A 57,671-nucleotide genomic window follows, 5' to 3' on the forward strand; every position below is an offset into this window, starting at 1 on the left:
AGTACCCCCCCCCCCGCCCCCCCCCCTCCCCCCCCCCCCCCCCCCCCCCCCCCCCCCCCCCCCCCCCCCCCCCCCCCCCCTGCGGTGCTGTGGCCCCGCTCCGAGGGGAGCGGGGCCTTCCACCGGCCCCGAGACCGCGTCGTGCGCGGCTGAGTCCGCGGCCGTGCCCCCGAGTAGGACGGCTGCGAGGACGGCAGGGGGTTCGGCCCCGCCGACAGCGGGGCTGGACCGCCTCCGGGCGGGTCAGCTTTCGGCGAGGATGTGGGACAGCTCCCGGTCGAGGTCGAAGTGACGGTGTTCGGTGCCGGGGGGCACCGCGGCGTCCGTCCGCTTGAGGAACGACTCAAGCGCCCGGGCCGGGGCCTCCAGCAGGGCTTCTCCTTCCGGAGAGCTCAGTGCGATGCAGACCACCCCTTGCCCGTGGCTGCGCGACGGCCACACCCGGACGTCTCCGGTACCGGTGGGTCGGTGCAGCCCCTCCGCGAGGAGATCTCGGGCGAACACCCACTCCACGGTCTCGTCGGCGCCCGTGTGGAACGTGGCGTGTACGGCGTAGGGGTCGGCGGTGTCGTAGCGAAGGCCCGCGGGGACGGGCAGTGAGGACTCGCTGGACACGATGAGGCGCAGGTGCAGCTCGCAGCTGACCGTGGTGTTCATAAGCGCCATGGCCTTTCGCTCAGTGTGCGCTCGGGGAATCGCACGTCGGCGAACGGACCATCCCACCCCTACGACCGATGTAAACCCCGCTGTCCTGATTCCGGCGCGAGTCGTACCCCTTACGGCGCATTGCGGAATCGGCCCGGAGTACCCGCCCGGGGCATTACCGGCGGTTCTTCTCGGGGTTTCCCGATCGGCGTGTACTGCGCGTGTCCGGGGGCCCGGCCGGGGCGGGAACAGGGGAGCGGGTGATGTGGTCAGGTCCGACGAGTCGGCCGTGCGGTCGGGGCCCGGGAGGCGGGCCCGTCCCGGGCCTGCCCTGCCCCGGCCGGGCGTACGGCGGCCGGGGCGTCCGGGGTGGGCCCCGCGCCGGGAGGGTGTTCGGAGCACCCTCCGGGATGCGGTAATGTTTTCCCTGCACCCGGGCGATTAGCTCAGCGGGAGAGCACTTCGTTCACACCGAAGGGGTCACTGGTTCGATCCCAGTATCGCCCACCGGAATGCATTGTGATATGTGAGGCCCAGCCGATTTTTCGGCTGGGCCTCACATGTATTTCCGGGAATCCACCCGAAGCGCCGTCAGTAATCCGACTGAGGCCCAGTCACCTTCCGCGCGGAGCGCGAGTTCTGCGGATGCGGGGGCCGCAGCCCGGACGGAGCGAGTTGTACGACCGCCCCCGGCCGGTGCTACAGTTCTTCTCGTTGCCCGGGCGATTAGCTCAGCGGGAGAGCACTTCGTTCACACCGAAGGGGTCACTGGTTCGATCCCAGTATCGCCCACCGGACAGCACGCAGGCCCTGACCAGGAAACCGGTCGGGGCCTGCGGCGCGTTCGAGGGGAATCCGCCGGCTATGCCGCCGCCTCGCAGCCGTGACCGGGTTCCAGCCGGCGACCGCAGCCGCACCGGGCCGGCCGCAGCGGCCAGGAGAGATCCACTCGCTCCGGCGTTCCCGAGCGGTCGAACCAGCTCTGCAGCCCCCGCGCCTGCGCCGCGTGCCAGATCTCCTGCCGCAGGTGCAGCTCCGCCGCCGTCAGCCCGCCCAGGGCCGCCGGGTAGCGGGCGCCTATTCGCCGGGTCAGCGAGAGCGCCGCCCTCGCGTCCGCCGCCGCGTCGTGCGCCCCGGTCAGGTCGACCCCGTAGTGGGCGCACAGGTCGGTCAGCGTCCGGCGGCCCTTGCGGTAGCGGTCCACGTGCTTGTCCAGCACCCGCGGATCGAGCACCACCAGCCCGGCGCCGTCCAGGCCGCCGGTCAGCGTCAGCCCGTGGTGCCGGCGCAACTCCCGGTCCATCAGCGTCAGATCGTACGGCGCGTTCATCACCACCACCGGGAGCCCGGCCCGCGCCTGGGCCGCCAGGGCGCGGGTGACCTCCGCCACCACGGTGCGGGCCGGCCGGCCGTGCGTCCGGACCTGCTCGTCGGTGATGCCGTGCACCGCGCGGGCGCCGTCCGGGATCGGCACGCCCGGATCGGCGAGCCAGGTGGTGGTCCGCGCCGGTGCGCCCGGGGCGAGTTGGACGACCAGCGCGGCCGAGACGATCCGATCGGTCTCGACGTCCACGCCGGTGGTCTCGGTGTCGAAGGAGGCGAGCGGGCCGGTGTACCAGTGCTGCTGCATGACTGCCCCTCAGGCGTGCGTTCCGCGCCGGGGTGATACCCGGTTCTGACGCCCGCTCAACCCGTTTGGCCCAGCTCGGACCGGGGATCCTGCCCACGGGCGTCCCGTCCGGTTCCGGGCGGGCCCTGAGCCGGGGAGGGCGCGGGGCATGGCACTGACACAGCCGCAGCCCGAGGAGGCGGCCGCCGTACTGCGGGGCAACCTCGCGGTCACCGCGTGCATGGAGACGCTGCAGGTCGGCTATCTGCACGCGGTCGCCGCGGCGGCCGGCTGCTCGCTGTCCCAGCCGTTCCCCGACAACGGCATCGACTGGCAGGTCAGCCACGGCTCCCGGGCGCACGAGGTGGACGACGAGGTCACCATCAAGATCCAGCTGAAGGCCACCCAGCAGATCGCCTCCGACCCGGCCGGGCCGTTCTTCAGCTTCACCCTCGACAACGACCACCTGCGCAAGCTCGCCCGGGCCCGGGTCGCCGTCCCGCGGATCCTGGTCGTGATGCTGCTGCCGCGCCGGGTCGACCACTGGCTGCGGGCCCGCCCGGACGCCCTGGAGCTGCGGCACTGCTGCTACTGGGTCAACCTGGCCGGCCACCCCGTCACCGGTCAGCGGCGCACCAACGTCCGGGTGCCCACCGACAAGGTCTTCGACGACCGCGCGCTCTGCGACATCATGGCCCGGGTCGGCGCGGGCGGCAGCCCGTGACGGCCCGGCCCCGGCAGCGAGGAACTGGACCCATGACCCTGCCGCACGGACCGGACGACGCGTCCCGGGCCCTGCCCGACCCGGCCACCGTCGACCCCGCGGTGCTGACCACCCTGCTCGCCCGGCACGGCTGGGTCCGACGCGGTGGCCCCGCCGCCCGGTACGGGCGCTGGACCCCACCGGACGACGAACCCGGCACCAGCCTCCTCGTCCCCGCCGGGGACGGCTTCGACGACGCGGTCGACCTCCTCGCCGACGCCGTCACCGCCCTCTCCCGCTCCCGCACCCCCTCCGCCCGCCCGATCCTGCTCGCCCTCGCCCTCCCCGGCGACGAACTGCGCTGGCGCCGTGAACTGCCCGGCCCCGCCGATGCCACCCCCTGGGACGACGCCGAGCGCCTCCAGCGGGCAGCCCGCGCGATGCTCGCGGCCGGGGCCAAGGCCGGCCGCACCACCGCCGCCTACTTCGGCGCCCGGCTGGACGCCCTCGCCGGGGACTTCCTCGACCGCGTCCTGGTCATCGAGCAGGGGGCCGTCGAGCAGGGCGCCGCCCTCACCGCCTACACCCCCGCCCCCGAGGGCCGGGCCGTGGTCACCACCCTGGTGCGGGCCCTGGAGGCACTGCGCGACGCGGTGGACTACCGCCGGGTCAGCGGCGGGCCCGAGGCTTTCGAGAACGCCGTCCAGTCCGGGGTCAGCCGCGAACTCGTCCGGTCCGTCGAGGACTTGGTGCGGGGCACCACCGCCGCCCGGCTCACCGTCGCCTGGTCGCCCGCCGCCGGGACCCCGGGCGGCTTCGGCGACCGTCGGATCGACCTCGACTTCTCGCCCGGCGACCTGCCCGCCCTGGCCGAGGCCGCCGAACTGCTGGAACGGATCGAGCCCGCCGTCGACGTCACCGTGGTCGGCGTGGTCGTCCGCCTCAAGCGCGCCGACCCGGCCGGGCCCGGCGCGGTCCGGCTGCGGGTGCTCGGCGGAGCCGACGTCCGCGAACTCAAGCTCCGCCTGCCCGACCCCGACTACCGGCTCGCCGCCGAGGCCCACCTGTCCGGCGTCCCGGTCAAGGTCTCCGGCCGGCTGGAGCGCCGGGACGGCTTCCGGCGGCTGACCCGGCCCCGCGGCCTGGAGCTGTGCGGCTGGGAGCAGGGCGACCGCGAGCAACTGCTGAAGGGGCTGGAGGACGGCGGGGAAAGGTCCTGAGTGCACGGTGCGGGTGGCGCTCTCGGTACCATCGTCACGCGCAGCGCAGTGTTGCGTCCTCTGAATCCAGCACGTCAGGAGAGACCGGTGACGGACGTCCGGGTAATCATCAGCCGCGAACCCGATCGGGAAGAGCGCGTGGTGACCACGGGCACTACGGCCGCCGAGCTCTTCGCCGACGACCGCTCGATCATCGCCGCCCGCGTCGGCGGCCAGCTCAAGGACCTCTCCTACGTCGTCCAGGACGGCGAGGAGGTCGAGCCGGTCGCGATCGGCAGCAAGGACGGCCTCGACATCCTGCGCCACTCCACCGCGCACGTCATGGCCCAGGCCGTGCAGCAGCTCTACCCGGAGGCCAAGCTCGGCATCGGCCCGCCGGTCAAGGACGGCTTCTACTACGACTTCGACGTCGAGAAGCCGTTCCACCCCGATGACCTCAAGGCCATCGAGAAGAAGATGCAGGAGATCATCAAGCGCGGGCAGAAGTTCTCCCGCCGCGTGGTCACCGACGAGTCCGCCCGCGAGGAGCTGGCCGCCGAGCCGTACAAGCTCGAACTGATCGGCCTCAAGGGCTCCGCCGCCACCGCCGGCGAGGGCGCCGACGTCGAGGTCGGCGCCGGCGAACTCACCATTTACGACAACCTGGACGCCAAGACCGGCGAGCAGTGCTGGGGCGACCTCTGCCGCGGCCCGCACCTGCCCAGCACCCGGCACATCCCGGCGTTCAAGCTGATGCGCAACGCGGCCGCCTACTGGCGCGGCAGCGAGAAGAACCCGATGCTCCAGCGCATCTACGGCACCGCCTGGCCGACCAAGGACGAGCTGAAGGCCCACCTCGACTTCCTCGTCGAGGCCGAGAAGCGCGACCACCGCAAGCTCGGCACCGAGCTCGACCTCTTCTCCATCCCCGAGGAGATCGGCTCCGGCCTCGCCGTCTTCCACCCCAAGGGCGGCATCATCCGCCGCGCCATGGAGGATTACTCGCGCAAGCGGCACGAGGAAGAGGGCTACGAGTTCGTCTACACCCCGCACGCCACCAAGGGGAAGCTCTTCGAGAAGAGCGGCCACCTGGACTGGTACGCGGACGGCATGTACCCGCCCATGCAGCTCGACGAGGGCGTGGACTACTACCTCAAGCCGATGAACTGCCCGATGCACAACCTGATCTTCGATGCGCGCGGCCGCTCGTACCGTGAACTGCCGCTGCGCCTCTTCGAGTTCGGGACGGTGTACCGGTACGAGAAGTCCGGCGTGGTGCACGGCCTGACCCGGGCCCGCGGCTTCACCCAGGACGACGCCCACATCTACTGCACCCGCGAGCAGATGGCGGAGGAGCTCGACTCCACCCTGACCTTCGTGCTCAACCTGCTCCGCGACTACGGACTGACCGACTTCTACCTGGAGCTGTCGACCAAGGACCCGGAGAAGTTCGTCGGCACGGACGAGGCCTGGGAGGAGGCCACCGCCGTCCTCGCAGGCGTGGCCGAGAAGCAGGGCCTGCCGCTGGTGCCCGACCCGGGCGGCGCGGCCTTCTACGGTCCGAAGATCTCGGTGCAGGCCAAGGACGCCATCGGCCGCACCTGGCAGATGTCGACCATCCAGCTCGACTTCAACCTGCCCGAGCGCTTCGACCTGGAGTACACCGCGGCGGACGGCTCGCGCCAGCGGCCGGTCATGATCCACCGCGCGCTGTTCGGCTCGATCGAGCGCTTCTTCGCGGTGCTGCTGGAGCACTACGCGGGCGCCATGCCGCCGTGGCTGGCCCCGGTCACCGTGACCGGCATCCCGATCACCGACGAGCACGTGCCGTACCTGCTGGAGGTCGCGGCCGAGCTCAGGAAGCAGGGGATCCGGGTCGAGGTGGACACCTCGGACGACCGGATGCAGAAGAAGATCCGCAACGCGCAGAAGAGCAAGGTCCCGTACATGCTCATCGCGGGCAACGACGACGTCGAAGCGGGTGCCGTCTCCTTCCGCTACCGCAACGGCGAGCAGAAGAACGGCGTGCCGGTGGCGGACGCCGTCCAGGAGATCGTGGACGCGGTCAAGAACCGCGTCCAGGTCTGACGCCGTCGTCCGACCAGCACGCGCGGGGCGGGCTCTCGATGAGTCCGCCCCGCGCGGCTTCGCAAGCACGGCTGGGCGAATATGCTGATCAGCATGACGACTGAGCCGGAACTGCAGCGGGGCGTCGGTGAGCCGGACGGCTTCCGCCGCCTGTGGACGCCCCATCGGATGGCGTACATCCAGGGGGAGAACAAGCCCACCGGTCCGGCTCCGGACGACGGTTGTCCGTTCTGCTCGATCCCCGCGCTGAGCGACGAGGACGGGCTGGTCATCGCCCGGGGGAGCGCCGTCTTCGCGGTGCTGAACCTCTACCCGTACAACGGCGGACACCTGATGGTGGTCCCCTACCGGCACGTGGCCGACTACACCGACCTGGACGAGGCGGAGACGGCCGAGCTGGCCGACTTCACCAAGAAGGCGATGACCGCGCTGCGGACGGCCTCCGGGGCGCACGGGTTCAACATCGGGATGAACCAGGGCGCGGCCGCCGGTGCCGGGATCGCCGCGCACCTGCACCAGCACGTGGTGCCGCGCTGGGGCGGGGACACCAACTTCATGCCGGTGGTCGGCCACACCAAGGTGCTGCCGCAGCTGCTGGCGGACACCCGGAAGATGCTGGCCGAGGTCTGGCCGCAGGGCTGAGCCGCGCAGGCGAAGGGGGCCCGTCACCGATCCCTCGGTGGCGGGCCCCTTCGTCGTGCGCGGTGGGCTCCTGCGCGGTGGGCTCAGCTGGCGTTGAAGGTGTCGACGTCGTACGGCCGGGGGCTCTGCGCCTCGGACTTGATGATCGAGGTGCGGTTCTTGAAGAAGCGGTCGGCGTCGAGGTCGTGCTCCCGCAGGAACTCCAGAGTGGCGGTGTGGACGGCGTTGAGCACCGGGACGGAGGCGTTCATGGCGTTGTCGACCATGGAGCGGTTGCTCCACGCGGTGGCGACCCAGGCGTGCCGCAGACCGAACGGCTCGGGCAGGCCCAGACCGCCGCCGAGCCAGCCGAGCAGGCCGGGCATCCGGTGGAACGGGGCGCGGACGGCCTGGCGGACCACCTCGTCGTTGTCGATCAGGGGCAGCTTGACGGTGCGCTCCTCCCAGAACCTCACCGTCTTGGCGACGGACTTCTCCTTGTCCTTGGGCTTGTCGAAGAAGACGCCCTTGACCGGCCCGAGCGCGTAGCCGGCCACCGAGATGTTCAGCACGTCGGCGAGCAGGGTCACCGTGATGGTGAAGGTGAGGACCAGCTTCCCGTCGTGGGTGATGAACTGGGTGGCCAGGTAGTGCCGGGGGCCGCCGGGAAAGGTCTGCTTGTCGGCGATGCTCTGCACCGCGAAGTCGCGCATCCGGTCGCCGTCCATGTCGGCGCTGCCGGGGCGGCTGATCTCGTCGGCGCCCTCGCTGACGTCGAAGACCACCCACTGCTTGATGGCGACGTTGGGGATGCCGCTGTTGGCGACGTGGCTGACGCCGAGGCCCTTGAGCTGGGCGGAGATCCGGCGGACCAGGTCCCAGGGGTGGAAGGCCCGGAAGTCGACGTGGCCCTCGGCGGGGTGCAGGGTGTCGGCGAGGCGCCACTCGCCCCAGCGGCGGCCGGCGCCGAGGATGCCCTTCGGGCCGGCGTAGTGGTGGACGTTGGTCTCCTGCTCCGCGTCCAGGCGGCCCAGCTTGTCGCGCAGGTCGTTGGCCTTCTTGTCCAGATCGTCGCGGGGGACGGCCTTGGCCACGGTGGCGGCGACGGCGCTGCCCTCGACCAGGTCCTGCCAGCGGGTGCGCAGGTCCTTGGCGGAGCGCTCGACGATCCGGCGGGCCAGGTACCAGCCGATCACCGGTGCGAGCATGGTGATCCGCAGGTACACGCCCAGGACGCCGGCCGCCGGCGGGCGCAGCGCGAGCAGGACCGCGAGGGCGCCCGCCGCGATGAGCGCGAGGCCGCCGAAGACGTCGGCGCCGCGCGTCCTGTCCCGCTTGAGCCAGGCGCGCAGCTGGAAGGCGCCGAGCCAGACCAGGGTGCCGGGGAGGAAGAGCAGGCCGGTGACGACGGTGACGGTGCTGAGCTGCCGGTCACGGGCGTTGCGCAACTCCTCGGCGGCCAGGCAGTGTTCGACGACCTGGCGGGTGTTGACGCCGAAGGAGGGCACGAGGGGTTTGCGGTCGCCGCCGAGGGCGCGGGAGATCAACGCCTTGCTGAACGCCTCGCCCAGGTTGGGGCGGAAGAGGGCGAAGCGGCCCTTCTTCTCGGTGGCGTCGGTGACGTCCTCGACGAACTTGCCGATCTCGCCGTCCCGGTAGGCGGCCGAGGAGAGCGCCTGGGTGACGGCGGTCTGCGGGCCGGCGTCGGTCCGGGGTATCTGCGCTCCCGGAGTCATGTCGAGTGTGGTCACGGTGGCGTCCCCTCCTCCCCTTGTCAGCGGCAGGTTACCGTGCCGTGGCACCCCCGCGCGGATGATCGTCTGAAGTACCGTCACGAACCGTCACGATCGGGCCACCCCCGGCCTGAGGGGCATGATGCCCAGCTTGGGGCCGGTCGATACCCGCCCGGACCGGCCGGGCGGGGGTGGAGGAGGATGGACGGTGGAGGAATGACGAAGGGGGCTGTGGTGAAGGATCCGGTGCTGGTCTTCGACGGCGACTGCGCGTTCTGCTCGTCCTGCGTGCGGTGGGGGGAGCGGTACCTGCGGCAGACGCTGGCCTCGGGGGGCTGGGAGGCGGTGCCGTTCCAGTTCGCCGAGCTCCCGGAGCTGGACGCGCTGGCGGGCGGCCGGGGTGAGGTGTCCGCCGAGCGGGCCGAGCGCGAGGTGCTGTGGGTGACGCCGGCGGGCCGGGTGTACGGGGGCGCGCAGGCGGTGGCGCGGCTGCTGATGCGCTCCGGGGGCGCGTGGGCGTATCTGGGGGCGGTGCTGACCCTGGCGCCGGTGCGGCCGGTGGCGGCCTTGGCGTACCGCTGGGTGGCGCGCAACCGGCACCGGATGCCCGGGGGCACGGCGGCCTGCGCGTTGCCGAGGCGTGCCGCGGCTGGTCAGTCGGTGTAGCGCCCGGCCAGCGCGGTGGGCATGGGTTCGTGGCGCAGGTAGGCGCGGGAGAACTCGGCCGTGCCGTGGGTGAGCGAGCGCAGGTCCAGCGGGTAGCGGACGAGTTCGAGTTCGGGGACCTCGGCACGCAGCAGGGTGAGGCCCGTCCCGCCCGTCTCGCTGCCGAGGACCCGGCCCCGGCGGGCGGAGAGGTCGCCGAGGACGGCGCCGAGGTACTCGTCCGGCAGCAGGACGCTGACGGCGGCGACGGGTTCGAGCAGCCGGATGACGGCGTGCTCGGCGGCGTCGCGCAGGGCGAGCGCGGCGGCGTTCTGGAAGGCGGCGTCGGAGGAGTCGACGGAGTGCGCCTTGCCGTCGGTGAGGGTGACCCGGACGTCGACCAGCGGGTGGCCGGTGGCGACGCCCTTGGCGAGCTGGGCGCGGACGCCCTTCTCGACAGAGGGGATGAAGTGCTTGGGGACGGCGCCGCCGACGACGTGTTCCTGGAACTCGAAGCCGGAGCCGGTCGGCAGGGGTTCGACTTCGAGGTCGCAGATGGCGTACTGGCCGTGGCCGCCGGACTGCTTGACCAGGCGGCCGTGGCCGGCGGCGGCGGTGCCGAAGGTCTCGCGCAGGGCGACCTTGGGTTCGACGGTGTCGACGTGGACGCCGTGGCGGGTGCGCAGCCGCTCGAGGACGACCTCGGCGTGAGCCTCGCCGGTGCACCAGAGGACGAGCTGGTGGGTGTCCGGGTTCTGTTCCAGGCGTAGTGCCGGGTCCTCGGCGGTGAGCCGGGTGAGGGCCTGGGAGAGCTTGTCGTCGTCGGCCTTGCTGTGGGCTTCGACGGCGATGGGCAGCAGGGGCTCGGGGAGGGTCCAGCCGTCGAGTTCGGCGGGCTGGCCGGGTTCGTGGACGGTGTCGCCGGCCCGGGCGCTGGTGAATTTGGCGGCGCAGACGAGGTCTCCGGCGACGGCGTGCGGGACGGGGCGCTGGAGCTTGCCGAAGGGGCTGGTGAGGGCGGTGACGCGTTCGTCGCCGTTCTGGTCGGGGGCGTGGGCGGGCCCGACCAGGCGGATCTTGGTGTCGGGGCGCAGGGTGCCGGCGTACACCCGCAGCAGGCTGATCCGGCCGACGTAGGCGTCGCCGGTGACGCGGACGACCTGGGCGGCGAGCGGGGCGTCCGGGTCGCAGTCGGGGCCGGGGCGGGTGCGTTCGGTGGGGTCGGGGAAGGTGTGGGCGATGAGGTCGAGGAGTTCGGCGGCGCCGAGGCCGTTCTCGCTGGTGGGGACGGCGGGGTGGAGGGCGCAGGCGAGGACTTCGCGGCGCAGGCCGGCTTCGAGGGACTCGGTGTCCAGGGGGTCGCCGGCGAGGTAGCGCTCCATGAGGGCGTCGTCCTGGCCGGAGATGGCCTCGACGAGGCTGTCGTGGGCCGGGCCGGTGTCGGGCAGCGGGGCGGCGTCGCCGTAGGTGTCACCGGTGAGCAGGTCGACGCTGCCGTCGGGGTGTCCGTCGTGGAGGACGGGTAGGAACAGCGGGCGGAGGGTGTCCGGGCCGAGTTCGAAGGCGTCGTGGCAGGCGGTGAGGATGTCGGCGAAGCCGGTGCGGGCGAGGTCGAGTTTGGCGACGGCGATGGCGCGCGGGATGCCTTCGGCGGCGCATTCGCGCCAGAGGGCGCGGGTGGGGGCGGTGACCGGGTCGGTGGCGGAGACGACGAAGACGGCGGCGTCGGCGGCGTGCAGGGCGGCGCGCAGGTCGGCGGTGAAGTCGGGGTGGCCGGGCGGGTCGAGCAGGTTGATCTTGACGCCCTTCCACTCGAGCGGGAGCAGCGAGAGCTGGACGGAGCGCTGCTGCTGGTGCTCGATGTCCTCGTGGTCGGAGACGGTGGTGCCGTCGGCGACGCGGCCGGCGCGGCCGATGGCGCCGGCGGCGAGGGCGAGGGACTCGGCGAGGGTGGTCTTGCCCACACCGCTGGAGCCGATGAGGACGACGTTGCGCAGGTCCCGCGGGCCGGTGACGGCGGGTGCCTGGCCGGCTCGTGCCGTGCTGCGGTCGGGCATCGGGGTCTCCTCCCGTGGCGCCGAGGCTTGTCCATCGCAGTTTAGGGTCGGGTGTCGTTCCGGCGCGTGTTCTGCGGCGGGACGGTGGGCGGGGCGGTGACCGTGCGTGGGTGGGCGGTGGCCGGTGTGCCGCCCGGCGGTGCCTGCGCCGGAGCGTCTCTCCGGCGTGGCTACGATGGGTGCGCCGGACGGGCTCATCCGTCCGGCCGTCTGCCGCGCGTGTTGCGCCAGGCGGGTACCTGGCAGATCGGAGCGGCTGGGAAGGCCATGCTCAACAAATACGCGCGTGCCTTCTTCACACGTGTCCTGACCCCGTTCGCCGCGTTCCTGATCCGCCTGGGCGTGAGCCCGGACACCGTGACGCTGGTCGGTACCGCCGGTTCGGTGGCCGGTGCGCTGGTGTTCTTCCCGCGCGGGGAGTTCTTCTGGGGCACCATCACGATCACGCTCTTCATCTTCTCGGACCTGGTGGACGGGAACATGGCCCGTCAGCTGGGCCGCAGCACCAGGTGGGGGGCCTTCCTGGACTCCACGCTGGACCGGGTCGCGGATGCGGCGATCTTCGGCGGCCTGGCGATGTGGTACGCGGGCAAGGGCGACGACAACCTGCTGTGCGCGGTGGCGATCTTCTGCCTGGCGAGCGGCCTGGTGGTGTCGTACACCAAGGCGCGGGCGGAGAGCCAGGGCCTGCCGTGTGACGTGTCGGGGCTGGTGGAGCGGGCCGAGCGGCTGGTGGCCAGCCTGGTGGCCGCCGGCGTCGCGGGTCTGCACGAGTTCGGGGTGCCGTACGTGGAGTGGCTGCTGCCGGTGGCGTTGTGGCTGGTCGCGGCGGGCAGCCTGGTGACGGTGTTCCAGCGGATGCTGACCGTGCGCCGGGAGGCGTTCGAGGCCGACCGAGCGGCGGCCGGGAGCTGATGGGGGGGCGTCCTGCGGTGACGGACCGACTGGTGTACTGGGCGTACGCGCTGGGGTGGGCGGTGCTGAAGCACCTGCCGGAGCCGGTGGCGCGAGGGCTGTTCGACCGGCTGGCGGACTACGCGTGGCGCCGGCGCGGCAAGCGGGTGCTCCAGTTGGAGGCGAATCTGCGCCGGGTCCGTCCGGGGCTGGACGAGGCCGCGCTGCGGGCGTTGTCGCGGGCCGGGATGCGCTCGTACCTGCGGTACTGGTTGGAGTCCTTCCGGCTGCCGGTGTGGAGCCGGGAGCGGGTCGCCCGGGACGTCAGGGTGGAGGGCTTCGAGCACCTGCGGGAGCCGATGGAGGCCGGGCGGGGCGCGGTGATAGCGCTGCCGCACATGGGCAACTGGGACCTGGCGGGCACCTGGGTCGCGCAGCAGGGCTACCCGTTCACCACGGTCGCCGAGCGGCTGAAGCCGGAGCGGCTGTTCGACCGGTTCGTCGCGTTCCGGGAGGGCCAGGGCATGGAGGTCCTGGCGCTGACCGGTGGTTCGGTGAACGTGATCGGCACCCTGGCGCGGCGGCTGCGGGAGGGCCGGCTGGTCTGCCTGGTGGGGGACCGGGACCTGTCGGAGGCGGGCCTCGAGGTGACCTTCTTCGGCGAGGCGACCCGGATGCCGGCCGGTCCTGCGGCGCTGTGCCGGCGGACGGGGGCGGCGCTGCTGCCGGTGACGCTCTGGTACGACGGCCCGGTGATGCGGGCGCGGATCCACCCCGAGGTGGTGGCGCCCGAGGAGGGCGGCCACAAGGAGCGGACCCTGGCGATGACCCAGGCGATGGCGCGGGTGTGGGAGCGGGGGATCCGCGAGCACCCGCAGGACTGGCACATGTTGCAGAGGTTCTGGCTCGCCGACCTGCCGGCCCGTGAGACCGTGGACGCCTCGCCGGCGGCGCGAGCGGGGGCGGCGGCCGAGCCGGCCGTGGAGCCCGCGGCCGAGGCCTCCGGGTCCTGAGCCCGCCCGTACGACCCGTCCGAAGGAGCTTGAGGAACCCGTGAAGATCGGCATCGTCTGCCCGTACGACTGGGACGTCCCCGGCGGGGTGCAGTTCCACATCCGGGACCTGGCCGAGCACCTGATCGCCCTGGGCCACCGGGTGTCGGTGCTGGCGCCGGCCGAGGACGACGACGCGCTTCCGCCGTACGTGGTCTCGGCCGGGCGGGCGGTGGCGGTGCCGTACAACGGCTCGGTGGCGCGGCTGAGCTTCGGCATCCTGTCGGCGGCCCGGGTGCGGCGGTGGCTGCGCGAGGGGCGCTTCGACATCCTGCACGTGCACGAGCCGGCCTCGCCGAGCCTGTCGATGCTGGCGGCCTGGTCGGCGACGGGGCCGATGGTGGGCACCTTCCACACCTCCAACCCGCGCTCGCGGGCGATGATCGCGGCCTCGCCGATCCTCCAGCCGGGGCTGGAGAAGATGCGGGCCCGGATCGCGGTGTCCGAGTACGCCCGGCGCACCCTGGTGGAGCACTTGGGCGGGGACGCGGTGGTGATCCCGAACGGCGTGGACGTCGGCTTCTTCGCGGACGCCGAGCCGGACGCCCGGTGGACCGGCAACGCGGCCGGGGGCGAGCCGGGCACGATCGGCTTCATCGGCCGGATCAACGAACCGCGCAAGGGCCTGCCGACGCTGCTGGCGGCGCTGCCGAGGATCCTGGCCGAGCGGCCGGGGGTGCGGCTGCTGGTGGCCGGCAAGGGCGATGAGGAGGAGGTCGTCGCCGGTCTGGCGCCCGAGGTCCGCGCGCAGGTGGAGTTCCTCGGGATGGTCTCCGACCGGGAGAAGGCCCGGTTGCTGCGCAGCGTGGACCTGTACGTGGCGCCGAACACGGGCGGCGAGAGCTTCGGGATCATCCTGGTCGAGGCGATGTCGGCGGGCGCTCCGGTGCTGGCGAGCGATCTGGACGCGTTCAAGCAGGTGCTGGACGGCGGGGACGCCGGGGAGCTGTTCCCGGTGGAGGACGCCGACGCGCTGGCCCGCAAGGCGCTGCGGCTGCTGGGGGACCCGCGGCGGCTGGAGGAGCTGCGCAAGGCGGCCTCGCGGCACGTGCGGCGGTTCGACTGGTCGACGGTGGGCGCGGACATCCTGGCGGTGTACGAGACGGTGACGGCCGGGGACGCGGCGGTGGTCGAGGAGGACGTGCGCAGCGGGCGGCGCGGCCGGTTCGGTCTGGCCCGGGACTGAGGCCGCGGGCCGGTCGGTGCGCTGGTGGGCGTGCTGGTCGGCGCGCTGGTGGGGGACCGGGCGGCGGGGGAGGGGCCCGTGGACCGGCCGGGTTTCCGCGGCGTTAGGGTCGGTCCACCGCACCACCTCGATCCCTGGGGGCACCGATGCCGCAGATCTCCGTCGACTACTCCGCCGGCCTGGCCGGTACCTTCGACCGGGCGGCGCTCGGTCTGGCGATCAACCGGCTCGCGGAGGAGACCATCGACGCGAAGCCGGAGTCGTGCAAGACGGTGTTCCGGCGGACCGAGCTGCTCGTCGTGGGGACGACCGGCACCCCGGCCGACGCGCAGGTCCTGGTGGAGTTCCGGGTCTTCCCCGGCCGTACGCCGGAGGCGAAGGCGGCGCTGAGCGAGGGCGTCCTGGCGCTGCTGGCCGAGCACGTGAGGCCGGGGCCCGGGGTGCGGCTGTTCACCGCCGTGGACATCGCGGACATCGACCGGGAGAGCTACCGCAACGCGACCGCCCAGGGCTGAGCCGGTGACACCCGGTAACGTAGCGGCCCGTGACTACCTGGATCTGGGCCGGCGTGGCCGTGGTGCTGTTCGGCATGTACCTGAGTTGGACGGCCGGTCGCCTGGACCGGCTGCACGCCCGGATCGACGCCGCGCGGGCGGCGCTGGACGCGCAGCTGGTGCGGCGGGCCTCGGTGGCGATGGAGCTGGCGACGTCCTCGCTGCTGGACCCTGCGGCCTCGCTGCTGCTGCTGGACGCGGCGCACGCGGCCCGGCAGGCCGAGGACGAGCACCGCGAGGTGGCGGAGAGCCAGCTGAGCCTGGCCCTGCGGGCGGTGTTCGAGGAGCCGGAGCAGGTGGCGGCGCTGAGGGCCGAGCCGGGCGGCGAGGACGCCGTTCGTGATCTGACGGCCGCGGCGCGGCGGGTGCCGATGGCCCGGCGCTTCCACAACGACGCCGTCCGGGCGGCCCGGGCGGTGCGGGAGCACCGGCTGGTCCGCTACTTCCGGCTGGCGGGGAAGGCGCCGTTCCCCCTGGCCTTCGAGATGGACGACGCTCCGCCGCCCGCCCTCACCCCCGAGGGAGCGCCTGCTTAGGCTGGTCCCGGATACGGCCCGTTTGTCGCATCCCATCGTCCGGGCTGGACTTGGTGGCGCATGGAGGGGTCACCCGGTCCGCCTACCATAGGGCGATAGCACTGGTTCATTCTCGAGTGAGGTCTCACGTGTCCACCACCCCCACCACCGCAGACCAGCCGCAGATCGGTACCGCCCGGGTCAAGCGCGGTATGGCCGAGCAGCTCAAGGGCGGTGTGATCATGGACGTGGTCAACGCCGAGCAGGCGAAGATCGCCGAGGACGCCGGCGCGGTGGCCGTCATGGCGCTGGAGCGGGTTCCGGCCGACATCCGCAAGGACGGCGGCGTGGCCCGCATGTCGGACCCGAACATGATCGAGGAGATCATCGAGGCGGTCTCCATCCCGGTGATGGCCAAGTCCCGCATCGGCCACTTCGTCGAGGCCCAGGTCCTGCAGTCGCTCGGTGTCGACTACATCGACGAGTCCGAGGTGCTGACCCCGGCCGACGAGGTCAACCACTCCGACAAGTGGGCCTTCACCACCCCCTTCGTCTGCGGCGCCACCAACCTGGGCGAGGCCCTGCGCCGCATCGCCGAGGGCGCGGCCATGATCCGCTCGAAGGGTGAGGCCGGCACCGGCAACGTCGTCGAGGCCGTCCGCCACCTGCGTCAGATCAAGAACGAGATCGGCCACCTGCGCGCCCTGGACCACAACGAGCTGTACGCCGCCGCCAAGGAGCTGCGCGCCCCGTACGAGCTGGTCAAGGAGGTCGCCGAGCTCGGCAAGCTGCCGGTCGTGCTGTTCTCCGCCGGTGGCGTGGCCACCCCGGCCGACGCCGCGCTGATGCGCCAGCTGGGCGCCGAGGGCGTCTTCGTCGGCTCGGGCATCTTCAAGTCGGGCGACCCGGCCAAGCGCGCCGCCGCCATCGTGAAGGCCACCACCTTCTTCGACGACCCGAAGATCATCGCGGACGCCTCCCGCAACCTGGGCGAGGCCATGGTCGGCATCAACTGCGACACCCTGCCGGAGACCGAGCGCTACGCCAACCGCGGCTGGTAGTCGCCGTCCGCCCGTAGACCGGTACACCCCCGGCACACTCGTGGCCCGCCGTCGCGCCGAGCGCGCGGCGGGCCGTGCCGCGTTTTCCCGTAGTAACGATCGATAGAGGTTGAAGACCGTGAGCACTCCAGTCATCGGCGTCCTCGCCCTCCAGGGCGACGTCCGCGAGCACCTGGTGGCGCTGGCCGAGGCCGACGCGCTCGCCCGTCCGGTGCGCCGTGCCGAGGAGCTGGCCGAGGTCGACGCGCTGGTGATCCCCGGCGGGGAGTCCACCACCATGTCCAAGCTGGCGCTGCTGTTCGGCGTGATGGACCCGGTGCGCGAGCGGGTCGCCGCCGGGATGCCGGTGTACGGCACCTGCGCGGGCATGATCATGCTGGCCGACAAGATCCTCGACGGCCGGGAGGACCAGGAGAGCGTCGGCGGCATCGACATGACGGTGCGCCGCAACGCCTTCGGCCGCCAGAACGAGTCCTTCGAGTCCGGGATCGCCTTCAAGGGCCTGGACGACGCGCCGGTGCACGGCGTCTTCATCCGCGCCCCCTGGGTCGAGGCGGTCGGCGCGGGCGTCGAGGTGCTGGCCGAGCTGCCCGCCGCGGACGGCCCGGACAGCCGGATCGTGGCCGTGCGTCAGGGCAACCTGCTGGCCACCTCCTTCCACCCGGAGCTCACCGGCGACCACCGGGTGCACGCCTACTTCGTGAGGATGGTCGAGGAGCACCTCGCCGCCCGGTAGGGCGTCGGTGGCCGGGTGCGTCTTACCGGTGACGACACCGGTAGGATCTGATCTGTTTCATTTCCCTTTGGCGACGTAAAGGAGCTGGCGATGTCCGGCCACTCTAAGTGGGCTACCACCAAGCACAAGAAGGCCGTGATCGACGCCAAGCGCGGCAAGCTCTTCGCCAAGATGATCAAGAACATCGAGGTGGCGGCGCGCACCGGCGGTCCCGACCCGGCGGGTAACCCGACCCTCTACGACGCCATCCAGAAGGCGAAGAAGAGCTCCGTCCCGATCGACAACATCAACCGCGCCGTCAAGCGCGGTGGCGGTCTGGAGGCCGGCGGCGCCGACTACCAGACCATCATGTACGAGGGCTACGGCCCCAACGGTGTCGCCGTCCTGATCGAGTGCCTCACGGACAACCGCAACCGCGCCGCCTCCGACGTGCGCGTCGCCATGACCCGCAACGGCGGCTCGATGGCCGACCCCGGCTCGGTGTCGTACCTGTTCACCCGCAAGGGCGTCGTGATCGTGCCCAAGGCCGACGGCGTGGACGAGGACAAGCTGTTCGAGATCGTCCTCGACCAGGACCCGGAGGAGATCAACGACCTCGGCGACTCCTTCGAGATCGTCTCCGAGGCCTCCAAGATGGTCGACGTGCGCACCGCGCTGGTCGACGCCGGCATCGACTACGACTCGGCGGAGGCCAACTTCCTCCCCAGCATGCAGGTCGAGCTGGACCTGGACGGCGCCCGCAAGATCCTCAAGCTGATCGACGCGCTCGAGGACAGCGACGACGTGCAGAACGTCTTCGCCAACTTCGACATCCCCGACGAGGTCGGTGCCCAGCTCGACGCCGAGTAACACGGTATCGATCGATCGGTGGCGCGTGACCGTTCTCGCTGCCCGGCCCGGTGGTCCCAGGACCGCCGGGCCGGTGTCGTCGTCGGCGTTGTCGGCGGCATTGTCGGACCCGGACGGTAGCCTGCGGAGGTCGTTCGCCGCGCACCGGGTCCGGAGCGCCCGGAGGCGAGTGGCGAGTCACTGGAGAGGCGGGGCACGACGTGCGGGTGCTGGGTGTGGACCCGGGGCTGACCAGGTGCGGGGTCGGCGTGGTCGAGGGGGCGCCGGGCCGGCCGTTGCGGATGGCCGGGGTGGGCGTGGTGCGCACGCCCGCCGAGGCCGAGATCGGACAGCGGCTGCTGCTGGTCGAGCAGGGGATCGAGGGCTGGCTGGACGAGCACCGGCCGGACCTGGTCGCGGTCGAGCGGGTCTTCGCCCAGCACAACGTGCGGACGGTGATGGGCACCGCCCAGGCCAGCGCGGTCGCGATGCTCTGCGCCACCCGGCGCGGCATCCCCGTCACCCTGCACACCCCCAGCGAGGTCAAGGCCGCCGTCACCGGCTCGGGCCGGGCGGACAAGGCGCAGGTCACGGCCATGGTCCAACGGCTGCTGCGGCTGGACGCCCCGCCCAAGCCCGCCGACGCCGCCGACGCGCTGGCCCTGGCCATCTGCCACATCTGGCGCGGCGGGGCGGTCAACCGTCTGGAGGCCGCCGTCCGGGCCGCCCGCTCGACCTCCCGCTCCACGCCCCTGAAAGGAACCCTCCGGTGATCGCCTTCGTGCAAGGCCCTGTGGCGGCCATCTCCTCCGGCGTCGCGGTGGTCGAGGTCGGCGGGGTCGGCATGGCCGTGCAGTGCACCCCGAACACCCTGGCCGGACTCCGGCTGGGCGAGCCGGCCCGGCTGGCCACCTCGCTCGTGGTCCGGGAGGACTCGCTGACCCTGTTCGGCTTCGCCGACGACGACGAGCGCTCGGTGTTCGAGATCCTGCAGGCCGCGCCGGGCGTCGGCCCCAAGCTGGCGCAGGCGATCCTCGGGGTGCACAGCCCCGACGCGCTGCGCGCCGCCGTCGCGGGCGGGGACGAGAAGGCGCTGGTCGCCGTGCCCGGCATCGGCAAGGCGAAGGCGGCCAAGCTGCTGCTGGAGTACAAGGACAAGCTGGGTGCCCCGCACGGCGCGGTGCCCGCGCAGAAGCCGATCGCCGGCGGCCCGGCGCCGTGGAGCGAGCAGCTGCACTCCGCGCTCACCGGCCTCGGCTACGCCCCGCGCGAGGCGGACGATGCGGTCGCGGCCGTCGCGCCGGAGGCCGAGGCCCAGTCGGTGCCGGACGTCGGTGCCCTGCTCAGGCTGGCGCTGCGCGGCCTCAACCGGGCCCGCTGAACGCCCTGACGTCCCTTCGACGCCCCCTGACGACCCCGACGACCCCCTGACGACCTGTCTGTTCGTCGACACCGGACACTTTGGAGCCCGCGAGGATGTACGACCCGGAACCTGCGGACCGGCTGGTGACGGCGGCCGCCGACGGCGAGGACCAGGCGGTGGAGGCGGCGCTGCGCCCCAAGCTGCTGGAGGAGTTCATCGGCCAGGAGCGGGTGCGAGAGCAGCTGTCCCTGGTGCTCCAGGCCGCCCGCAAGCGCGGCAGCGCGCCCGACCACGTCCTGCTGAGCGGGCCGCCCGGGCTCGGCAAGACCACCCTGTCCATGATCATCGCCGCCGAGCTGGGCGCCCCGATCCGGATCACCTCCGGCCCGGCCATCCAGCACGCGGGGGACCTCGCGGCGATCCTCTCCTCGCTCACCGAGGGCGAGGTGCTCTTCCTCGACGAGATCCACCGGATGTCCCGGCCGGCCGAGGAGATGCTCTACATGGCGATGGAGGACTTCCGGGTCGACGTGATCGTCGGCAAGGGCCCGGGCGCCACCGCCATCCCGCTGGAGCTGCCGCCCTTCACCCTGGTCGGCGCCACCACCCGGGCAGGCCTGCTGCCGCCGCCGCTGCGCGACCGCTTCGGCTTCACCGGACACATGGAGTTCTACGCCCCGAGCGAGCTGGAACGGGTGGTGCACCGCTCGGCCGCCCTGCTGGACGTCGAGATAGACGCGGCCGGCGCCGCCGAGATCGCCGGGCGCTCGCGCGGCACCCCGCGCATCGCCAACCGGCTGCTGCGCCGGGTCCGCGACTACGCCCAGGTCCGGCACGACGGCGTGGTCACCGCCGGGATCGCGGCCCGGGCACTGGCCGTCTATGAGGTCGACGCCCGCGGACTGGACCGGCTCGACCGCGCCGTCCTGGACGCGCTGCTGCGGCTGTTCGGCGGCGGTCCGGTGGGCCTGTCGACACTCGCGGTCGCCGTGGGGGAGGAGGCGGAGACGGTCGAGGAGGTGGCCGAGCCCTTCCTGGTCCGCGAGGGACTGCTCGCCCGCACCCCGCGCGGCCGGATCGCCACCGCCGCCGCCTGGCAGCACCTCGGCCTCACTCCGCCGGTACGGAACCCGCCGGTGCAGACCACTCGGGGAGGTCCGACGGCCCACCCGGAGCTGTTCCCCGCGGACGGAAGTTGACCGGCCCGGGGCCGAACGGGTGAGAGGTGCCCACCGGCTTCCGCGCCGGGGCCCGCCGCACGGCGGGGAGGACCCGCGGGAGAAAGTCGGGGAAACCGTGCAGGCGCAGGCTCGCCACTTTCGGCGGCAGGATGCGATGCTTGGCGTTGTCCGATCACTTCGGGGTCGCCTAGACTCCGCCGGACCGCCCCTCTCACCTGACGGGCCGACCCATACCACACAGGCCGCCGGTCGGCGGCCCGTAAAGGACCCTGGCTGCAGTGAACCTCATCATCCTTCTCCTCCCCGTCATCGCGATCGTGCTCATGTTCCGATCGCAGAAGAAGCGCCAGTCGCAGATGCAGCAGATGCAGACGGCGCTGGAGCCCGGGGCCGGGGTGCGCACCATCGGCGGCCTGTACGCCCAGGTGAAGGCGGTCAACGACGAGACCGTCGAGCTGGAGATCGCTCCCGGCGTGGTCGCCCACTTCACCAAGAGTGCCGTCGCGGCCGTCCTGGACCCCCAGGAGTACGACGCGATCATCAACGGCCGCCCCGCCGATGACGAACTGCCCGAGCCCGAGGACGCGGACGCGGACGCGGACGCCGCGCCGGCCGAGGACAAGCCGCTGTCGCTCACCAAGGACGGCGCCGAGAAGGGCGATGCCGAGGGCGGGGCTCCCGCGAGCAAGTAGTACGGCCGGGCAACCCGCCAGGCCGCGCGGCGCAGTGCCGCGAGCCCACAGGACCTCAGGGCCGCAGATCCGCCATGCCCCCGTCCCGCCACGAGCCGGACGGGGGTCCGGTCGGGGAGGTGGCATGGACAGGGAGAAACGAGCAAGGTGGCAACACCCAAGTCGCGCCCGCGCGACGGCTACCCAGGACGGGCGCTGGCCCTCATCCTGGTCGTCACCGTCGGACTGGTCGCCCTCATGTTCGGGACGGGCAACTCCAAGCCCCGGCTCGGAATCGACCTCGCCGGTGGCACCAGCATCACGCTGACCGCGAAGTCGACCGATCCCAAGGCGGTCAGCAAGTCCAACATGGACATCGCCGTCGGGATCATCGAGCGCCGTGTCAACGGTATGGGTGTCTCCGAGGCGGAGGTCCAGACCCAGGGCGACAGCACGGTCATCGTGAACATCCCCAAGGGCGGCGACCGGCAGAACGCGGCGGACCAGGTCGGTACCACCGCGAAGCTGTACTTCCGTCCGGTCCTGGCCGTGGCGCCCAGCGGCGTCACCCCGCCCGCGCCCACCGGCACCCCGTCCGCCGGCGCCACCGGCACTCCGGGCGCCGCGCCGTCGGGCGGCGCCACCCCGTCGGCCACGGCCGGCGCGAGCTCCTCCGCCGGCCACGCCCCGACGGCCTCCCCGAGCGCCACCAAGCAGGGCCGCGCCGTCGGTGAGGCGCTGGCCGCCGAGGCCGCCAGCCCGTCGGCCGCCGCCACCGGCGCGAGCACCGCCCCGTCCGCCGCCGGCTCCCCGAGCGCCCAGGCCACCCCGCCGAGCGCCGCCGACCTGAGCGCCGCGATGACCCAGGGCACCGTCCCGCCGGAGCTGTCCGCCGCCTTCGCCGCGCTGGACTGCTCCAAGCCCGAGATGCGCACCGCCCAGACCGGCGCCGAGGACGAGGCCATGGTGGCCTGCTCCCAGAAGGCTGAGAACGGCTACTACGAGAAGCTGGCGCTCGGCCCCGTCGCCGTGAAGGGCTCGGACGTCTCCAAGGCCCAGCCCAGCCTGGACACCCAGACCGGGGCCGGCTGGCAGGTCCAGCTGCAGTTCAACGGCACCGGCACCGACGCCTTCGCCAAGGTCACCGGCCAGCTGGCCACCCAGACCCCGCCGACCAACCAGTTCGCCATCGTGCTGGACAACCAGGTCGTCTCGCACCCGCAGGTCAACGGCGCGATCCCGGGCGGCAGCGCGGTCATCACCGGCCGCTTCAGCCAGGCCGAGGCGCAGGACCTCTCCAACGTGCTGAGCTACGGCGCCCTGCCGCTGGAGTTCACCCAGAGCGACATCACCACCGTCTCCCCGGCGCTGGGCAGCGACCAGCTCAAGGCGGGCCTGGTCGCCGGCGCGATCGGCATGCTGCTGGTGGTCGCCTACTCGCTGGTCTACTACCGCGGCCTCGGCCTGGTCTCGATCGCCGGTCTGATCGTCTCGGCGATCCTGACCTACTCGATCATGAGCCTGCTCGGCGGCGGGATCGGCTTCGCGCTGAACCTGCCCGCGGTCTGCGGTGCGATCGTCGCGATCGGCATCACCGCGGACTCCTTCATCGTGTACTTCGAGCGCATCCGCGACGAGGTCCGCGAGGGCGCCCCGCTGCGCGCGGCGGTCCAGCGGGCCTGGCCGCGCGCCCGGCGCACCATCCTGGTCTCGGACTTCGTGTCCTTCCTCTGTGCCGCCGTGCTCTACGTCGTCTCGGTCGGCAAGGTCCAGGGCTTCGCCTTCACCCTGGGGCTGACCACCGCGCTCGACGTCGTGGTGATCTTCCTCTTCACCAAGCCCCTGATCACCCTGCTGGCCCGGCGGAAGTTCTTCGCCGAGGGCCACCCGTGGTCGGGCCTGGACCCGAAGCGGCTGGGCGCCCGCCCGCCGCTGCGCAGCAGCCGTCGCCGTAGCTCCTCCTCTGCCGCCGTGAAGGAGGCCTGACACCGTGTCGCGCTTCTCCAATCTGGGCCACCGGCTCTACCAGGGCGAGGTCAGCTTCGACTTCGTCGGGCGCCGCAAGCTCTGGTACTCGATCTCCGGTGCGATCGTGCTGATCGCGGCGATCGGCCTGGCCATGGGCCTGCACCTGGGCATCGAGTTCAAGGGCGGCTCGGTCTACACCGTGGCCAAGCCGGGCCTGACCCTCTCGCAGGCGCAGGAGAAGGCCGACCAGGTCGTCTCCTCGCACCCGCTGGTGCAGTCGACCGACAACGGCAAGATCCGCATCCAGGTCAGCACCGAGGAGACCAAGAGCGCCGACGAGGTCCGCTCGCAGCTCGCCGAGAAGATCGGCGTGCCGCTGGACACCGTCGAGGCCCAGGTCATCGGCCCCAGCTGGGGCAAGCAGATCTCGCAGAAGGCCCTCACCGGCCTGATCATCTTCATGATCCTGGTGACGGCCTACCTGGCGATCGCCTTCGAGTGGCGGATGGCGGTGGCCGCCCTGGTCGCCCTGATCCACGACCTGCTGATCACCATCGGTGTGTACGCCCTGGTGGGCTTCGAGGTCACCCCCGGTACGGTGATCGGGTTCCTCACCATCCTCGGGTACTCGCTCTACGACACGGTCGTCGTCTTCGACACCGTGAAGGAGAACACCAAGAACCTCACCAAGCAGAACAAGCTCACCTACAGCGAGGCGGCCAACGCGGGCCTCAACCAGACCCTGGTGCGTTCGCTCAACACCACCGTGGTGGCGCTCCTCCCGGTCGCCGCGCTGCTGTTCATCGGCGGCGGCATCCTGGGTGCCGGCACCCTGAACGACATCTCGCTCGCGCTGTTCATCGGCCTCGCGGCCGGTGCCTACTCCTCGATCTGCGTCGCCACCCCGCTGCTCGCGCAGCTCAAGGAGGAGCAGCCGCAGATGAAGGCCCTGCGCAAGCGGGTCCTGCAGCACCGGGCCGCGGCCGCCGCCAAGGCCGAGGCCGAGGCCGGCGACGCGGGGCCGTCGGACGAGGGTGCGGACGGGGACCAGCCCGCGGGTATGGTCGGTCAGCGCGGTCGGGCGGCCGGTGCCGCGCGGGCCAAGGGCCGTCCGTCCACCAAGCGCTGATCCCGACCAGACCCTAAGGAAGAACCGTGACCACCGCCGACACCACCCTGGCCGAGCTGTTGAACAGCCGGATCCGGGACGTCCCGGACTACCCGAAGCCGGGCGTGCTGTTCAAGGACATCGCGCCGCTGCTCGCCGACGCCGAGGCGTTCGGCGCGCTGACCAGGGCGCTGGCCGACCGGGCGAAGGAGCTCGGGGCGACCAAGGTGGTGGGCCTGGAGGCGCGCGGCTTCGTGCTGGCGGCGCCGGCGGCCTTCGCGGCCGGGCTGGGCTTCGTGCCGATCCGCAAGCAGGGCAAGCTGCCCGGCGAGGTGTTCCGGCGCTCGTACGAGCTGGAGTACGGCTCGGCGACGCTGGAGGTGCAGTGCGACGCCTTCGCGCCCGGTGAGAAGGTGCTGGTGGTGGACGACGTGCTGGCCACCGGCGGCACCATCGGCGCCTCGCTGGACCTGGTGAAGGAGGCGGGCGCCGAGCTGGCGGGCGTCGTGGTGCTGATGGAGCTGGGCTTCCTGGACGGCCGCGAGCGGCTGGCGGGGCACCTGAACGGCGCCCCGCTGGAGACGCTGGTCACGGTCTGAGACACGGGTTGGGCACGGTCCCGGGGAACGGGCCCAGCACAGTCCGAGGGACAGGCTCAGAGGACGGCGGTCGGATCATCCGACCGCCGTCCTTCCGTTTCCGGACCCGGCCGGATGAACACCGGGCCGCCCGGCTCGGTACCATGAAGATTCATCCCCTCCCGGTTGTGCCCGCCCGGACGCTACGGGCCCGGCGGGGGTCGGCCCCGGTGCCCCGAGGAGTGTCCTTGCCCGACGAGGTTGTGCCCACGGCCGCAGCGGCCGCCCCCGAAGACCGACCCACGCCCTCGGGGGCCACCCCGGCACGCCCGGCGCAGACCTCCGCGCGCCAGACCGCCCCGCTCAGCCGCGGCTCCGGAGCCGGCGGCGGCGTGCGCGCCCGCCTGGCCCGCCTCGGCGGCCAGCGCTCCAGCGTGCTCAACCCCGTCCTGGAACCGCTGTTCCGCTCGATCCGGGCGAACGACCCGAAGGCCGACCCGGCGCTGCTGCGCGACATCGAGCGCGCCTACGCCGTGGCCGAGAAGTGGCACCGCGGGCAGAAGCGCAAGAGCGGCGACCCGTACATCACCCACCCGCTGGCCGTCGCGACCATCCTCGCCGAGCTCGGCATGGACGCCCCGACCCTGATGGCGGGGCTGCTGCACGACACCGTCGAGGACACCGACTACGGCCTGGAGACCCTGCGCAAAGACTTCGGCGACTCGGTGGCCCTGCTGGTGGACGGCGTCACCAAGCTGGACCGGGTCAAGTTCGGCGAGGCCGCGCAGGCCGAGACCGTCCGCAAGATGGTCGTCGCGATGGCCAAGGACCCGCGCGTCCTCGTGATCAAGCTGGCCGACCGCCTGCACAACATGCGCACGATGCGCTACCTCAAGCGGGAGAAGCAGGAGAAGAAGGCCCGCGAGACGCTGGAGATCTACGCCCCGCTGGCGCACCGGCTGGGCATGAACACCATCAAGTGGGAGCTGGAGGACCTCGCCTTCGCGATCCTCTACCCCAAGATGTACGACGAGATCGTCCGGCTGGTCGCCGAGCGCGCCCCCAAGCGGGACGAGTACCTGGCGACCGTCATCGACCAGGTCCAGGCGGACCTGCGCGGCGCCCGGATCACCGCCTCCGTCACCGGCCGGCCGAAGCACTACTACTCGGTCTACCAGAAGATGATCGTCCGCGGCCGGGACTTCGCCGAGATCTACGACCTGGTGGGCATCCGGGTCCTGGTCGACACCGTCCGCGACTGCTACGCGGCGCTGGGCACCATCCACGCGCGGTGGAACCCGGTGCCGGGGCGGTTCAAGGACTACATCGCGATGCCCAAGTTCAACATGTACCAGTCGCTGCACACCACGGTGATCGGTCCCGGCGGCAAGCCCGTCGAACTCCAGATCCGCACCTTCGACATGCACCGGCGGGCCGAGTACGGCATCGCCGCGCACTGGAAGTACAAGCAGCGCGCCGTCGCCGGGGCGTCCAAGGTCCGCACCGACACCCCGACCCAGGTCCGCAAGGACGACAAGGCCGGCGCCGTCAACGAGATGGCCTGGCTGCGGCAGCTGCTGGACTGGCAGAAGGAGACCGCCGACCCTGGCGAGTTCCTGGAGTCGCTCCGCTTCGACCTGGCCAGCAACGAGGTCTTCGTCTTCACCCCCAAGGGCGACGTGATAGCCCTGCCCGCCGGGGCGACCCCGGTCGACTTCGCCTTCGCGGTCCACACCGAGGTCGGCTACCGGACCATAGGGGCCCGGGTCAACGGCCGGCTGGTGCCGCTGGAATCGACCCTGGAGAACGGCGACACCGTCGAGGTGTTCACCTCCAAGGCGGAGAACGCCGGCCCCTCCCGGGACTGGCTGGGCTTCGTCAAGTCGCCGCGCGCCCGCAACAAGATCCGCGCCTGGTTCTCCAAGGAGCGCCGCGAGGAGGCGATCGAACACGGCAAGGAGGCGATCGTCCGGGCGATGCGCAAGCAGGGCCTGCCGATCCAGCGGATCCTGACCGGCGACTCGCTGGTCACCCTGGCCCACGAGATGCGCTACCCCGACATCTCCTCGCTCTACGCCGCGATCGGCGAGGGCCACGTCGCCGCGCAGAACATCGTCCAGAAGCTGGTCCAGGCGCTCGGCGGCGAGGAGGGCGCGACCGAGGACCTGGCCGAGACCGCGACCCCGACCCACGACACCCGCCGGGCGGCGCGCCGCCGGGCCAAGGGCGACCCGGGCGTGATCGTCAAGGGCGTCGAGGACGTCTGGGTCAAGCTGTCCCGCTGCTGCACCCCGGTGCCGGGCGACCCGATCGTCGGCTTCGTCACCCGCGGCAACGGCGTCTCGGTGCACCGCGCCGACTGCGTCAACGTCGAGTCGCTGAGCCAGCAGCCCGAGCGCATGATCGACGTCGAGTGGGCGGCCACCCAGTCCTCGGTCTTCCTGGTGGCCATCCAGGTCGAGGCGCTGGACCGCTCCCGGCTGCTCTCGGACGTCACCCGGGTGCTGTCCGACCAGCACGTCAACATCCTCTCGGCGGCCGTCCAGACCTCCCGGGACCGGGTGGCGATGAGCCGCTTCACCTTCGAGATGGGCGACCCCAAGCACCTGGGCCACGTGCTCAAGGCGGTGCGCGGCGTCGAGGGCGTGTACGACGTCTACCGCGTCACCTCCGCCCGGAAGTAGCGCCCGGAAGCAACGGACACGCGGACACGCGAACACGCGGATACGCGGATACGCGGATACGCCGAAGGGGCCCCGGGTGCTCGACCCGGGGCCCCTTCGGCGTATCCAACGGCTACGGGATCAGCCGCTGAACTCCTCCTGGCTCCGGTGCGCCTGCTCCAGCAGGGTCTGCACGCCCGCCAGCTCCGACTCCAGCTTGGCCGCCCTGGAGTTGTTGCCGGCCGCGCGGGCCTTGTCCAGGTCGGCCTGGAGCTTGTCGGCCTTCGCCTGGAACAGGCCCACCATGCCGGCCGCGCGGGCCTTGGCCTCCGGGTTGGAGCGCTGCCACTCGGCCTCCTCGGCCTCGCGGATCGCGCGCTCGACCGCGTTCAGCCGGCCGTCCAGCTTCGGGCGGACGTCGCGCGGCACGTGCCCGATCGCCTCCCAGCGCTCGTTGACGTCACGCAGCGCGGCCTTGGCGGCCTTCAGGTCGGTGATCGGCAGGATCGCCTCGGCCTCGGCGGCCAGCGCCTCCTTGAGCTTCTGGTTGGCCACCTGCTCGGCGTCCCGCTCGCTGAACACCGCGGAGCGGGCCTGGAAGAAGACGTCCTGGGCACCGCGGAACCGCGCCCACAGCTCGTCCTCGACGTCGCGCTGCGCCCGGCCGGCGGCCTTCCAGCGCGCCATCAGGTCGCGGTAGGCGGCGGCGGTGGTGCCCCAGTCGGTGGACGAGGACAGCGCCTCGGCCTCGACGACCAGCGCCTCCTTGGTCTGACGGGCCTGCTCACGCTCGGCGTCCAGGGTGGCGAAGTGCGCCTTGCGGTGCTTGGAGAAGACCGAGCGGGCGTGCGAGAAGCGGTGCCACAGCTCGTCGTCGCTCTTGCGGTCCAGCCGCGGCAGGCCCTTCCAGGTCTCCACCAGGGCGCGCAGCCGGTCCCCGGCCTCCCGCCACTGGGTGGACTCGGCGAGCTGCTCGGCCTCGGAGACCAGGGCCTCCTTGGCGGAGCGGGTCTCGTCCTGGGCCTTGGCGCGAGCGGCCTTGCGCTCCTCGCGCCGGCTCTCGATCTCACCGGCGAGCGTGTCCAGCCGCTTGGCCAGCGCGTCCAGGTCGCCCACCGCGTGCCCCTCGGTCACCTGCGCGCGGAGGTGCTCCAGCGCGGTCTGGGCGTCCTTGGCGGCCAGGTCGGTGGTGCGCACCCGCTTCTCCAGCAGGCCGATCTCCACCTCGATGCCCTGGTACTTGCGCTCGAAGTAGGCGAGGGCCTCCTCGGGCGAGCCGGCCTGCCAGGAACCCACGACGCGTTCGCCGTCGGCCGTCCTGACGTAGACCGTGCCCTGCTCGTCCACACGGCCCCACGGGTCGCTGCTCATAGCGCGTCCTCCACATGACGTCGCGCCCGCGCCGGGGCGGCGCGCGTCCGTCGTCCACAGTTGATGTGCGGCGGACCGATGAGTCCGCCGTCCCCGTCCGCCGTGCCTTGCTGCCGCGGGTGACGGCTGGGCGGGTCCGGGCACCCTATACAACGCCAACATAGGCGACCAGGCCCGGTGCTGTCCGCATCCGGGCCGGGCGATTTCGGCCCGGGGCCGGGCGGCGGCGCTCCGGGCGCCCGCCGCCGGTGGCCCCGGGGCCGGTCAACCCTTCGATACGGCAACCGAGTTGAAGGTGACGTCGGCCATCGGGCGGCCGTCCGGGGACCCGTCCAGGGTGCCCGCGGCGGCGATCTTCTGGACCACGTCCAGACCGCCGGTGATCTTGCCGAACGGGGTGTAGTTCGGCGGGAGCTGGGTGTCCTTGTAGACCAGGAAGAACTGGCTGCCGTTGGTGCCCGGGCCGGAGTTGGCCATCGCCACGGTGCCCGCCGGGTAGGTGGCGCCGGTCAGGTTCTCGTCCGCGAACTTGTAGCCGGGGCCGCCCGTGCCGCCGGGGACGGTCGCGCTGGCCGTCGGGTCGCCGCACTGGAGCACGAAGATGCCGTCCGTGGTGAGGCGGTGGCACTTGGTGTGGTCGAAGTACTGCTCGCCGGCCAGGAAGGCGAAGGAGTTCACCGTGTGCGGGGCCTTGGCCGCGTCCAGGGCGACCGTCACCTTGCCGCAGTTGGTGTCCAGCGCCATGGTGTACGACGCGCTCGCGTCGATCGTCATGGCCGGCTCGGCCTTGAACTGCTTGCCGTTGGGCGCACCGGGCGCCGGGGCGGTGCAGCCCTCGACCGGCTTGCGGGTCGGGGTGGTCGGCTGGGTGGGCGCGGCCTGGGGTGTGGAGGCGGCCGAAGCGCCCGTGTCCTTGTCCTTGTCCGAGTCGAACGCGCCGGTGGCGAACAGCGTGCCGCCGCCGGCCAGCACCACGACGGCGAGCGAGGTGCCCAGGATCGTGTTGCGGCGCTTGCGCGCGGCCGCCGCCTCGGCGCGGCGCTGCATCTGGCGCTCGTACTTCTCGCGGGCGAGCTGCCGCCGCCGCTGTTCGCTGCTGACCACCGGCCGTGTCTCCTGATGATGTGCGGGAAGAGTGGATGGTTTCCGTAGCGGATCATCGCATCCATCGGCGGCCAAGTGTAGGGACCGGGCCCGTAAGGACGTGGTGAACCTGTCAGGCGGCCCGCCCCGCCGCCGCAATCTGGTTCGCAACCGGACCCGGCCCGCCGGTAGGCTGCCCTTACACATCACTACTGGTAGCCATCGCAGCTGGTCGCCGCACACCCGAAGGACGCGCGTGTTCATCGCCGGATTCCCCGCTGGAGCCTGGGGCACCAACTGCTACCTGGTCGCGCCGGCGGCGGGCGAGGAGTGCGTCATCGTCGACCCGGGCCACCAGGCCGCCCGCGGCGTCGAGGAGCTCGTCCGCGAGCACCGGCTCAAGCCCGTCGCCGTGCTGCTCACCCACGGCCACATCGACCACGTCGCCTCGGTGGTCCCGGTCTGTGGCGCCCGCGGCGTCCCGGCCTGGATCCACCCCGAGGACCGGTACATGATGTCCGACCCGGCGAAGGCCCTCGGCCGCTCCCTCGGTACCCAGCTGATGGGCGAGCTCACCGTCGGCGAGCCCGACGACGTGCGCGAGCTCACCGACGGCAGCGTGCTGGAGCTGGCCGGTCTGAAGCTCACCGTGGACCACGCCCCGGGCCATACCGGGGGGTCGGTGACCTTCCGGACGCCCGGTGCCGAGGACCTCCCCCCGGTGCTGTTCTCGGGCGACCTGCTGTTCGCCGGCTCCATCGGGCGTACCGACCTCCCGGGCGGGGACAGCACGGCGATCATGCGCTCGCTGGCCCGGGTGTGCCTGCCCCTCGACGATTCCACCGTGGTCCTCTCCGGCCACGGCGGACAGACGACCATCGGCCACGAGCGCGCCACCAACCCCTACCTCCGACAGGCAGCAGGGGCGGCCGGCGCCCCGGCTTTCCCGCGACGAGGAATGTGACGGAAGAGAAGTTGAGCACCTTCACCGCCCCCAAGGGCACCTACGACCTGCTGCCCCCCAGCTCCGCGACCTTTCTGGCGATCCGCGAGCGCATCGCCGCGCCCGCCCGCCGGGCCGGTTACGGCTACGTCGAGACCCCGGTCTTCGAGGACGTGAAGCTGTTCTCGCGCGGTGTCGGAGAGTCCACCGACATCGTCACCAAGGAGATGTACACCCTCACCACCAAGGGCGGCGACGAGCTCGCGCTGCGCCCGGAGGGCACCGCCTCGGTGCTGCGCGCCGCGCTCCAGGCCAACCTGCACAAGCAGGGCAACCTGCCGGTCAAGCTCTGGTACTCCGGCTCGTACTACCGCTACGAGCGCGCCCAGAAGGGCCGCTACCGCCAGTTCTCCCAGGTCGGTGCCGAGGCGATCGGCGCCGAGGACCCGGCGCTGGACGCCGAGCTGATCATCCTGGCCGACGACGCCTTCCGCTCGCTCGGCCTGCGGAACTACTCGCTGCTGCTCAACAGCCTCGGTGACAAGCAGTGCCGCCCGGTCTACCGCGCCGCGCTGATCGAGTTCCTGGCCGGCCTGGACCTGGACGAGGACACCCGCCGCCGCGCCGAGATCAATCCGCTGCGGGTGCTGGACGACAAGCGCGAGTCGGTGCAGGCCCAGCTCACCGGCGCGCCGATGCTGCGCGACTTCCTCTGCGAGGACTGCAAGGCGTACGACGAGAAGGTCCGCGAGCTGCTCACCGCGGCCGGCGTGGCCTTCGTGGACGACCCCAAGCTCGTGCGCGGGCTGGACTACTACACCCGCACCACCTTCGAGTTCGTGCACAACGGCCTCGGCGCCCAGTCCGCGATCGGCGGCGGCGGCCGCTACGACGGCCTGTCCGAGATGATCGGCGGCCCGGCGCTGCCGTCCGTCGGCTGGGCCCTCGGCGTGGACCGCACCCACCTGGCGCTGGAGGCCGAGGGCGTGGCCCTCGACCTGCCCGCCGCCACCGCGGTGTACGCCGTCGCGCTCGGCGAGGAGGCCAAGAACGTCCTGTTCGCCAAGGTGATCGAGCTGCGCCGGGCCGGCGTCGCCACCGACCTCGCCTTCGGCGTGAAGAGCATCAAGAACGCCATGAAGTCCGCCGACCGGTCCGGCGCCCGCTTCGCCCTGATCGCCGGGGACCGGGACCTCGCCGAGGGCGTCGTCCAGCTCAAGGACATGAGCACCGGCGAGCAGATCCCCGTCGCCCTCGACGCACTCGTCACCACCCTGAAGGAGAAGCAGCTGTGATCCGCACGCACGACGCGGGCACGCTCCGCCCGGAGCACGCAGGCACCACCGTCACCCTGGCCGGCTGGGTCGCCCGCCGCCGCGACCACGGCGGCGTGGCCTTCATCGACCTGCGCGAAGCCTCCGGCACCGTGCAGATCGTGGTCCGAGACCTGGACTCGGTGCACGGCCTGCGCGCCGAGTACTGCGTCAAGGTCGTCGGTGACGTGAGGGTCCGCCCGGAGGGCAACGAGAACCCCGAGATCCCGACCGGCGCCGTCGAGGTCGTCGTCAGCGAGATCGAGGTGCTCTCCGAGGCCGCCCCGCTGCCCTTCCCGGTCGCCGAGTACGAGCCGGGCACGGTCAACGAGGAGGTCCGGCTGCGCTACCGCTACCTGGACCTGCGCCGTGAGGGCCCGGCCAAGGGCCTGCGGCTGCGCTCCAAGGTCAACAACATCATCCGCCGGGTGATGGAGGAGAACGACTTCCTCGACATCGAGACGCCGTACCTCACCCGCTCCACTCCCGAGGGCGCCCGCGACTTCCTCGTCCCGGTCCGCCTGCAGCCCGGCCACTGGTACGCGCTGCCGCAGTCGCCCCAGCTGTTCAAGCAGCTGCTGATGGTGGCCGGCATGGAGCGCTACTACCAGATCGCCCGTTGCTTCCGCGACGAGGACTTCCGCGCCGACCGCCAGCCGGAGTTCACCCAGCTGGACATCGAGGCCTCCTTCGTCGACCAGGAGGACATCCTGGCCCTCGGCGAGAAGATCATCGGTGCCGTCTGGCGCGAGGTGCACGGCTACGAGATCCCCAACCCGCTGCCGCGGATGACCTACGCGGACGCCATGGCCCGGTACGGCTCCGACAAGCCGGACGTCCGCTTCGGCCAGGAACTCACCGACCTCACCGAGTACTTCAAGGGCACCGAGTTCCGCGTCTTCCAGGCCCCGTACGTCGGCGCCGTGGTCATGCCGGGCGGCGCCTCCCAGCCGCGCAAGCAGCTGGACGCCTGGCAGGACTGGGCCAAGGCGCGCGGCGCCAAGGGCCTGGCGTACGTGCTGATCGACGCCGAGACCGGCGAGCTGCGCGGCCCCGTCGCCAAGAACCTCTCCGAGGAGCACCTGGCCGGCCTGGCCGCCGCCGCCGGCGCCAAGAACGGCGACGCGGTCTTCTTCGCGGCCGGCAAGGAGCGGGCCTCGCAGGAGCTGCTCGGCGCCGCCCGCCTGGAGATCGGCCGCCGCTGCGGGCTGATCGACGAGTCCAAGTGGGCCTTCCTCTGGGTCGTCGACTTCCCGATGTTCGAGCCGATCGAGGACGACAAGGGCCAGTTCCAGGGCTGGCACGCGGTGCACCACCCGTTCACCGCCCCGACCCGGGAGTCGCTGGACACCTTCGACACCGACCCCGGCTCGGCCCTGTCGAACGCCTACGACCTCGTCCTCAACGGCTCGGAGCTGGGCGGCGGTTCGATCCGTATCCACCAGCGGGACGTCCAGAAGCGGGCGTTCGACGCGATCGGCCTCTCCGAGGAGGAGGCCGCCTCGCAGTTCGGCTTCCTGCTGGACGCCTTCAACTACGGCCCGCCGCCGCACGGTGGGGTCGCCTTCGGCCTCGACCGCATCGTGACCCTGCTGGGCGGTTACGACACCATCCGCGACGTCATCGCCTTCCCGAAGACGTCCACCGGTGGTGACCCGCTGACCGGCGCCCCGACCCCGATCACCCCGGCGCAGCGCCGCGAGGCCGGCGTGGACGCCCAGCCGAAGGTCCGCGAGGACGCGAAGGACGTCAAGGACGCGAAGGACGCCTAGGACGCCAAGTCGCAGGTGACGCCCGAGGGCTGACACCGCGTCATCCGCTAACCTTCAACGGCCCCGGACGGTCCACCCACTGTCCGGGGCCGGTCCACAACGGTGTGTGACTCAGGGAGGGTTGACTCATGCAGGTCACGAACGTCACCACGAGAATCGAACGTCCGGAGGACGCCCCGGCGACCAGACGCGTCCACATGGCCGCGTTCCCCGGGCCGGACGAGGCGGACCTGGTGGACGCGCTGCGCCGCGATCCCGCCTGGCTGCCCGGGCTCTCGTGGGTCGCGGTCGACGGGACCGGGCTGGTGATCGGGCACGCGCTGCTGACCCGGCTGTGGGTCGGGGACGGCGACGCGGTGGCGCTCGCCCCGGTCGCGGTGGCGCCCGAGTGGCAGCGCAAGGGCGTCGGGGAACTCGTCGTCCGGGCCGCGCTGTCGGCGGCCGAGGAAGCGGGGGAGAAGCTGGTGGTCGTCCTCGGCGACCCGGACTACTACGGCCGGTTCGGCTTCGCCCCGGCCGGGCGGCACGAGGTCAGCGGCCCGTTCGAGGTGCCGGAGGCGTACTTCCAGGCGCTGCCGCTCGCGGCGTACGACGGCGGTCCGCGCGGGCTCTGCCGCTATCCGGAGCCGTTCGTCGCGGTCTGACCGCACCCCTCCCGGCCCCCGCGGCTTCGGCCGACCTGCGGGGCCGCCGTTCTGCGCCTACGGTGAAGGGTCATCGGCAGCAGTCGGACGGAGGACCCGAGGGTGACCACCGGGAAGCGGGCCGGGAAGCCGGAGCGACTGGCGAGGAAGCCGTACGAGCGGGAGCTGCTGCGGCTGCAGCAGGAGCTGGTGAAGCTCCAGGAGTGGGTGCGGGTCGAGGGGGCCCGCGTGGTGGTGGTCTTCGAAGGGCGGGACGCGGCCGGCAAGGGCGGTGCCATCAAGCGGGTGACGGAGTACCTGAACCCGCGCATCGCCAGGGTCGCGGCGCTTCCCACCCCGACCGAGCGGCAGCGGACCCAGTGGTACTTCCAGCGGTACGTCGAACACCTGCCGGCGGCCGGGGAGATCGTGCTGTTCGACCGGAGCTGGTACAACCGGGCCGGGGTCGAGCGGGTGATGGGCTTCTGCACCGACGAGGAGTACCGGCAGTTCCTCCACCAGTGCCCGGTGTTCGAGCAGATGCTGATCGAGGCGGGCATCCTGCTGCGCAAGTACTGGTTCTCGGTCAGCGACACCGAGCAGGAGCGGCGGTTCCGGGACCGGCTGCAGGACCCGATGAGGCGCTGGAAGCTCTCCCCGATGGACGTCGAGTCGATCAACCACTGGGAGGACTACTCGCGGGCCAAGGACGAGATGTTCGTCCACACCGACACCACGGTCTCGCCCTGGCACGTGGTGGAGAGCGACGACAAGCGCCGGGCCCGGATCAACATGATCGCCCACCTGCTCTCCACCGTGCCGTACCACGAGATCACTCCGCCCCGGATCGAGCTGCCGCCCCGCCCGGACTCGCGCGGCTACCGGCGGCCCCCGCGCGATCTGCAGAAGTACGTTCCGGACCACGCTGCCAGACTGGAGTAGACGGGGCCCGCCGGGCGCTGCTACCGAGAAGACGGCCCCGCGTGGCGCCCGGGCGTCCACAGGAGGCGCGCTCATGTTCGTCCGTACCGTCTACGCCACCGGTCACCCCGACCGGATCGAGCAGACCCTCGACCGGCTCCGTGCCGAGGCCCCCGCACTGCTGGCCGACCGGCCCGGGTACCGCGGCTACGGGCTGTTCGTCGACCGGTCCCTCGGCAAGATCACCATGGGCTCCTGGTGGGAGTCCGCCCAGGCCGAGCGGGACAGCGACGCGGCGCTGGGTGAGCGTCGCCGCGAGCTGCTGGCGCCGCTGGCCGGCACCGTGGACACCGGCGTCTGGGAGGCCGTGGTGACGGCCCCGCCCGGCACGGCCGGCCCGGGCGCCGGCTTCCGCCTGGTGCGCGGCCGGATCGACCCGGACAAGGTGGACCGGCTGGCCGAGGTCTTCCGGGACCGCGCGCTGCCGACCCTGGAGAAGCTGGACGGCTTCGTCACCGGCGCGCTGCTGGCCGACCGGCCGAGCGGCCGCATCTCGGTGGGCGCGATCTTCGCCGACCAGGCGAGCTTCGCGCACTCGCGCGGCCCGATGGCCGACGCCCGGGCGCAGGCGACCGCCTCGGCCGGATCCACCGTGTGGTCGCTGGAGGAGTTCGACGTCGTGCTGCTGGACGGCCCGCCGCAGGACTGACAGACAGGAGGGCTTCCCGCCGAGGGGTGTCGGCGGCCTCGCATAGGCTTCCGGTGTGGACGAACCGGACCTCTTCACCGCCGCAGCCGAGGAACGCCAGAGAAAGGAGCCCGGCCGGGCACCTCTGGCCGTACGGATGCGCCCGCGCACCCTGGACGAGGTGGCCGGGCAGCGTCAGCTGCTGAAGCCCGGCTCCCCGCTGCGGCGGCTGGTCGCGGGCTCGCGCGGACCGGCGGCCACCAGCTCGGTGATCCTCTGGGGGCCGCCCGGCACCGGCAAGACCACCCTCGCGCACGTGATCAGCCAGGCCGTGGAGGGCCGCTTCGTCGAACTGTCCGCGATCACCGCCGGGGTCAAGGAGGTCCGGGCGGTGATCGACGGCGCCCGGCGGGCCGTCGGCATGTCCGGCCGGGAGACGGTGCTCTTCCTGGACGAGATCCACCGCTTCTCCAAGGCCCAGCAGGACTCGCTGCTGCCGGCCGTGGAGAACCGCTGGGTCACGCTGATCGCGGCGACCACCGAGAACCCCTACTTCTCGGTGATCTCCCCGCTGCTGTCCCGCTCGCTGCTGCTCACCCTGGAGTCGCTCACCGACGACGACATCCGGGCGCTGCTGCGCCGCGCGGTGGTCGACGACCGCGGCCTGGGCGGTGCAGTGGAGCTGACCGCCGAGGCCGAGGACCACCTGGTGCGGCTGGCCGGCGGGGACGCCCGGCGGGCGCTGACCACGCTGGAGGCGGCGGCCGGGGCGGCGCTGGAGAAGGGCGAGGCCGGCATCACGCTGGCCACCACCGAGACCGCCGTCAACCAGGCGGCGGTGCGCTACGACAAGGACGGTGACCAGCACTACGACGTCGCGAGCGCGTTGATCAAGTCGATCCGCGGCAGCGACGTGGACGCCACCCTGCACTACCTGGCCCGGATGATCGAGGCGGGGGAGGACCCGCGGTTCATCGCCCGGCGGCTGATGATCTCGGCCAGCGAGGACGTCGGTCTGGCGGACCCGACGGCGCTGCAGACGGCGGTGGCGGCGGCCCAGGCGGTGGCCTTGATCGGCTTCCCGGAGGCCCGGATCATCCTGTCCCAGGCGGCGATCGCGCTGGCGCTGGCGCCGAAGTCCAACTCGGCGTACCTGGCGATCGACGCGGCGCTGGCGGACGTGCGGCAGGGCCTGGCGGGCGCGGTGCCGCCGCACCTGCGGGACTCCCACTACGGCGGTGCGGGCAAGCTCGGCCACGGCAAGGGCTACCAGTACCCGCACGACCTGCCGGAGGGCATCGCGGCCCAGCAGTACGCGCCGGACGCGGTGCACGGCAAGGAGTACTACCGGCCGAACCGGCGCGGCGGAGAGGTGCGGTACGCGGACACCGTGGAGTGGACGCGCGGCCGACTGCGGGGCGAGCGCCGGGCGGAGCGGAAGGCGGAGGAGCCCGGGGAGAACGGCGGGTGAGCCACCGGTATACTCGGTCGGAGTGCCATGTCCCGGGACGGCGGCGGGGGTGACCCCACCGACCGGCCGCACCAGCGGGGCACCGGCCGTAGGCCTCCTCCGGGAGGCCCGCAACAGGAGCGTCGCGCACCGTTTCGGTGTCGCGGACGGCCCGGTTTCCGGGCCCTTCGTGTGACCAGCACTTCCGTGCCCGGCTCCGGAGAGCGGCTGATCCCTCGCGCAGGCGGGCGGGTTTTCTCCGGGTCGCGACATGCGACCTCCGTCAACACCTGGTGAAAGCCGTATTCATAAGCAAGGAAGGTTTGGTTCATGGCGAACCAGAAGCGTCCCAAGGTCAAGATCGCGCGTGCCCTCGGCGTGCCGCTGACCCCGAAGTCCGTCAAGTACTTCGAGGCCCGCCCGTACCCGCCCGGCCAGCACGGCCGTGGCCGCAAGCAGAACTCGGACTACAAGGTCCGTCTGCTCGAGAAGCAGCGTCTTCGCGCCCAGTACGACCTGAGCGAGAAGCAGCTGTCGCGTGCGTTCGACCGCGCGAAGAAGGCCGAGGGCAAGACCGGTGAGGCGCTCGTCGCCGAGCTGGAGACCCGTCTGGACTCGCTGGTGCTGCGTTCGGGCATCGCCCGCACCATCTACCAGGCCCGTCAGATGGTCGTCCACGGCCACATCGAGGTCAACGGCGGCAAGGTCAACAAGCCGTCGTTCCAGATGAAGCCGGGCTACGTGGTCACCGTCCGCGAGCGCAGCAAGGAGAAGGTCCCCTTCCAGGTCGCCCGTGAGGGTGGCTACGCGGGTGAGGGCCAGACCCCGAAGTACCTCGAGGTCAACCTGAAGGCCCTGGCCTTCCGCCTGGACCGTGCGCCGCAGCGCAAGGAGGTCCCGGTGATCTGTGACGAGCAGCTGGTCGTCGAGTACTACTCGCGCTGACCCGCGCTCGGTTCCGCAGTCCGCGAGACCACAGCGAGCCCCCGTCGCCTTCCGAGGCGGCGGGGGCTCGCCGTTCTCCCGTCCCGCTGTGCCGGACGAGGCGCTGTGCGGTGTCAGACGGCCTCGCCGGTCATTGCGGCGGCCAGCCGCAGGTGCGGGCGGGCCTGCTCGGCGCGGCCCTGGCGCTCCAGGGTGCGGCCGAGCATCAGCCGGGCGTAGTCCTCGGCCGGGTCGAGGTCGAGGATCCGGCGCAGCTCGGCCTCGGCGCGGCCGAGCTGGGCGGAGTGGTAGTAGCTGCGGGCCAGCAGCAGCCGGACGGAGAGGTTGGCCGGCTCCTCGGCCAGCACGCCCTCCAGCAGGCGGGCGGCGTCGGCGTACGCCTTGGACTCGAAGTGGAAGTTCGCGAGGCGGTACTCGTCGTGGACGGCCATGGTGCTCCTCCGGGTGGTTCCTTGCCTCCTCAAGCAATGGACAAGTTTCAACTATTCCGCACCGGCGCGGGCGCCGGTGCGGGCGGCACCGAGAACGGCCCGGAGTGTGGCTCGCACCCGCCCGGCGGGCCGCCGTCGCCGAGTGCCCGGGAGACGGCGGCGTCCAGGTCCAGCCGGGTGCCGGCCCGGTAGCAGTCCTCGTACTCCCGCTCCGTCAGCCCGGCGCGGGCCCGCTCGGCGCACTCCTGGTGGGTGCCGAAGAAGGAGCGCGAGCCCAGGAAGGGATTGCCGACGGCGCGCCAGATCCGGTGCGCGGCGCCCTGCAGCACCCGGGCCTCGCGCAGGTCGCCGGGCTCGCCCGGGCCGTCCGGCTCGGTCTCCAGCAGCGCCAGCAGGTCGATCCCCAGGACGATGCCGAGCAGGTCGTGGAAGACGTGGTTCAGCCGGACGCACTCCCGGGCCAGGGCGCGGGCGGCCTGGACCGCGCCGTCCAGGTAGTGGGAGTACGCCGTCGCGTAGAGCACGTAGGCGTACGCCCACTGCTCGCCGTGCTCCTCGCAGACCTCTCGGGCCTGGCCGAACCAGAGTTCGCCGCTGTCGAGGTCGCCCTGGAACAGGTGGGCCAGGCCCAGCTCGATCATGGCCATCACGACGTTGCTGTTGAGCTCGCCGATCGTCCGGTAGTGCCAGAGCGCCTCGTCGAACAGCTCGGCGGCGCGCTCCGGGTCGTCGCCGATCAGGGCGGCGCAGCCCTGGCGGTGGACGGCGTAGGCGAGGGCCCGGGCGTCGCCGGTGTCCAGGGCCTGGCGGCGGCACTCCTCCAGCGCCGGGCGGGCGGCGCCGAGGTCGCCCTGCAGGGTGGCCATGTAGCCGGTGACCCAGAGGGCCTTGGCGCGGGCCTCGGTGGGTTCGCGGTCCAGCGCGAGCGCGCGGTCCAGCCAGTGCCTGCCCTCGCCGAGGTGGCCGCAGCCGACCCAGTAGAACCACAGGGTGCCGGCCAGCAGCAGGGCGATCTGCTCCTCGCCGGGCTCGGCGAGGCAGAACTCCAGCGCGGCGCGCAGATTGGTGTGGGCGAGCTCGGTGCGCTCGGCGGTCTCCGCCTGACGCGGACCGAACCACTCGACCTCGCCCCAGGTGGCGACGCCCAGGTACCAGTCCCGGTGGCGGCGCAGCAGCCGCTGTTCCTCGCCGGTCGCGCGCAGCCAGTGGCCGCCGTACTCGCGCAGGGTGTCCAGCAGGCGGAATCGGACGCCGAAGGCGCTGTCCTCGCGCAGCACGACGGACTTGGCGACGAGTTCGTCGAGCAGGTCGAGCACGTCCTCGGGTTCGATGCCGTCGCCGGCGCAGACGTACTCGGCGGCCTCCAGGTCGAAACCGCCGGCGAAGACCGACAGGCGGGCCCAGAGTAAACGTTCCTGCACCGTGCACAGCTCGTGGCTCCAGCCGATCGTGGTGCGCAGCGTCTGGTGTCTGGGCAGGGCCGTGCGGCAGCCCCCGGTGAGCAGCCGGAAGCGGTCGTCCAGCCGCGCCGTGATCTGCTCCACCGACAACGCCCGCAGCCGCCCGGCGGCCAGCTCCACAGCCAGCGGGATGCCGTCCAGACGGCGGCAGAGCAGGCCCACCGCCTCCGCGTTGGCCTCGGTCACCGCGAAGGACGGCAGCACCGCCCGGGCGCGGTCGACGAACAGCCGCACCGCGTCCGGCAGTGCGCCCGTCGGTCCGGTCGGCAGCGGGCCGACCGGCAGCGGGGCCAGGGTCAGCAGGTGCTCGCCCGAGGCCCGCAGCGCGGAGCGGCTGGTGGCCAGCACCCGCAGTCCGGGCAGCATCCGCAGCAGTGCGTCGGCCAGCTCGGCGCAGGCCTCCACCAGGTGCTCGCAGCCGTCCAGCACCAGCAGCAGACGGCGCCCGGCCAGCCGCTCACCGAGGACGTCCAGCGGCGGGCGGGCGGTGCCGTCGGTCAGCCGCAGCGCCTCCAGCACGGCGTGGCCGAGCAGCAGCGGGTCCTGCACGGGGGCGACGTCCACCAGCCAGGTGCCGTCCGGGAAGGCGCCGGCGGCCCGGGCCGCGGCGCGCACCGCGAGCCGGCTCTTCCCCACCCCGCCGGGTCCGGTCACGGTCACCAGCCGGGCGCCGGCGAGCAGGGCCGCCAGCTCGGCCAGTTCCCGCTGCCGCCCGACGAAGCCGGTCACCTCGGCCGGGAGCAGGCCGGGCCCCGGCTCGCGCGGCCACGCCTCGGGCTGTGCTGTCCAGTCGCCGGCCACGCGCTGCTCCCCGTCGTTCCGGGCCCGGACCACCGCGGTCCGGACGTGTGTCGGGCCGTACGGGCGACGGCCCGCCTGGCAGAACGAGGTGACCGGCCGGTAGGTTACGCGCGCGCATCGCACACCCGGGCGAGGTCACGGGCGATAACCCGGTCCGGAAACGGGGTGCGGGCGCGATAGGGTCAGACCCTGAGGAGAACGGCGAGGCGAGGGAGCGCGCAGAAGTGTCCGTGGGAGAGCTGGCCGGGTTGCTCGTCGCCGTGTTCTGGGCGGTCCTGGTCACCCTGCTCGCCGTGGTCCTGGTCCGCCTCTCGCGGGTGCTGAAGGAGGCCACCGTCCTGGTCTCCGCGGTCACCGAGCAGGCCGTGCCGCTGCTGACCGAGGCGGGCGCCGCGGTGCGCAGCGCCAACGAGCAGCTGGAGCGGGTGGACGAGATCACCGCCAACGTGCAGGACGCCGCCGCCAACGCCAACGCGCTCTCCTCCACCGTGGCCGCCACGCTGGGCGGACCGCTGGTCAAGGTCGCGGCCTTCAGCTACGGCGTCCGCAAGGCCGTCGCCAAGCAGCAGGGCGGCCTGCCGAACGTGCCGGTGCAGGCCGCCGAGCGCGACGAGCTCGCCCGGCTGATCCGGGCCGAGGTGCGCGCCGCGACCGCGCCCAGGTACGGCCTGCTCTCCAGGGTCCGGCGCGCGGTGAAGGGCTGACGACATGGCACGCATCTTCTGGATGGCGGTCGGCGCCGGCGCCACCGTCTGGGCCATGCGCAAGGCCAACGAGGCCGTGCACCGGCTCACCCCCGACAGCCTCTCCGGCACCGCCGCGCGCGGAGCGCTGCACCTGGGTGACCTCGCCAAGCAGTTCGCCCAGGACGTGCGGGCCGGCATGGCCGAGCGCGAGGAGCAGCTGAAGGACGACCTCGGACTGCGCGGCACCGCCGTCGTCGAGCCCCGGACCACCCGGGTGCTGCGCGGCGAGCCGCAGTACCGAGCTATCTCGGCGGCGCCCGGCAGCCCGGCCGCCGCCCTGCCTCCGTCCCGCGCGCTGTCCCACGGTGGCGGCCGCACCGCACCTCAGGCCATTGAAGAAACGCCCCGCCGCGCGCTGCCGTCGCGGGGCGGCACCCCGAACCGGAAGGACCACTAATGGAGTCGGCTGAGATCCGCCGCCGCTGGCTGCGCTTCTTCGAGGAGCGCGGCCACACCGTCGTTCCGTCGGCGTCCCTGGTCGCCGACGACCCCACCCTGCTGCTCGTCAACGCCGGCATGGTGCCGTTCAAGCCCTACTTCCTGGGCGAGGTCAAGCCGCAGTTCTCGCGTGCCACCAGCGTCCAGAAGTGCGTGCGCACCCTGGACATCGAGGAGGTCGGGAAGACCACCCGGCACGGCTCCTTCTTCCAGATGTGCGGCAACTTCTCCTTCGGCGACTACTTCAAGGAAGGCGCCATCAAGTTCGCGTGGGAGCTGCTCACCAGTTCCGTCGCGGACGGCGGCTACGGCCTGGAGAAGGAGAAGCTCTGGATCACCGTCTACAAGGACGACGACGAGGCCGAGCAGATCTGGCGTGACGTCATCGGCGTCCCCTCCGAGCGGATCCAGCGCCTCGGCATGAAGGACAACTTCTGGTCGATGGGCGTCCCCGGCCCGTGCGGCCCGTGCTCGGAGATCAACTACGACCGCGGCCCCGCGTACGGCGAGGAGGGCGGCCCGGCGGTCAACGGCGAGCGCTACCTGGAGATCTGGAACCTGGTCTTCATGCAGTACGAGCGCGGCCACGGCGACGGCAAGGACGGGTTCGAGATCCTCGGCGACCTGCCGAGCAAGAACATCGACACCGGCCTCGGCCTGGAGCGCCTGGCCGCCATCCTGCAGGGCGTCGACAACCTCTTCGAGATCGACACCAGCCGGATGATCCTCGACCGCGCCGCCGAGCTCACCGGCCACGCCTACGGCGCCGACCACAAGTCGGACGTCTCGCTGCGCGTGGTCACCGACCACATCCGCACCGCGCTGATGCTGGTCGGCGACGGCGTCACCCCGGGCAACGAGGGCCGCGGCTACGTGCTGCGCCGGATCCTTCGCCGCGCCATCCGCAACATGCGCCTGCTGGGCGCGACCGAGCCGGTGGCCAAGGAGCTCATCGACATCGCCATCAAGGCGATGGCCCCGCAGTACCCGGAGCTGGAGGCCGACCGCAAGCGCATCGAGACGGTCGTCACCGGCGAGGAGGCCGCCTTCCTGCAGACGCTGAAGGCCGGCACCAATCTGCTGGACGCCGCGGTCACCGAGACCCGACAGTCCGGCGGCGCGGTGCTCTCCGGCGAGCAGGCGTTCAAGCTGCACGACACCTACGGCTTCCCGATCGACCTCACCCTGGAGATGGCCGAGGAGCAGGGCCTCCAGGTGGACGAGGCCGGCTTCCGCCGTCTGATGCAGGAGCAGCGGGACCGGGCCAAGGCGGACGCCAAGGCCAAGAAGATGGGCCACGCCGATGTCGCCGCGTACCGCGAGGTCGCCGACACGTCCGGCGCCAGCGTCTTCACCGGCTACACCCTCACCGAGGGCGAGGCCACCGTGGTCGGCCTGCTCGTCGACGGCGTGCCCTCGCCCGCCGCCTCCGAGGGGGACGAGGTCGAGATCATCCTCGACCGCACCCCGTTCTACGCCGAGGGCGGCGGCCAGCTCGCCGACCACGGCCGGATCCGGCTGGAGTCCGGCGCGGTGGTGGAGATCCGCGACGTGCAGCAGCCCGTCCCGGGCGTCGTCGTGCACTCCGGCGGGGTGCTGTTCGGCGAGGTCGTGCTGGGCGCCTCGGCGTACGCCACGATCGACATCGAGCGCCGCCGGGCGATCGCCCGCGCCCACTCGGCCACCCACCTGACCCACCAGGCGCTGCGCGACGCGCTCGGCCCGACGGCCGCCCAGGCCGGCTCCGAGAACGCCCCGGGCCGCTTCCGCTTCGACTTCGGCTCGCCCGCCGCCGTTCCGGGCAGCGTGCTGGTGGACGTCGAGCAGAAGATCAACGACGTGCTGGGCCGCGAGCTGGACGTCACCGCCGAGGTCATGACGATGGACCAGGCCCGCAAGGCCGGCGCCATCGCGATGTTCGGCGAGAAGTACGGCGACGAGGTGCGGGTCGTCACCATCGGTGACTTCTCCAAGGAGCTGTGCGGTGGCACCCACGTCGGCAACACCGCCCAGCTGGGCCTGGTGAAGCTGCTCGGCGAGTCCTCGATCGGCTCGGGCGTGCGCCGGGTGGAGGCGCTGGTCGGCGTCGACGCGTACAAGTTCCTGGCCCGCGAGCACACCGTGGTCTCCCAGCTCACCGAGCTGGTCAAGGGCCGCCCGGAGGAGCTGCCGGAGAAGATCTCGGGCATGCTCGCCAAGCTCAAGGACGCCGAGAAGGAGATCGAGCGCTTCCGCGCCGAGAAGGTGCTGGCCGCCGCGGCGGGCCTGGCCGACTCGGCCGAGGACGTGCACGGCATCGCGGTGGTCGCCGCCCAGGTCGCCGACGGCGTCGGTGCGGACGAGTTGCGCAAGCTGGTCCTGGACGTGCGCGGTCGCCTGGGCTCGCGCCCGGCCGTGGTCGCCGCCTTCACCGTGGCGAACGACCGCCCGCTGACCGTGATCGCCACCAACGAGGACGCCCGCGGCCGTGGCATCAAGGCCGGCGAGCTGGTTCGCACCGCCGCCAAGACCCTCGGCGGCGGCGGTGGCGGCAAGGACGACGTCGCCCAGGGCGGTGGCTCCAACCCGGCCGCGGTCGGCGAGGCCATCGCCGCGGTGCGCGGCCTGGTCGCGGAGCGCGCCAGCTGATGGAGCAGGAGGAGAGGCCCTTCCGGCGGGGGCGGCGGATCGCCGTCGATGTCGGGGACGCCCGGATCGGGGTCGCGTCCTGCGACCCCGACGGGGTGCTCGCCACGCCGGTGGAGACCGTCCCGGCCGGGGTGAAGTCGCAGGCCCGGATCGCCGCGATCGTCGAGGAGTACGACGCGATCGAGGTGGTCGTCGGGCTGCCGCGCTCGCTCAGCGGCAAGGAGGGCCCGGCGGCGGAGAAGGTCCGCGCGTACGCCCTCCGGCTGGCCAACCGGCTCTACCCGGTGCCGGTCCGGCTGGTGGACGAGCGGATGTCGACCGTCACCGCGACCCACGGGCTGCGCGCCTCGGGGGTCAAGGCCAAGAAGGGCCGCTCGGTGGTCGACCAGGCCGCCGCGGTGGTGATCCTCCAGACCGCCCTTGAGTCCGAACGGGTGAGCGGACGCCCGCCCGGTGAGAGCGTCGAGGCGGTCGGCTGACCGGCCTGATCTAACGTCCCGAAAAGGGGTCCGTGCGGACACGTCCGCACGGACCCCTTTTCGTTCGATGCCGTGTCCGTTTTCGGTCGGTACAGATCGATGAAGATCGATATGACCGATCGGGGGCGGTTCGGTCCGATCCGGACTGATCCGGCGCGATTCGGAGCGATTCGGGACGCCGAGGGAGCGTGAGCCATGACCGACCAGGACTTCCACCCGGGGCTCACCCCCGGCCACCTGGGCGCACCGGTGCTGGAGCCGGAGGGACGCCCCCCGGTCGCGCCCCGGCCGCGCCCCGATGCGCCGGATCCGCACCGGCGGCGCAACGGGCTGGCCTGCGGGCTCACCGCCCTCGCGTTGATCGCGGTGTTCGGCGGGATCGGACTGACCGGCTACACCTGGTTCCAGGGGCAGCGCAAACCCGCCGCCGCCGCCGACTACAAGGGTCAGGGCAGCGGCAGTGTCCAGGTCTCGGTGCCGGAGGGCGCGGGCCTGTCCCAGATCGCCTCGGCGCTGGTCCGCAACGGGGTGGTGGCCAGCTCGCTCGCCTTCACCCGGGCGGCCAAGGGCAGCGCGGCGGCCGCCGGACGGATCCAGCCCGGGACGTACACGCTGCGGCTGAAGATGTCGGCGGCCGCCGCGCTGGCCGTCCTGATCGACCCTGCCAACGCCAACGGCCTCACCATTCCCGAGGGTTGGCGCGGTTACCAGATCTACGCGGCGATCGACAAGAAGCTGAACCTGCCCGAGGGCACCACCCGGCGGACCGCCCAGGAGCAGGGCGCCGAACTGGGCCTGCCGGACTTCGCCAACGGCAGCCCGGAGGGCTACCTGTTCCCGGCGACGTACAGCGTCACCGACGCGACCACCCCGCTGGAGCTGTTGAAGCAGATGGTCGAGCGGGCCGGCAAGGAGTACAGCCGGGACGACGCCACCGTGGTGGCGCAGACGCTCGGGCAGAGCCTGTACGGACTGGTCACCGTGGCGAGCATGGTGCAGGGCGAGGCCGACAACACCGAGGACATGGGCAAGGTGGCCCGGGTCATCTACAACCGGCTGGCGAAGGGCATGCCGCTCCAGCTGGACTCCACGATCAACTACGCGCTCGGCCGCTCGACGCTCAACACCACCGTCACCGACACCAAGCTGAACTCCCCGTACAACACCTACGTGCACCCGGGGCTGCCGCCGTCGCCGATCTCCAACCCGGGCCGGCAGGCGATCATGGCCGCGCTGGACCCGACGCCCGGGGACTGGCTGTACTTCGTGACCGTGAAGCCGGGGGACACCCGCTTCACGGACAGCTACGAGGTGCACCAGCGCAACGTGGCGGAGTTCAACGCGGCCCGGGCCGCGAAGCCGAGCACCTCGCCCAGCGGCCCGGCGGCCGCCACGCCCCCGGCGGCGCCGTGACCGGGGCGCGGACCCCGGGTGAGGTCGATCACTGACGGTATGTCCGTCCGGGCGGGTGCCAGGCTGCGGTACGGTAACGTCTCCTCCCAGGCGCTGCGCTAGCACGCCGGTTCGAGAATCAGCCGGGACGGCCTCGTCCCGGACGGCCGGTCCGATCCTCCGGTCGTCACCGTCGGTTAAGGGGATCAATGACCGATCTGGGTCGGGGCTACGGCCCCCAGGGCGAGCCGTGGCACCCCGGTGATCCCGGGTACGGCGGCCAGCAGCCGGTCCCCGGCCACCACGACGGCCAGTGGCAGCAGTACCCGCAGCAGGGCCAGCAGCCGTACGAGGACGTGCAGCAGCAGGCGTATCAGCAGCAGATGCAGGGCCATCCCCAGCAGATGATGGCGGCCCGGGGGTACCAGCAGCAGATGCCGGAGCAGGGCTACCCCCAGCAGCAACCGATGCCGCAGCAGGGGTACCCGTACCAGCAGCAGCTGCCCCAGCAGGGCTACCCCCAGCAGCAGATGCCGATGCAGCCCGGCATGCCGCACCAGGGCATGCCGCAGCAGCAGATGCCCCAGGGCCATCCCCAGCACATGTCGGCCCAGCAGCAGATGCCCGGCCAGCAGCAGCAGTTCCAGCAGCAGCACCAGCAGCAGCCGCCCGCCCAGCAGCAGCCGCCGCAGCGGGCCCAGCAGGCCGTGCCCGCCTCCGGCCCGGGCCCGGACGGGATCGACTGGGAGGCCGAGGCCGCCGCGCTGGAGTCCGGCGCCGACCCGGTCGGCGCGGTGCACGAGCCCGCCGCCGAGGAGTGGGACGGCCGCGAGGACGGCCACCACGAGGACGGCGGGTACCTCGACGAGCACGCCGAAGCCGAGGAACCCGGCTTCCTGGGCACCCGGGACGACTCGCGCGAGGCCCAGAAGAAGCGCAAGGAGAAGGGCAAGAAGGCCGGCCGCCGCAACGGCGGCGCCTGCCTGCTGGTCGCGCTGGTGCTCCTCGGCGCCATGGGCGGCGCCGGCTGGTGGGGCTACGGCTTCTACCAGGACCACTTCGGGCCGCCGCCGGACTTCACCGGCGAGGGCACCGGCTCCGTCCAGGTCGAGGTCAAGCAGGGCGCGGGCGGCGGGCAGATCGGCCTCGTCCTGAAGAACGCCGGTGTGGTCAAGAGCGTCGACGCGTTCACCAAGGCCTGCAACGCCGAGCCCAAGTGCGGCACCATCCAGTACGGCTACTACGGGATGAAGAAGGAGATGTCGGCGGCCGCCGCGCTCAAGGAACTGCTGGACCAGGCGGGCGGCGCGGCCATCGTGATCCCGGAGGGCAAGAACTCCTCCGAGATCTACGCGATGATCGACGCCAAGCTGAAGCTGCAGAAGGGCACCACGGCGAACGTCGCCAAGGCGCAGCTCAACGACCTCGGTCTGCCCGGCTACGCCCAGGGCAACGTCGAGGGCTTCCTCTGGCCGACCCGCTACAACATCGCCGACGGCATGAAGCCCGAGGACCTGCTCAAGCAGATGGTGAAGAACGCCACCGACAAGTACGCCGCGCTGGACGGCCAGGCCGCCTCGGTGGGCCTGAAGAACGCGTACGAGGTGATCACCGAGGCGAGCATCCTGCAGCGCGAGGGCAACAACACCGCGGACTTCGCGAAGATGGCCAAGACCATCCAGAACCGCCTGGCCAACGAGTCCGAGACCCACCGCCGCCTCGGCATGGACACCACGCTGCAGTACTCGCTGGGCCGCAAGGACCTCACCAAGAAGGACATGGACGACGCGTCCAACAAGTACAACACCTACCTCAACCCGGGCCTGCCGCCGACGCCGATCTCCAACCCCGGTGACGACGCGATCAACGCGGTGCTGCACCCGGCGGACGGCAAGTGGCTGTACTTCATCGCGATGTCCCCGACCGAGACCCGCTTCGCCGAGACCAGCAAGGAGCACTACGCCAACGTCAAGGAGTACTGCCAGGCGGCCGGTCAGGGCTTCGACGAGGCCCGCGGCCACTGCACCAGCAAGTAGTCCGCACCGGTAACCGGCCCATGGAGGGGCAGCGTTGACCAGCAAGCACCGGGCGGCCGTCCTCGGCTCGCCGATCGCCCACTCGCTCTCGCCGGTCCTGCACCGGGCCGCGTTCGCCGCGCTCGGGCTGGACGGCTGGCGCTACGACCGCTTCGAGGTCGACGAGGCCGCCCTGCCGGGCTTCGTCGCCGGGCTGGACGAGGCCGAGTGGGCCGGGCTGTCGCTGACCATGCCGCTCAAGCGGGCCGTCATCCCGCTGCTGGACGAGGTCAGCGCCACCGCCCGCTCGGTGGACGCGGTCAACACCGTGGTGTTCACCGCCGACGGCCGGCGGACCGGGGACAACACCGACGTCCCCGGGCTGGTCAACGCGCTGCGCGAGCGCGGCATCACCGAGGTGCCGGCCGCCGCCGTGCTGGGCGCCGGAGCCACCGCCTCCTCGGCGCTGGCGGCGCTCGCCCAGATCTGCACCGGCGAGGTGACGGTCTACGTGCGCAGCGCCGAGCGGGCCCGGGAGATGGCCGAGCTCGGCGAGCGGCTCGGCGTCGTCGTGCGGCCCGCCGAATGGGAGCGCGGGGCCGAGGCGCTGGAGCGGCCGCTGACCGTCTCCACCACGCCGGTCGGCGCGACGGACGGTTTCGCGGCCGGGCTGCCCGCCGCGCCCGGGGCCTTGTTCGACGTGCTGTACCACCCGTGGCCGACGGCGCTCGCCGCCGCCTGCGCCGAGCGTGGGGCGACCGTCCTGGGCGGCCTGGACCTGCTGGTGCACCAGGCCGTGCTGCAGAGCGAGGCCTTCACCGGGCGGGTGCCCGGGCCGCTGGCGGCGATGCGCGAGGCGGGCGAGAAGGCGCTCGCGGGGCGTTAGGCGGCCCCGGCCACGCCCCGGGCCGCAGCTTGCGGTCACTCCACGGCCGGATGGTGACCGGTTGCTGTCCGTCACGCGGACTGTGCCCCCGGGTGCCGCTGGGGCATGAAAGGATTCAGGGACAAGGCACGTCCGGGGCGGGCCGCGGCGGTGCCGTGGGCCGGTCCGCTGATGAAGGAGCTCCGTTGGGTACGTTGCGCTGGCTGACGGCGGGGGAGTCGCACGGCCCCGCACTCGTCGCGACGCTGGAAGGCCTGCCCGCCGGTGTACCGGTCACCACCGCCGTGGTGGCCGACGCGCTGGCGCGCCGCCGGCTCGGTTACGGCCGCGGGGCGCGGATGAAGTTCGAGCAGGACGAGGTGACCTTCCTCGGCGGTGTCCGGCACGGCCTGACCATGGGCAGCCCGGTGGCGGTCATGGTCGGCAACACCGAGTGGCCGAAGTGGGAGCAGGTCATGTCGGCCGACCCGGTCGACCCCGAGGTGCTCGCGGGCCTGGCCCGCAACGAGGCGCTGACCCGCCCCCGGCCCGGCCACGCCGACCTGGCCGGCATGCAGAAGTACTCGATCGACGAGGCCCGGCCGATCCTGGAGCGCGCCAGTGCCCGCGAGACGGCCGCCCGGGTCGCGCTGGGCGCCGTCGCCCGCGCCTACCTGAAGGAGACCTGCGGGATCGAGATCGTCAGCCACGTGGTCGAGCTGGCCGCCGCCAAGGCGCCGGCCGGCGTGGTGCCGCTGCCCTCGGACGAGGCCCGGCTGGACGCCGACCCGGTGCGCTGCCTGGACGCGGACGCCTCGAAGGCGATGGTCGCCGAGATCGACCAGGCCCACAAGGACGGCGACACCCTCGGCGGCGTGGTCGAGGTCCTCGCGTACGGCGTGCCGGTGGGCCTCGGCTCGCACGTGCACTGGGACCGCCGCCTGGACGCTCGGCTGGCCGCCGCGCTGATGGGCATCCAGGCGATCAAGGGCGTCGAGGTCGGCGACGGCTTCGAGCTGGCCCGGGTGCCGGGTTCGAAGGCGCACGACGAGATCGTCCCGACCCCGCAGGGCGTCAAGCGCACCTCCGGCCGCTCCGGCGGCACCGAGGGCGGCCTGTCCACCGGCGAGGTGCTGCGGGTGCGCGCCGCGATGAAGCCGATCGCCACCGTGCCGCGGGCGCTGCAGACCCTGGACGTGCGCACCGGTGAGCCCGCCAAGGCGCACCACCAGCGCTCGGACGTCTGCGCGGTGCCGGCGGCCGGGATCGTCGCCGAGGCGATGGTCGCGCTGGTGCTGGCCGACGCGGTGAACGAGAAGTTCGGCGGCGACCACGTGTCGGAGACGCGTCGCAATGTGCAGAACTACCTCGAGCACCTGATCATCACATGAGCCGGCGAAGCGAGTTGGTCAGCGGAGGGCGCCCGTCGCGGTCGTCCCACGCCGGGCTCAGTGGGGTGGGGGCATGACCGTTCCCGTCGTCGTCCTGGTCGGCCCGCCCGGCAGCGGCAAGTCCACCGTCGGGCGGGCCCTGGCCGAGCGGCTGGGCGTCGGCTTCCGGGACACCGACGCCGACATCGAGGCGCTGGCGGGCAAGCCCATCCCGGAGATCTTCATCGACGAGGGCGAGCCGCACTTCCGCGAGCTGGAGGCGGCGGCCGTGCGGGCCGCCGTCGCCGGGCACGGCGGGGTGCTGGCGCTCGGCGGCGGCGCGGTGATGGCCGAGGCCACCCGTGAGCTGCTGCGCGAGCTGCCGGTGGTCCTCCTGGAGGTGCCGTTGGCCGACGCGGTCAAGCGGGTCGGCCTGGACGCCCCGCGCCCGCTGCTGGCGGTCAACCCGCGGGCCCGCTGGCGCGAGCTGATGGAGGCCCGCCGACCCCTCTACCTCGAGGTGGCCACCGCCGTGGTCGACACCGCCGGCCGCACTCCCGCGCAGGTCGCGGACGCCGTACTGGAAGCACTGGAGCTGAAGACCCCCCATGACTGACACCACCGTCAGGATCCACGTCGGCGGCAGCGCCGGCCACGACCCGTACGACGTGCTGATCGGGCAGCAGCTGCTCGGTGAGCTGGCGCCGCTGATCGGCACCCGTGCCAAGCGGGTCGCGATCATCCACCCGGAGGCGCTGTCCGCCACCGCCGACGCCATCCGCGAGGACCTGCTCGGCGAGGGGTACGAGGCGATCGCGCTCCAGGTGCCGAACGCCGAGGAGGCGAAGAGCGCCGAGGTCGCCGCGTACTGCTGGTCGGTGCTCGGGCAGACCGGCTTCACCCGCAGCGACGTCATCGTCGGCCTCGGCGGCGGTGCCACCACCGACCTGGCCGGCTTCGTCGCCGCGACCTGGCTGCGCGGGGTGCGCTGGATCTCCATGCCCACCACGCTGCTCGGCATGGTCGACGCGGCCGTCGGCGGCAAGACCGGTATCAACATCGCCGAGGGCAAGAACATGGTCGGCGCCTTCCACCCGCCGGTGGGCGTGCTGGCCGACCTCGGCACCCTGGAGACCCTGCCGAAGCACGACTACGTCTCCGGCCTCGCCGAGGTCATCAAGTGCGGCTTCATCGCCGACCCGGCCATCCTCGACCTGATCGAGGCCGACCCGGAGGGCGCCAGGACCCCGGCCGGCCCGCACACCGTCGAGCTGATCCGCCGCGCCATCCAGGTCAAGGCCGACGTCGTCTCCGGGGACCTGAAGGAATCCGGCCGGCGGGAGATCCTCAACTACGGCCACACCCTGGGCCACGCCATCGAGCGCAACGAGCGCTACAAGTGGCGGCACGGCGCGGCGATCTCCATCGGCATGGTCTTCGCCGCCGAACTCGGCCGCCTGGCCGGGCGGTTGGACGACGAGACGGCCGACCGGCACCGCACCGTCCTGGCCTCGGTCGGCCTGCCGCTGAGCTACCGGGCGGACGCCTGGCCGAAGCTGCTGGACGCGATGAAGATCGACAAGAAGTCGCGCGGCGACCTGATCCGCTTCATCGTCCTGGACGGCCTCGGCAGGACCTCCGTCCTGGAGGGCCCGGACCCGTCCCTGCTGGTCGCCGCGTACGCGGAGGTCTCGGCGTGACCAGGGTGATGGTGCTCAACGGCCCCAACCTCGGCCGGCTGGGCAGCCGTGAGCCCGACGTCTACGGCGCCACCTCGTACGCCGGACTGGTCGAGCGCTGCACCGCGCTGGGCCGGGAGTTCGGCTTCGAGGTGGAGGTGCACGAGACCAACTCCGAGCAGCAGATGGTGGAGTGGCTGCACGAGGCGGCCGACGGGAAGGTGCCCGTGGTGATCAACCCGGGCGCGTTCACCCACTACTCGTACGCGATGCGGGACGCCGCCGCGCAGCGCACCGCGCCGCTGATCGAGGTGCACATCTCCAACCCGTACGCCCGGGAGGCCTTCCGGCACAACTCGGTGATCGCCGCGGTCGCCTCCGGCACCATCGCGGGGTTCGGGATCGGGTCGTACGAGCTGGCGCTGCGCGCGCTGGCGGAGCAGCTCACCGCGCGGTGAGCGGGACGGGCGGCGGCCCGGCGGCGGACTGTGCCCGCTGCCGGGCCGCCGTGTAGTGTCCCGCTGAAAGGGTGTCGGGAGGTGCCGTGACGCAGTACGCCGCAGGTGGGCAGGTCCCGCCGCGTCCCGCCGCTCCGCCGGGGCCACCGGGGGGCGGCACGAGGGTGTCCCCGTCGGGGGCGTCCGTCCCACCGCCTTCCCCGCCGCCTCCGACGGTCCGGCCGACGGCCGCCCCGGGGCCGGCTCCCGCACCGGTTCCGGCTCCGATCGCGTCCTCGCCCGTGCCCACTCCGGCGCGTCCGGCCGCGGCGCCCGCTCCGGCACCCGCCCCCGCTCCGGCCGCCGTGCGCGCGCCCGCGGCAGCGCCCGCGCCCGTGGCCGTGCCGAGCGCGCCGGTCCCGGCCGGCGGCACTGGGCACTTCGTGCTGCCCACCGGCACGCCCGTCCAACTCCCCGCCCACCCCCCGCAGCGGCACGCGCCCGCCGGGCCGATCGCCGTCCTGCTGATCGGCCCCGCCGGGGCGGGCAAGACCACCGTCGCCCGGTACTGGGCCGAGCGCCGGGCCACCCCGACCGCGCACATCAGCCTGGACGACGTCCGCGAATGGGTGCAGTCGGGCTTCGCCAACCCGCAGTCCGGCTGGAACGACGCCTCCGAGGCGCAGTACCGGCTGGCCCGCCGCACCTGCGGTTTCGCCTGCCGCAACTACCTGGCCAACGGCATCTCCTGCATCATCGACGACGCCGTCTTCCCGGACCGCCCGGCGATCGGCCTCGGCGGCTGGAAGCGGCACATCGGCCCCGGCATGATCCCGGTCGTCCTGCTGCCCAGCCTGGACTCAGTGCTGCGCCGCAACGCCCGCCGCAGCGGCAACCGGCGGCTCGGCGACGAGGAGGTGGCGCGCATCCACGGGCGGATGGCCGGCTGGTACAACTCCGGGCTGCCGATCATCGACAACTCCTACCTGGACGTCGCCGGCACGGCCGCCGAGCTGGACCGGGTCATCCTGGCCCGGCTGATGGGCATGCCCGTCCGCTGATCAGCCGCCCTCCCGGCCTGTCGGTGGCGGCTGCGATGATGGACCCCGTCCTGCCGTCCTACTCCTGGGGGAGCTGACGCCCGTGCCGGAGGGCCACATCATCCACCGCCTCGCCGACCAGAGCCGCACGGCCTTCGGCGGCCGTCCCGTCCGGGTCTCCAGCCCGCAGGGCCGGTTCGCCGACGAGGCCAAGGTGATCGACGGGCAGTTGCTCACCGGCGCGGAGGCCACCGGCAAGCACCTCTTCCTCGGCTTCGAGGAGGGCGCCTGGGTGCACATCCACCTCGGCCTCTACGGCGGCTTCACCTTCGGCACCGGCCCGGCGCCCGATCCGGTCGGCCTGGTCCGGCTGCGGCTGGCCAGCGACGACGGCTACGCCGACCTGCGCGGGCCCAACACCTGCAAGCTGATCACCGGAGCCGAGAAGGCCGCCGTCGCCGCCCGGCTCGGCCCGGACCCGCTGCGCGCCGACGCCGATCCGGAGGCCGCCTGGCGCCGGATATCGGGCAGCCGCACGACCGTCGCCGCGCTGCTGATGGACCAGAAGGTGCTGGCCGGGGTGGGCAACGTCTACCGCGCCGAGGTGCTGTTCCGCCACCACGTCAACCCGCACCGGGCCGGCCGTGACCTCACCCGCGGCGAGTGGGACGCGATCTGGGCCGATCTGGTCGCCCTGATGCGCGAGGGCGTCGCGGCCGGGCGCATCGACACCGTCCGTCCCGAACACACCCCCGAGGCCATGGGCCGCCCGCCCCGGGTGGACGACCACGGCGGGGAGGTCTACGTCTACCGCCGCGCCGCGATGCCCTGCCTGGTCTGTGGCACGGACGTGCGGACCGAGGAGCACGCCGCCCGCAACCTCTTCTGGTGCCCGACCTGCCAGGTGGCCTGAACGGCCGATCCGCGCGCCCCGCAGCCCGTAGGCTGGGGCGGACCGGCCGGAGGGAGCAGGCGGATGGATCGGCGCGAGGTGACGAACACCGTGTCAGGCGCCACGGTGAGCGGCCACGTGGTTCAGGCCGACAGCATCGGGGCGTTGCACCTCCACCAGCCGGATCCACTGCCGAGACCTCGTCAGGTCCGGGCGCCGCACGGCCCCTTCGTCAACCGGCAGAGCGAACTCGCGGCCCTGAAGGGCGCGTTGGGCCGGGTCGAGGCGGGCGGGCTGGGGATCGTGGTGTTCACCGGCCTCGGCGGGGTCGGCAAGACCGAGCTGATCGCCAAGTTCACCGAGGAGCACCGGGCGAGCTTCCCGGACGGTGACCTCTACGCGGACCTGCTCGCCTACCGGCACCAGGGCGGCGTCGACCTCCCCGAACTGCTGGCCGGCTTCCTGCGCGCCCTGGGCACCGAGCCCCCGGCGGTGGAGGCCGAGCGGTTCACCGCGTTCCGTACCGTCACCGCCGAGCGGCGCTGCCTGTTCTTCCTGGACAACGTCGAGCACGCCGCCGAGGTGCGGGCGCTGCTCCCGTCCAGCGGACTCGTGGTGGTCGCGAGCCGCCGACGGCTGCCCGCGCTGCGGACGGACGGTGCTCAGGTGCGGCAGCTCGGTCCGCTCAGCGCCACGGCCGGCGTCGAGCTGGTGCGCGGGTGGCTGGGCGCCGGGCGCGGCACCGAGGCGGAGCTGGCGGCCCTGGTCGAGAACTGCGGCGGGCTGCCCCTGGCACTGAACGCGGTCGGCAGCCAGCTGCTGGACCGGGAGCACCTGCCGGTCGGCCGGGTGGTGGCCGAACTGCGCGATCGGAAGGGCGGCGTGGCCGTGCTGGACGACGAGGGGAGCGACCTCGGCCCGACCTACGACGCGGTCTACGAGCGGCTGACCCCGCACGGCCGGGCGCTCTACCGGCTGATCGGCGTGCACCCCGGCCCCTTCGTGACGGCCGCTTTGGCGGACGTGGCCGGCGTGGCACGGGCCGCGAAGGCGCTGGCGGAGCTGCGCGCCGTGCACCTGGTGGACGAGGTGCTGGACGCCGACGACTCCGAGGAGCGCTACCGCGCCCATGACGTGGTGCGGCTGCACGCCTACGGGCGGACCCGCGAACTCCCCGGGCGGACGGAGCTGCTGGCCCGAGTGGTGGCGTACTACCGGGGCCGGTGCTCGCTGGCCGACCGGGCGATGGGGTCACGGCTGAGGCTCCAGGCACCCAGCGGCGAGGGCCTGCCCGGCTTCGCCTCCGGGACGGCGGCCCTGGAGTGGCTGCACGCCGAACGGGCCAACCTGCGCGCCGTGGTGGAGGCGGCGGCCGAGCAGCGCTGGCACGGGGAGGTGTGGCGGCTCTGCGAGTCGCTCTGGCCGCTGTACCACGGCCGCAAGCTCTACCAGGACTGGATCGCCACCCACCGGCTCGGCGTCGAGTCGGCCCAGTGGGACAACCAGCCGGATGCCGTGGTCCGGATGCGCAACCAGCTCGCCCGCGCCCACTACGAGCGCCGGGAGTACGGGCTCGCCGCCGAGCAGCTGGCCCTCGCCGCGGAGCAGCTGCCGCTGGTGACGGAGCGCCGGGTGGTGGGGGTGTTGCACGAGACGGACGGACTGCTCCGCCTGGCCGACGGCCGTCCGGGAGAGGCGGTGGAACGGTTCGCGCTGGCCCTGGCGGAGAACCGGGGCGACGCCCACGGCGAGATCGTCCAGAGCTACAACCTGGCGCAGGCGCTGATCGCGGACGGCCGCGCGGAGCAGGCGCTGACCGTCCTGGTGGACGCCGCGGCGCGGGCGGAGGCCACCGGGGACCAGGACATGCTGATGAAGCTGCCGCTGGTCCTCGCCCGGGCCCACCGCGCGCTCGGGCGGCTGGACCTCGCCGTCGCCGCGGCCGGGGACTGCGCCCGCCGGGCCGGGGAGCGCGGGCTGTACTCGAAGGAGGCCCAGGCCCACACCCTGCTGGTCGCCCTGGCCGAGGAGTTGGACGATCGGGAGCTGGCGGAGCGCAGCCGCGCCCGGCTGCGGGAGCTCGCGGGTCAGCAGGGCTGAGGCTCCGTACGGAAGGACACCCGGGTGCGGTGCTCCCCGGTGCGGACGGTGAGGCCGTGCTCGGGCAGGCCGGTCGGGTCGCCGCCGTCGGTGAGCCAGCAGGCGACGGCGGAGCCGAGCAGCAGGGGGTC

Annotated in this window: 52 protein-coding genes and 2 tRNA genes (1 of these 54 running past the window's edge); 45 read left to right on the top strand and 9 right to left on the bottom strand. The window is 72.6% G+C overall.

Annotated elements, in window-relative coordinates; all coding sequences use genetic code 11:
• Positions 1-243 precede the first annotated feature (243 nt).
• Positions 244-657: an SsgA family sporulation/cell division regulator gene (locus ACZ4WV_RS22945; RefSeq protein ID WP_030056266.1), complete on the bottom strand. Its 414-nt coding sequence runs from the start codon at positions 655-657 to the stop codon at positions 244-246.
• 423 nt (positions 658-1,080) lie between these two features.
• Between ACZ4WV_RS22945 and ACZ4WV_RS22950 the strand changes: the two genes are divergently transcribed.
• Positions 1,081-1,152, top strand: a tRNA-Val gene (locus tag ACZ4WV_RS22950).
• A 213-nt stretch (positions 1,153-1,365) separates the two neighbouring features.
• Positions 1,366-1,437: transfer RNA gene (locus tag ACZ4WV_RS22955), tRNA-Val, on the top strand.
• A 70-nt stretch (positions 1,438-1,507) separates the two neighbouring features.
• Here ACZ4WV_RS22955 and ACZ4WV_RS22960 read toward each other — a convergent pair.
• The gene (locus ACZ4WV_RS22960) at positions 1,508-2,275 is read right to left on the bottom strand and encodes an exonuclease domain-containing protein (protein ID WP_465749567.1); all 768 of its coding nucleotides are present in this window, start codon (positions 2,273-2,275) and stop codon (positions 1,508-1,510) included.
• A gap of 148 nt (positions 2,276-2,423) precedes the next feature.
• On the opposite strand from ACZ4WV_RS22960, the gene ACZ4WV_RS22965 reads away from it, so the two are divergent.
• The 4 genes from ACZ4WV_RS22965 to ACZ4WV_RS22980 all read left to right on the top strand — a co-directional run bounded on the left by ACZ4WV_RS22965 (position 2,424) and on the right by ACZ4WV_RS22980 (position 6,886).
• Positions 2,424-2,978, top strand: a complete 555-nt coding sequence (locus tag ACZ4WV_RS22965) for a DUF4365 domain-containing protein (RefSeq protein WP_465749569.1) — start codon at positions 2,424-2,426, stop codon at positions 2,976-2,978.
• A 32-nt stretch (positions 2,979-3,010) separates the two neighbouring features.
• Complete coding sequence (locus ACZ4WV_RS22970) at positions 3,011-4,177, top strand: hypothetical protein (RefSeq protein ID WP_465749571.1); 1,167 nt, start codon at positions 3,011-3,013, stop codon at positions 4,175-4,177.
• 87 nt (positions 4,178-4,264) lie between these two features.
• On the top strand, positions 4,265-6,244 hold the full coding sequence (gene thrS, locus ACZ4WV_RS22975) for a threonine--tRNA ligase (RefSeq protein ID WP_465749573.1): 1,980 nt from the start codon (positions 4,265-4,267) through the stop codon (positions 6,242-6,244).
• An 81-nt stretch (positions 6,245-6,325) separates the two neighbouring features.
• Positions 6,326-6,886: an HIT family protein gene (locus tag ACZ4WV_RS22980; protein WP_465749575.1), complete on the top strand. Its 561-nt coding sequence runs from the start codon at positions 6,326-6,328 to the stop codon at positions 6,884-6,886.
• 83 nt (positions 6,887-6,969) lie between these two features.
• On the opposite strand, the gene ACZ4WV_RS22985 is transcribed toward ACZ4WV_RS22980, so the two are convergent.
• Positions 6,970-8,616, bottom strand: a complete 1,647-nt coding sequence (locus ACZ4WV_RS22985; protein WP_465749577.1) for a hypothetical protein — start codon at positions 8,614-8,616, stop codon at positions 6,970-6,972.
• A gap of 198 nt (positions 8,617-8,814) precedes the next feature.
• Here ACZ4WV_RS22985 and ACZ4WV_RS22990 point away from each other — a divergent pair, with 198 nt between their 5' ends.
• A complete protein-coding gene (locus ACZ4WV_RS22990; protein ID WP_465749579.1) occupies positions 8,815-9,264 on the top strand; it encodes a thiol-disulfide oxidoreductase DCC family protein in 450 nt (149 codons plus the stop codon).
• Here the strand turns inward: ACZ4WV_RS22990 and ACZ4WV_RS22995 are convergent.
• Entirely contained in the window at positions 9,252-11,300 is a 2,049-nt protein-coding gene (locus tag ACZ4WV_RS22995) for an elongation factor G-like protein EF-G2 (RefSeq protein ID WP_465749581.1), read from the bottom strand. The genes ACZ4WV_RS22990 and ACZ4WV_RS22995 overlap by 13 nt on opposite strands.
• A gap of 267 nt (positions 11,301-11,567) precedes the next feature.
• On the opposite strand from ACZ4WV_RS22995, the gene pgsA reads away from it, so the two are divergent.
• The 16 genes from pgsA (at position 11,568) to ACZ4WV_RS23075 (ending at position 27,679) form a co-directional block, all read left to right on the top strand.
• Complete coding sequence (gene pgsA, locus ACZ4WV_RS23000) at positions 11,568-12,215, top strand: phosphatidylinositol phosphate synthase (protein WP_465749583.1); 648 nt, start codon at positions 11,568-11,570, stop codon at positions 12,213-12,215.
• Complete coding sequence (locus ACZ4WV_RS23005) at positions 12,215-13,207, top strand: phosphatidylinositol mannoside acyltransferase (protein ID WP_465749585.1); 993 nt, start codon at positions 12,215-12,217, stop codon at positions 13,205-13,207. The genes pgsA and ACZ4WV_RS23005 overlap by 1 nt, the downstream gene beginning before the upstream one ends.
• A 40-nt stretch (positions 13,208-13,247) precedes the next feature.
• On the top strand, positions 13,248-14,432 hold the full coding sequence (locus ACZ4WV_RS23010; protein ID WP_465749587.1) for a glycosyltransferase family 4 protein: 1,185 nt from the start codon (positions 13,248-13,250) through the stop codon (positions 14,430-14,432).
• A 146-nt stretch (positions 14,433-14,578) separates the two neighbouring features.
• Positions 14,579-14,947 carry a 5-carboxymethyl-2-hydroxymuconate Delta-isomerase gene (locus ACZ4WV_RS23015; protein ID WP_465749589.1) on the top strand — a complete coding sequence of 123 codons (369 nt, stop codon included), beginning with the start codon at positions 14,579-14,581 and terminating at the stop codon, positions 14,945-14,947.
• Positions 14,948-15,021: 74 nt separating this feature from the next.
• The gene (locus tag ACZ4WV_RS23020; protein WP_465749730.1) at positions 15,022-15,522 is read left to right on the top strand and encodes a hypothetical protein; all 501 of its coding nucleotides are present in this window, start codon (positions 15,022-15,024) and stop codon (positions 15,520-15,522) included.
• Positions 15,523-15,650: 128 nt separating this feature from the next.
• The gene (pdxS, locus tag ACZ4WV_RS23025) at positions 15,651-16,562 is read left to right on the top strand and encodes a pyridoxal 5'-phosphate synthase lyase subunit PdxS (RefSeq protein ID WP_030286348.1); all 912 of its coding nucleotides are present in this window, start codon (positions 15,651-15,653) and stop codon (positions 16,560-16,562) included.
• Positions 16,563-16,680: 118 nt separating this feature from the next.
• The gene (gene pdxT, locus ACZ4WV_RS23030; RefSeq protein WP_465749591.1) at positions 16,681-17,298 is read left to right on the top strand and encodes a pyridoxal 5'-phosphate synthase glutaminase subunit PdxT; all 618 of its coding nucleotides are present in this window, start codon (positions 16,681-16,683) and stop codon (positions 17,296-17,298) included.
• 90 nt (positions 17,299-17,388) lie between these two features.
• Entirely contained in the window at positions 17,389-18,147 is a 759-nt protein-coding gene (locus ACZ4WV_RS23035; RefSeq protein ID WP_465749593.1) for a YebC/PmpR family DNA-binding transcriptional regulator, read from the top strand.
• 200 nt (positions 18,148-18,347) lie between these two features.
• On the top strand, positions 18,348-18,899 hold the full coding sequence (gene ruvC, locus ACZ4WV_RS23040; protein ID WP_465749595.1) for a crossover junction endodeoxyribonuclease RuvC: 552 nt from the start codon (positions 18,348-18,350) through the stop codon (positions 18,897-18,899).
• Positions 18,896-19,507, top strand: coding sequence for a Holliday junction branch migration protein RuvA (gene ruvA, locus ACZ4WV_RS23045; protein WP_465749597.1), 612 nt, complete (start codon positions 18,896-18,898; stop codon positions 19,505-19,507). The genes ruvC and ruvA overlap by 4 nt, the downstream gene beginning before the upstream one ends.
• 95 nt (positions 19,508-19,602) lie before the next feature.
• Entirely contained in the window at positions 19,603-20,688 is a 1,086-nt protein-coding gene (gene ruvB / locus ACZ4WV_RS23050; RefSeq protein WP_465749599.1) for a Holliday junction branch migration DNA helicase RuvB, read from the top strand.
• Positions 20,689-20,948: 260 nt separating this feature from the next.
• On the top strand, positions 20,949-21,362 hold the full coding sequence (gene yajC / locus ACZ4WV_RS23055) for a preprotein translocase subunit YajC (protein ID WP_465749601.1): 414 nt from the start codon (positions 20,949-20,951) through the stop codon (positions 21,360-21,362).
• Between the two features lie 147 nt (positions 21,363-21,509).
• Positions 21,510-23,327: a protein translocase subunit SecD gene (secD, locus tag ACZ4WV_RS23060; RefSeq protein ID WP_465749603.1), complete on the top strand. Its 1,818-nt coding sequence runs from the start codon at positions 21,510-21,512 to the stop codon at positions 23,325-23,327.
• A 4-nt stretch (positions 23,328-23,331) separates the two neighbouring features.
• Complete coding sequence (secF, locus tag ACZ4WV_RS23065; RefSeq protein ID WP_465749605.1) at positions 23,332-24,438, top strand: protein translocase subunit SecF; 1,107 nt, start codon at positions 23,332-23,334, stop codon at positions 24,436-24,438.
• Positions 24,439-24,464: 26 nt separating this feature from the next.
• Positions 24,465-25,016, top strand: a complete 552-nt coding sequence (locus ACZ4WV_RS23070; RefSeq protein ID WP_465749607.1) for an adenine phosphoribosyltransferase — start codon at positions 24,465-24,467, stop codon at positions 25,014-25,016.
• Between the two features lie 143 nt (positions 25,017-25,159).
• Positions 25,160-27,679, top strand: a complete 2,520-nt coding sequence (locus ACZ4WV_RS23075) for a RelA/SpoT family protein (RefSeq protein ID WP_465749609.1) — start codon at positions 25,160-25,162, stop codon at positions 27,677-27,679.
• A 120-nt stretch (positions 27,680-27,799) separates the two neighbouring features.
• Here ACZ4WV_RS23075 and ACZ4WV_RS23080 read toward each other — a convergent pair whose 3' ends face one another.
• Positions 27,800-29,029, bottom strand: a complete 1,230-nt coding sequence (locus tag ACZ4WV_RS23080; protein WP_465749610.1) for a DUF349 domain-containing protein — start codon at positions 29,027-29,029, stop codon at positions 27,800-27,802.
• Between the two features lie 264 nt (positions 29,030-29,293).
• The gene (locus tag ACZ4WV_RS23085; protein ID WP_465749612.1) at positions 29,294-30,133 is read right to left on the bottom strand and encodes a peptidylprolyl isomerase; all 840 of its coding nucleotides are present in this window, start codon (positions 30,131-30,133) and stop codon (positions 29,294-29,296) included.
• A gap of 235 nt (positions 30,134-30,368) precedes the next feature.
• Between ACZ4WV_RS23085 and ACZ4WV_RS23090 the strand changes: the two genes are divergently transcribed.
• From ACZ4WV_RS23090 to rpsD, 8 genes are all read left to right on the top strand, one after another.
• On the top strand, positions 30,369-31,076 hold the full coding sequence (locus ACZ4WV_RS23090; RefSeq protein ID WP_465749614.1) for an MBL fold metallo-hydrolase: 708 nt from the start codon (positions 30,369-30,371) through the stop codon (positions 31,074-31,076).
• Positions 31,077-31,087: 11 nt separating this feature from the next.
• Complete coding sequence (gene hisS / locus ACZ4WV_RS23095) at positions 31,088-32,350, top strand: histidine--tRNA ligase (protein ID WP_465749616.1); 1,263 nt, start codon at positions 31,088-31,090, stop codon at positions 32,348-32,350.
• Positions 32,347-34,140 (top strand): aspartate--tRNA ligase, encoded by a 1,794-nt coding sequence (aspS, locus tag ACZ4WV_RS23100; protein WP_465749618.1) that lies wholly within the window; start codon positions 32,347-32,349, stop codon positions 34,138-34,140. The genes hisS and aspS overlap by 4 nt, the downstream gene beginning before the upstream one ends.
• 128 nt (positions 34,141-34,268) lie before the next feature.
• A complete protein-coding gene (locus ACZ4WV_RS23105) occupies positions 34,269-34,784 on the top strand; it encodes a GNAT family N-acetyltransferase (protein WP_465749620.1) in 516 nt (171 codons plus the stop codon).
• A gap of 102 nt (positions 34,785-34,886) precedes the next feature.
• Complete coding sequence (ppk2, locus tag ACZ4WV_RS23110; protein ID WP_465749622.1) at positions 34,887-35,705, top strand: polyphosphate kinase 2; 819 nt, start codon at positions 34,887-34,889, stop codon at positions 35,703-35,705.
• Between the two features lie 73 nt (positions 35,706-35,778).
• Positions 35,779-36,393, top strand: coding sequence for an antibiotic biosynthesis monooxygenase (locus ACZ4WV_RS23115; protein ID WP_465749624.1), 615 nt, complete (start codon positions 35,779-35,781; stop codon positions 36,391-36,393).
• 55 nt (positions 36,394-36,448) lie between these two features.
• Positions 36,449-37,843, top strand: a complete 1,395-nt coding sequence (locus ACZ4WV_RS23120) for a replication-associated recombination protein A (RefSeq protein ID WP_465749626.1) — start codon at positions 36,449-36,451, stop codon at positions 37,841-37,843.
• 309 nt (positions 37,844-38,152) lie between these two features.
• Positions 38,153-38,767: a 30S ribosomal protein S4 gene (rpsD, locus tag ACZ4WV_RS23125; protein WP_270148363.1), complete on the top strand. Its 615-nt coding sequence runs from the start codon at positions 38,153-38,155 to the stop codon at positions 38,765-38,767.
• A gap of 113 nt (positions 38,768-38,880) precedes the next feature.
• On the opposite strand, the gene ACZ4WV_RS23130 is transcribed toward rpsD, so the two are convergent.
• Entirely contained in the window at positions 38,881-39,198 is a 318-nt protein-coding gene (locus ACZ4WV_RS23130; RefSeq protein ID WP_465749628.1) for a tetratricopeptide repeat protein, read from the bottom strand.
• Between the two features lie 47 nt (positions 39,199-39,245).
• On the bottom strand, positions 39,246-41,459 hold the full coding sequence (locus ACZ4WV_RS23135) for an ATP-binding protein (protein ID WP_465749630.1): 2,214 nt from the start codon (positions 41,457-41,459) through the stop codon (positions 39,246-39,248).
• Positions 41,460-41,683: 224 nt separating this feature from the next.
• Between ACZ4WV_RS23135 and ACZ4WV_RS23140 the strand changes: the two genes are divergently transcribed.
• The 14 genes from ACZ4WV_RS23140 (at position 41,684) to ACZ4WV_RS23205 (ending at position 57,540) form a co-directional block, all read left to right on the top strand.
• Positions 41,684-42,163, top strand: coding sequence for a DUF948 domain-containing protein (locus tag ACZ4WV_RS23140; RefSeq protein WP_465749632.1), 480 nt, complete (start codon positions 41,684-41,686; stop codon positions 42,161-42,163).
• Positions 42,164-42,167: 4 nt separating this feature from the next.
• On the top strand, positions 42,168-42,602 hold the full coding sequence (locus ACZ4WV_RS23145; RefSeq protein WP_465749634.1) for a DUF6167 family protein: 435 nt from the start codon (positions 42,168-42,170) through the stop codon (positions 42,600-42,602).
• Positions 42,602-45,271: an alanine--tRNA ligase gene (gene alaS, locus ACZ4WV_RS23150; protein ID WP_465749636.1), complete on the top strand. Its 2,670-nt coding sequence runs from the start codon at positions 42,602-42,604 to the stop codon at positions 45,269-45,271. Before ACZ4WV_RS23145 ends, alaS begins: the two co-directional genes overlap by 1 nt.
• Positions 45,271-45,750 carry a Holliday junction resolvase RuvX gene (gene ruvX, locus ACZ4WV_RS23155; RefSeq protein ID WP_350736831.1) on the top strand — a complete coding sequence of 160 codons (480 nt, stop codon included), beginning with the start codon at positions 45,271-45,273 and terminating at the stop codon, positions 45,748-45,750. Before alaS ends, ruvX begins: the two co-directional genes overlap by 1 nt.
• Positions 45,751-45,945: 195 nt before the next feature.
• The gene (gene mltG / locus ACZ4WV_RS23160) at positions 45,946-47,163 is read left to right on the top strand and encodes an endolytic transglycosylase MltG (RefSeq protein ID WP_465749638.1); all 1,218 of its coding nucleotides are present in this window, start codon (positions 45,946-45,948) and stop codon (positions 47,161-47,163) included.
• 188 nt (positions 47,164-47,351) lie between these two features.
• Positions 47,352-49,178, top strand: a complete 1,827-nt coding sequence (mltG, locus tag ACZ4WV_RS23165; RefSeq protein ID WP_465749640.1) for an endolytic transglycosylase MltG — start codon at positions 47,352-47,354, stop codon at positions 49,176-49,178.
• Between the two features lie 34 nt (positions 49,179-49,212).
• Complete coding sequence (locus tag ACZ4WV_RS23170; RefSeq protein WP_465749642.1) at positions 49,213-50,043, top strand: shikimate dehydrogenase; 831 nt, start codon at positions 49,213-49,215, stop codon at positions 50,041-50,043.
• A gap of 185 nt (positions 50,044-50,228) precedes the next feature.
• Complete coding sequence (aroC, locus tag ACZ4WV_RS23175) at positions 50,229-51,413, top strand: chorismate synthase (protein ID WP_465749644.1); 1,185 nt, start codon at positions 50,229-50,231, stop codon at positions 51,411-51,413.
• Between the two features lie 73 nt (positions 51,414-51,486).
• On the top strand, positions 51,487-52,008 hold the full coding sequence (locus tag ACZ4WV_RS23180) for a shikimate kinase (RefSeq protein WP_465749646.1): 522 nt from the start codon (positions 51,487-51,489) through the stop codon (positions 52,006-52,008).
• A complete protein-coding gene (gene aroB / locus ACZ4WV_RS23185; RefSeq protein ID WP_465749648.1) occupies positions 52,001-53,092 on the top strand; it encodes a 3-dehydroquinate synthase in 1,092 nt (363 codons plus the stop codon). Before ACZ4WV_RS23180 ends, aroB begins: the two co-directional genes overlap by 8 nt.
• An 8-nt stretch (positions 53,093-53,100) precedes the next feature.
• Complete coding sequence (gene aroQ / locus ACZ4WV_RS23190; RefSeq protein WP_465749732.1) at positions 53,101-53,529, top strand: type II 3-dehydroquinate dehydratase; 429 nt, start codon at positions 53,101-53,103, stop codon at positions 53,527-53,529.
• Between the two features lie 86 nt (positions 53,530-53,615).
• Positions 53,616-54,569, top strand: coding sequence for an AAA family ATPase (locus ACZ4WV_RS23195; RefSeq protein WP_465749650.1), 954 nt, complete (start codon positions 53,616-53,618; stop codon positions 54,567-54,569).
• An 82-nt stretch (positions 54,570-54,651) separates the two neighbouring features.
• Positions 54,652-55,461, top strand: coding sequence for an Fpg/Nei family DNA glycosylase (locus ACZ4WV_RS23200; RefSeq protein WP_465749652.1), 810 nt, complete (start codon positions 54,652-54,654; stop codon positions 55,459-55,461).
• A 78-nt stretch (positions 55,462-55,539) separates the two neighbouring features.
• Positions 55,540-57,540: an AAA family ATPase gene (locus ACZ4WV_RS23205; RefSeq protein WP_465749654.1), complete on the top strand. Its 2,001-nt coding sequence runs from the start codon at positions 55,540-55,542 to the stop codon at positions 57,538-57,540.
• Here ACZ4WV_RS23205 and ACZ4WV_RS23210 read toward each other — a convergent pair.
• Positions 57,528-57,671 carry the 3' portion of a hypothetical protein gene (locus ACZ4WV_RS23210; RefSeq protein ID WP_465749656.1) on the bottom strand. The gene runs 1,539 nt beyond the window's last position, so only the last 144 of its 1,683 coding nucleotides appear in the window; its start codon lies beyond the right edge, outside the window; it ends in the stop codon at positions 57,528-57,530. The two genes, ACZ4WV_RS23205 and ACZ4WV_RS23210, sit on opposite strands and share 13 nt — an antisense overlap.

It is taken from the genome of Kitasatospora sp. NPDC029312, from assembly GCF_055569215.1.

Excerpts from the sequence above, each read along its gene's own strand:
- ACZ4WV_RS22945 (WP_030056266.1), bottom strand. The coding sequence starts at position 657 with ATGAACACCACGGTCAGCTGCGAGCTGCACCTGCGCCTCATCGTGTCC.
- ACZ4WV_RS22960 (WP_465749567.1), bottom strand. The coding sequence starts at position 2,275 with ATGCAGCAGCACTGGTACACCGGCCCGCTCGCCTCCTTCGACACCGAG.
- ACZ4WV_RS22965 (WP_465749569.1), top strand. The coding sequence starts at position 2,424 with ATGGCACTGACACAGCCGCAGCCCGAGGAGGCGGCCGCCGTACTGCGG.
- ACZ4WV_RS22970 (WP_465749571.1), top strand. The coding sequence starts at position 3,011 with ATGACCCTGCCGCACGGACCGGACGACGCGTCCCGGGCCCTGCCCGAC.
- ACZ4WV_RS22980 (WP_465749575.1), top strand. The coding sequence starts at position 6,326 with ATGCTGATCAGCATGACGACTGAGCCGGAACTGCAGCGGGGCGTCGGT.
- ACZ4WV_RS22990 (WP_465749579.1), top strand. The coding sequence starts at position 8,815 with ATGACGAAGGGGGCTGTGGTGAAGGATCCGGTGCTGGTCTTCGACGGC.
- ACZ4WV_RS22995 (WP_465749581.1), bottom strand. The coding sequence starts at position 11,300 with ATGCCCGACCGCAGCACGGCACGAGCCGGCCAGGCACCCGCCGTCACC.
- pgsA (WP_465749583.1), top strand. The coding sequence starts at position 11,568 with ATGCTCAACAAATACGCGCGTGCCTTCTTCACACGTGTCCTGACCCCG.
- ACZ4WV_RS23005 (WP_465749585.1), top strand. The coding sequence starts at position 12,215 with ATGGGGGGGCGTCCTGCGGTGACGGACCGACTGGTGTACTGGGCGTAC.
- ACZ4WV_RS23015 (WP_465749589.1), top strand. The coding sequence starts at position 14,579 with ATGCCGCAGATCTCCGTCGACTACTCCGCCGGCCTGGCCGGTACCTTC.
- ACZ4WV_RS23020 (WP_465749730.1), top strand. The coding sequence starts at position 15,022 with ATGTACCTGAGTTGGACGGCCGGTCGCCTGGACCGGCTGCACGCCCGG.
- ACZ4WV_RS23035 (WP_465749593.1), top strand. The coding sequence starts at position 17,389 with ATGTCCGGCCACTCTAAGTGGGCTACCACCAAGCACAAGAAGGCCGTG.
- ruvB (WP_465749599.1), top strand. The coding sequence starts at position 19,603 with ATGTACGACCCGGAACCTGCGGACCGGCTGGTGACGGCGGCCGCCGAC.
- ACZ4WV_RS23075 (WP_465749609.1), top strand. The coding sequence starts at position 25,160 with ATGAAGATTCATCCCCTCCCGGTTGTGCCCGCCCGGACGCTACGGGCC.
- ACZ4WV_RS23080 (WP_465749610.1), bottom strand. The coding sequence starts at position 29,029 with ATGAGCAGCGACCCGTGGGGCCGTGTGGACGAGCAGGGCACGGTCTAC.
- ACZ4WV_RS23105 (WP_465749620.1), top strand. The coding sequence starts at position 34,269 with ATGCAGGTCACGAACGTCACCACGAGAATCGAACGTCCGGAGGACGCC.
- ACZ4WV_RS23115 (WP_465749624.1), top strand. The coding sequence starts at position 35,779 with ATGTTCGTCCGTACCGTCTACGCCACCGGTCACCCCGACCGGATCGAG.
- rpsD (WP_270148363.1), top strand. The coding sequence starts at position 38,153 with ATGGCGAACCAGAAGCGTCCCAAGGTCAAGATCGCGCGTGCCCTCGGC.
- ACZ4WV_RS23130 (WP_465749628.1), bottom strand. The coding sequence starts at position 39,198 with ATGGCCGTCCACGACGAGTACCGCCTCGCGAACTTCCACTTCGAGTCC.
- ACZ4WV_RS23145 (WP_465749634.1), top strand. The coding sequence starts at position 42,168 with ATGGCACGCATCTTCTGGATGGCGGTCGGCGCCGGCGCCACCGTCTGG.
- alaS (WP_465749636.1), top strand. The coding sequence starts at position 42,602 with ATGGAGTCGGCTGAGATCCGCCGCCGCTGGCTGCGCTTCTTCGAGGAG.
- ruvX (WP_350736831.1), top strand. The coding sequence starts at position 45,271 with ATGGAGCAGGAGGAGAGGCCCTTCCGGCGGGGGCGGCGGATCGCCGTC.
- mltG (WP_465749638.1), top strand. The coding sequence starts at position 45,946 with ATGACCGACCAGGACTTCCACCCGGGGCTCACCCCCGGCCACCTGGGC.
- mltG (WP_465749640.1), top strand. The coding sequence starts at position 47,352 with ATGACCGATCTGGGTCGGGGCTACGGCCCCCAGGGCGAGCCGTGGCAC.
- ACZ4WV_RS23180 (WP_465749646.1), top strand. The coding sequence starts at position 51,487 with ATGACCGTTCCCGTCGTCGTCCTGGTCGGCCCGCCCGGCAGCGGCAAG.
- aroB (WP_465749648.1), top strand. The coding sequence starts at position 52,001 with ATGACTGACACCACCGTCAGGATCCACGTCGGCGGCAGCGCCGGCCAC.
- aroQ (WP_465749732.1), top strand. The coding sequence starts at position 53,101 with ATGGTGCTCAACGGCCCCAACCTCGGCCGGCTGGGCAGCCGTGAGCCC.